Source organism: Paractinoplanes hotanensis, assembly GCF_023717965.1.
In the GTDB taxonomy this organism is placed as follows: domain Bacteria; phylum Actinomycetota; class Actinomycetes; order Mycobacteriales; family Micromonosporaceae; genus Actinoplanes; species Actinoplanes polyasparticus.
Genome location: NZ_JAMQOL010000035.1, coordinates 1 through 41,171, shown reverse-complemented (window position 1 = coordinate 41,171; position 41,171 = coordinate 1). Strand labels below are relative to the sequence as shown.

Below are 41,171 nucleotides of genomic sequence, written 5' to 3'. Positions count from 1 at the left end.
AGCCGAGACCCCCACCGATCCCTGCAACTCCTTGGACTCACTTAAAACGGTCATATCTCGACCTTGCGAACGCCCTGCCCTCAGCGCCTTCGTGCCGGGGCATGCCTTGAGCCTCACCTTGCCCCGACACCGATTTTGGCCTTGTCATGGTCGGGTCCTGCGGCCGGCCAGGACCGCCGGTCAAATAGGAGGAAGCGGTCGTCGCTGCCGAGCGTGGTGATCGGCGTCCGCAGGTCGGCCGGCACCGCCACCGTGGCGTAGATATCGAGGACGGCTGTCTCCATCTTCGCAATCGGCAGGTAGGGCAGGTCGGCGGAGTAAAGCTGTCGACTCCGGCAGATGTAGTAGAAGTGCAGGGCGCCGGCCTTGCTCTTGCCTCGTATGATCATGAGTCGGCGCTGGCATCGGGCGCACCAGACTGCGCCCTTAAGATAGGAGTTGAGCGTGCGTTCGCGGGCGTCGCCCGCGCGTCGCGACTCCAACATATGCCGGACGCGGTCGAAGACGTCCGCCGCATCAGCGGCTCGTGCCTGCCCTGATACTGCTGGCCGCATTATTGGACCAGGCCGAGGTAGTAGCGGTCTCGCAGGAGTTAGCCGAGCGAGTTGATCGAGATGCGCAGGCCGGTGGGGTAGCGGTGAGTGGGCTTCGTGCGGAGACCCGCGTCGGTGAGGGCCTAAATGGTCACGTGGAAGCCGTCGGCGCCGCTGGCTTACAGCTTCGAAGGCCATGCGCGCCAGCGGGCCGCTTACTGGGTCGACGGCGACCGTGCGCACCTCTCGGCCTTCGAACGTCTCGCGGACGTTGAGGTAGCCAATCGGTGCCCGGCCGACCGGGACGCCACGCGCGATCTTCTGCCCCATCTTGTAAGCGATGTCGGCACCCGCGGCGCGTGATTGGTACTCCTTAACGCCGTCGAGAACAGTCGCCACGAGGTCACCGATTGCGCTGTCCTCGGTGTAGTCCATGATCGAAATAGGGTGGCGCCAGCGTTGCGGAGATCGCTTGGTGATCGCGGCATCGATGCTGTTGCAGTGGAGCCCTGTACGGGCGTAGACGATCACGTAGCCGATGTTCGGCTCTGCCCTGAGCCGGGCCATCTTTCTGGAAGACCGGTCGGCCGTCGACTGTGGTTGCGGAGCGGCCCGGCTTAACGAACTCGGCGGCGACTCTGCGTCCAGCTCCAATGCGCGGCGCTGGATGGCGGCGCGCTGTGCCGGCAGTGAGATGCCTTCGAGGTCGTAGACGGTGTTGACCTGGCCAGCCGACGAGACTCGTAGGTAGATGAAGGCGCGTTTCCGTTGCCTGACCCGGGCGGTCGTGGCGGCGGGTGGCTTCCGGCTCAGTCATCCGGTCGCTCCTTCTGCCGGCCACCGGCTACAGGGTCAGCCGTAGACGCGATCCCCCTCGCGGGGGCATAGGTGATCTCCCGCCTGACCACGCGTCAATATGATCCACCCGTACGGGCTGCTACGAGTGAAATATGCTGAGGTCACGTGCGCGGCGTTGCGGTTCCCTGCTCACAGAATGTGCGGGCAGGGAGCCAGACCGGTAGATTAGTGCGCTCAGACGGCGAGTGCAGATAAAGAGGCCGTGATAACCTCTGACGCCTTTTTCACATTGTTGCGGTCGAGCTTATTCAATGATATGTCCACATACACTTGATAAGTCCCCCAGGTTCCTGATCGGCGCGTTGCCGGCATCCCACGTATGGCGTCTTCCAGTCGCTTGTTGAGCGTCTTGCGCATCTGGTCATTCTTTGTGTTTTCGAATCCGATGCGGCCTTGTGGTGCAAAGAGGGCTTTTAATAAAGGGTGATAACCCTTGCCTTTGCGTTTGTCGAGAAGTTCGAAGCTAATCTCCCATGTGCCAGAGCTGGAGACGTATGACGTTGTTGAGTTATCGGCCACCGGCCGATTGGCCAACAGGGCAATTAGCTCCGCTACGAAATTCGTCTTGCTCAAAGGAGTGTCTTCTTTAGTGTGAAGAAGGTCAGCCTCAATATTTCTGATGCGCGTAACGATGGGCGTGAAACTTTGCAGCCTTTTGGAATGATCCCAGACGGTGGCATCTGCATATAGGGCACCCAACTCTAATGCGCCCTTATTGTCGAAACCATGACGGAAAGACGTCTCCTTGAGTAGCTCTTGGTTTGCCTCTAGGCGGACCGGGTCGGGGTCGCGTCCTGTTATGCAGAAGAATAGGAGCTGACCGAACGAAAACACGTCAAGCGCCGGTGTCTTCGCTAAGGCGGCCTTTGGGTCGAAAGCAAAGAACTGTTCGGGCGCGGCGTAGTAAACTACGCCCATGGCAGTCTTCGTAGCGCGTTGAGTATTGGTGCTGAACCAAGCGAGGTCGAAGTCAGTAAGAAAGGGCTTCCATGCACCGTCGGCTTGGTGTTCACAAACTATATTCTCGGGCTTGATGTCTCGATGAATTACATCATGCTTGTGCGCGTAATCAATCGCATCAGCAATCTGCCAAAGGAGCTGCAAGACCTCGGCAGGTTCCATGAAAGAGCTCGGTTGCAGAGTGCGAAGGTTTTGTCCATCAATGAAATCCATCGTGAACCCAGTGGGGCATCGGCTATATCGATGTACGCCGACGATTTGAGGGTGATGCAGCATTCTCATGGCGTCGTAGCCATTTTCAAACCTACGAGATTTTTCGGGATTGTACATCTCGTGTGGGTGGTAGATCTTCAACGCTCTTGACTGCTGCGTTGCTTCATCGACTACCTTCCAGACGGTGCCGAATCCACCTTCACCAATGCGCTCTTCGAGACTGCCCTCAGGAACGGCCGTTCCTCGTTCAACATAACCGAGTTCTGTTCGGAAGCGAAGCAGAGTTTCTTGGGCTTGTTGAAATGCGGATCTTTGTGCGAGGCCCGGAGTTGCTGTTCGCTTCTCGAACCACTTGTCTATGGATTCGAGTTTTCGACTGCACTCAGAATGTCCTACTGTGCGCCATTCGCTTGGATTGTATCTAGATTTGAAAGACGAATATTCATCAAGGAATGCTGATGCGGATTCTTCGATCTCTCGGAACATATCTTCCGGTAGTGGCGGGGGAAGGGCGGGCGGAAGTCCAGTTCCCAAAATTAGGCGGCCCGACAGATGGCCTCCAAAGACTGGTTTTTGGCGTTCCTCTCCATAAAGCCCGTGGGTTGCCATATTTCGTGAGATAAAGTCGTATGCAGTAAAAGCAGTCAAATTCCCTTCGTAGTCTACCGCTTCGCCCATCATTGCTTGAATCAAGTAGTGTGTGAATATCCCGTGCCCGGAGTTTCTTTCCTCCCAAGCTAGCTGTTGACTGGTGCAAGCCGCTATGACTGCTACAGACTGCGCTCCAGGCCGCAAGACGTCCTGGACATCGGGGTTGAGAAGGTTGCGTAATATGTAGGGGGTGCGACTTGCGGTTGTGGCGGTTCCTGAATGGCAACAGTCGAAAATTGCTAAGTTTTCCTGGCCGGCATCACCGGAGGACATGAGCTCAATGACTTTGCGAATCTCAAGCCCTTCATCAAAATCTGCATTGTCGTGCGTAACCAAATAGGTGCCGAAGTCAGTTGCGGCGCCGTGGCCGGAAAAGTAGAAGAGTATTGACTTAAAGCCGCCCGATCGGGCTTCAAGAATCTCTCGCATGATTGCAGCTTTGGTCGCCTCGCTGTTCAAGAGCGTACGCACGTGGTAGCCGTACTCCTCCATGCTTAACAGTGCTGCGAGCTCTCCCGCATCGTTCTCGCTGCAAGTCAGCTGCTCCCATCGGCCAGCGTAGTCATTAATCCCAACTAGGATCGCAATCTTGCTGCTCATGGCTGCTCCCTTGCGGCGTAGGACCTTGAACCGACCGCATTATTCCACGTTGGAGGGTGGTGGCGGCTCGGATCGCAATTAGTTTGCCGGTGCAAGTATCGCCGGTTGGGGCGGTAGCCCAGCAGGTCAGATCAAGCCAGCGAGCCGTCGCCGAGCAACGCACGGAGCTCAGCGACTTCCGCGACGGGGTTCAAGTAAGCGGACAGCAGCTCCACTGGTGGCAGGGGCCCCGTGTCCGCGGAAGCGTGGACCGGGGTCCCTTGTTATTTCTCCTCCGAGTCCGAGCCTCAGAACCGCGCGGTGCGTCCGTAGCGCTCAGACTGACGGCCGCCGTTGCTGCCGAACCAGCTCTTGGCAGAACTGGCCTTGGGGCTAGCCGCAGCTACACGTAGCTGGCAGCGCCTCCAGGAGGGTCGTAGCACGTGTCCGCCGGGGGTGTGCGGAGGGAAGCCTCTCGTAGGCTGCCCGGCGCGTGAGTTCAGTATCGGTCTTGGTTCGGTGTGACTGAACGGGAGGTAGAACTGAACGGGCGGTTCAGCTCGCTGCGTTGATGCCCAGACCACGCTGCATGCCATGCACCAACTGCCGGCGACGCTCGGGAGACCGCGGCCAACCGGGGACGTCCGATACAGCCATTTCCGCGAGGAGAGAGTCCTCCCGTGATCCGGGCCAACGCGCGACCAGCTCGGATAGGCGAGTGCTGCCGATGATTGCGGCGATGTCCTGTCCGAGCACTCTTGCGGCCGCTACCGGATAGTCTGCTTCCTCCTGCGCGAGAATGTCTTGGCCGTGTTCGGTGTCATACAGAAGTGTGTCGACTTCGTGCAGCTCGGAATACCAATAGAGCGCCGTGGCGATGTCGGCGGCGTCCTTGTACTGACCGTAGTCGCTGCGGTCGAGCCATGCGGCAAGTTTCAGAGCGACGTAGCCGGCAATCGTTGGTATGCGAATCGTTCCGGCGTTCGGCAAGCGGAGCGGGCGTGAGGCATTAAATACCTCGTTAAATCCCCATACGCTGATCTGGTCACGACGAGCAGGAGGAATCACCGAGCCGACTGGGTTTTCCACCTTGCCGAAGGGCATCAGATCGGTGGGTATGTTTGCGACTCTGTACCGTATGCCAGTGTTCCCGGTCGGCTCCAATATCTGCGCCAATTTTTCGTACGCAGCCCAGCCCGCCAAGGCCAAACCGAAGTCGATGTCCTCCGTAGTGCGTACGCCGGAACGTTGGCCGGACGCACTCTGTAAGATGTCGCGGCAATGCGCGCCGACGATCATCACGTCTTCGGCGCGCAGCCCTACCGACTCTGCCAGAAGCACGGAGACCACCGAGTCGGGGATATGTAGTAGCGCTGGGTCACACTTTGTCAGGTCGAGCAAAACGGGCCCTCCAGTCCTTGGCCACTTCGTTGAGCCGGGCGTCCCTGGTGGCTATGAGATCGGCGTAGACAAGTGGCCACGGGGCGTTATGCCCATCCGCTGAGGCTGCTTCGCCATCGGCATACGGCGACGTCCAGAATTTCCGCCGGACGAAGATGTTCGCAGGGCGGCCGGGGTCGGCATTCCATCGATTTCGAACTGGAAACTTCGGTTCCATGTGGTCGAGATACACCGTCAAGGTCATCGGGCGCACAATTCCACTGCCTTGAGCGGACTCGCTGCTGAGGTAAAATTTCTGTCCGGGCAGTAGGCCGTTGATGGGACGGGAGGGATCTCCGTGATAGCTGGCGATCTCAAGAGTCTGGCCCAGACCCGCCGGATATGCGGCGGCCCAGAGGTCAAGGAGCTTGTCGATCTGGACCAATCGCTTGGATTCCGCTACAAGGAATCGAGCGTCCTGGAGCTGAGTGAGCGCGTCGTGCGCTTGTCCGGTAGAGACTCCGGCTGCCGTGGCAATCTCTCGAACCTTTGCGGTTGAAAGCTTGGGCCAGGTAAGGAGCGCCATGATCACCTGTGATCGTCGCGAGCTGAAGATGTTGGCCGGCTGGTGCCGCCGAACGGTGTGCGCGTCGTTGATCGGTCGGAGTGTCGTCTCGGCACGGCCCTGCACCTCGACGAAGATGTTACCGAAGGTAACAAAGGCATTCCCTAGCGAATCCACGAACTGAATGCCAGCGTCTCGAAAGGCGTCAGCACTTCGGCGGCTGATGCGATGGCCGAGGATCAACGGCTCGTGAGGCGTGACCAGGACGGGGCCACGGGCTCCATGTGCCAGGGAGCTGAAGGTCATCGGTTCCTTCACCATTGCTCCGTAGAGCTGTCGCTGTCCCCCGCGTGACAGGGTGACGATCGCATCGATGCCTACGTCAGGTACCTGAGGTTCGACCTCAAGAGCGATGCCGAACTCGCGCAGCCGATCTCGTGCAGAGTCCAGGAAATGCCTGGTGACGTTGTCCAAAACCTCGTCCCCGTTCGGCTCCTCCATTCGTTCAGTGTAACTGAACGGCGCTAAGGACTGAACCAGATTGAGCTGGCGGGCACCTTCGCTCAAGCGCTCTCCGCTCGGCCGTCCCGTCGATCCAAAGGTCGTTCTGGCGCGCCGGTCGTCAAGGCTGTTCGTCGGGGTGGAGCCTGCCGGGCGTCGTGCGGAGTTTGCGCGCATCCTCCATGGGGTTCAAGTAGGCCGACAGCACCTCCACTACAAGATCAAAGTTAAGCCCCGGCCTGCCAGCCGGGGCTTAACTTTGTTGAGGGTCTTTGTGTGTCTCCTCGATCCCGAGAACGACCAGCGGCTCTGGCTGGACGAGCTTGCCAAGCATCGACGCCGGGCCGGGGCCGTGTTCCGTGCAGGTCGCTCGAGGAGTTCGCGCTCGCTGCGGAAGCGGATGAGCGCGTTCCGGTGGTTGTGCTGGTCGTGTTGGTGGCCAGAAGAGTCGTGAGAGTCAGCGCATGTCGTACGTCAGACGGCCAGCGTGTCGACGGCGTACTTCGGGATCTCTGCGTCACGGGTGGCCAGCGTCAGTTGTTCTACCTGAGCTTGGGCGATGAGCATACGGTCGAACGGATCTCTGTGGATGAGTGGAAGTCGTCCGGCGACGATGCCGTGCTCAGCAGTGATATTCAGATGCCGGAAGCCGCTGTCGCGGATGCGCTCAGGCAGATCGGCTGGTTTGTCGAGCTTGCCGATCGACTGCTTGATGGCTACTTCCCAGATCGTCGCGGGACTGACGTAGACGTCCGGTTCGTGGTCGAGCCGTTCCTTTATCTCGGCGGCGAGTGTGGAATCGTCCGTAAGCCACCAAAGCACGACATGAGTGTCGAGAAGCAGGCTCATGCGAGGCCGAAATCCCGTGCGATGGACTCGTTCACCTCGGGGGAATCCCAGTCCTCGGCCATCGTGAGTTGGCCGCTCAGGGAGCCCCGACCGACTCTGTCGACCCTGCGGTCCAACGGGATCACCTTTGCGACCGGGGTGCCGGCTCGGCTGATGATGATCTCTTCACCGTGCTCAACTCGGTCGATGATCCGCGAGAGGTTTGTCTTAGCGTCGTGGATGTTGAACTGCGCAGCTGCGTCGGACATGACGGCCCTCCTTAGCTAGGAGGTTAGCCCGATGGCGAGGTGCCGGGCGAGCTTCAGCCGTCACGGATCTTCTAGAACGAACACTTGACTGTCTGACTGTGACGCTTTAACTTTGTGTCAGCCGTGAGGAGGTTACGATGATGCCGACTATCAGGGTTGACGATGATGTGTACGACTGGCTTCAACGGCGAGCTAAGCCGTTCGTCGACACGCCGAACAGCGTGCTGCGGCGTGAGTTGAAGATCGGCGCGGTAGCGGCGCCCGCCCCTCTTGGCCGTACGGGAGAACTGAGCGCCCTGGTCCAGGCCGGTCTCCTTCATGCGGGTGAGGAGCTGATCTGGAAGCGTCGAGGGGTTACCCATCACGCAGTAGTCACATCCGAGGGAACGCTCGAACTTGAGGACGCTCGGATTTTCGAGTCGCCCTCAGGCGCTGCTCGCGCGCTGGCCGGCTATGAGGTCAACGGTTGGCGCAACTGGGCCCGTCTTCGTGACGGGGTTCGTCTTGCATCGCTTCGTGATCAGATGTAGGTGCTGTGACGGTAGCCGTCGACCCTGCTCGCTGAGGTTCAAGTAAGCGGACAGCACCTCCACTGGAGATCAACTCCGGCGGCTCACCAATGGTGACCGCCGGAGTTTCTTGCCTGGTGGGGTTTTGACCGGTTCTACCGCAGGAGGTCAGGAAGACGACGCGGCAGGCCCGGTTGTCTGAAGTGTGGGTGTCTGCTTGGCCGCCTGCTCCCAGAGGGCCTGAACGTCTTGGAGCGGTTCGCCCACCCTGCTGCCTGACCGGGCGCCGACCGATCTGCTGGGCCAAGTTGAATCTCAGCCCCGAGCTGGTCGGTGGTGTAGCGCACTCGCTACGATGTAGCCATGACGACACCCCGGTCCATCCGGTTCGACGACGCGGTGCTTGCCCGACTTCGGCACCAAGCCTCGGCCGAGGTTGGGAGCAACGTGTCCGCGCTGGCCCACCGGCTTGTCGATGAGGGCCTCCGAATGGCTGAGCATCCGGGCATCATTTTTAAGCCGGGTCCCTCGGGCCGTCGCGCGGCTCTGGCGTACGGGCCGGACGTCTGGGAAGTCGTCAAGTTTCTCCGAGAGATCGATGAGCGAGGGCCGGCTGCCCTCGTCGCCGCTGCCGAAACGTTTGCCGTTGACGTCGGCCGCATCACTTCGGCCGTCAGTTACTACAGCGATTACGGCACTGAGATCGAGGGAGAGATCGAGGCTGCCGAGGAGGCGTCGTTGCGCGCGGAGCGAGCTTGGGCTGTCCAGCGGAGGCTGATCGCGTGAGTGAGCCAGTGGAGCTAATTCAGCTGCTGCTGGATGAAATGTTCTCACCGGGGATCGCGGAGGCGCTGCGCGCACAAGGGCACCGGGTAGTTGCTCTGGTTGAGCGGCCTGAGATGCGTGTCATGCCGGATGAGGAGGTCTTTGCGTGGGCTGCTGCTCGGCGGTGCTGGCTGCTGACCGAAAACGTGAAGGATTTCCAGCCGATCAAACTGCGCGCCCTGCAGGCGAATGCGGCATTGGCCGGACTGTTGTTCACAAGCAGCCGAACGTTCCCGCGGTCCCGGCAGCAGGTCGGTCCACTGGTCGAAGCGCTCAACGCCTGGCTGGCGAAGGGGCCTCCCGAGCCTCCGATCATCGAGGATTGGCTTCAACCGGTCTGAATCGGCGCCTGGGGACATCCTCGTGGCATCCGCTGGATCCGGGCTGTTAGCTCGGCATCGGCAGGTGATGAGGGTCGTGGCCTCGGAGCCCTCGGTGCGTAGTGGCACCGGTCGCTCCACGCCGGCTTTTGGAGCCATCGGTCATTTGTCGAGGTAGTGGCCGTGGCGGGCGGCGATTTCCAAGTCGTTGCCGCGGATTCGATAGATCAGTCGGTGCTCATCGTTGATGCGGCGGGACGACCAGCCTGACAGCGGGCCCTTCAGCATCTCCGGCTTGCCGATCCCCGTTCCTTTCGGATCCCGCTGGACATCGATGATCAGCTTGCTGATGCGACGGGCCATCTTCATGTCACGGCGTAGCCAGCCGTCGTAGTCCTGCCAGGCGTTGGGGGTGTAGACGATGCGCAGGCTTACGCCGCTTCCTTGCCGGAGTCGTGTGCGGTGGAGTGGGGAGTGGCGGAGTCGGGATCGAGCAGCGGGTGTTCCTCAATCAGGCCGGCGTCGGCCTGCGCGATGCTCTCGAGCAGGCGGCGAGCGTTCGACGCTGAGCCGAGGACATGCAATGTCTCTCTCATGGCGTTCCATTCGTCGAGGGAGACGATGACGACCGCCTTGCCGCCGCCGCGAGGGATGACGCATTCTTCGGCGTCGTCGATCACCATGTCCACGACGGCGGCGAAGTTCTTGCGGACATCGCTGATTGTCAGCACCTTCATGGTGGCTCCTCAAGCTCCGGCGGAAGACGTACACCCGAGCGTACGCTCAGATGTACGTCGGCGCGAATGCTTCAGCCGGCCGCCTATGACTCACTGAGGCTCGCAGGGAGCTTGAGTACTCCGTCCGCAGGGTTCAAGTAAGCGGCGACCATCTCCACGGCTGACGGCCCCTGTTCAGGTGACACCGGTGCGGCGGTGCCCGCGATCGACGGAATCGGTGACGTGGTCAGCCGGATCGGCGATCTGCAGACGGTGATCGCGGCCGCGGTCGAGGAGCAGACCGCGACGGCCGGCGAGATGGGCCGCAACGTGGCCGAGGTGGCCGGCAGCAGTTCCGAGATCGCGATGAACATCAACGGCGTGGCTTCGGCGGCGGGAGTCACGGCGTCCGTGGTCGCGCCTTCCCGGGGCAGTGCGGACGATCTGGCTCGCACCAGTGAGGAACTACGAGCGTTGGTCGCGGGCTTCCAAGTCTGATCTCGCTAAATTCTTGACCGCCGCATGTAACCGGACCGCCCGGTGCGGTGTGTTCCTAGGTGTGCAGGCACTGATGGGAAGCGGGAGCCATGGCAGGCAGTGACAGCGCCGACTTCGACGCGTTCTATGCGGCGGCGGTCCGGCGGGTCGTGCTCTACCTCTACGCCGCGTGCGGTGATCGGGCCGAGGCGCAGGACGTGGCCCAGGAAGCGTTCGCGCGGGCCTGGCAGCACTGGGGCCGGGTCAGCGCGTACGAGGAACCGGAGGCCTGGGTCCGCCGGGTCGCCTGGCGGCTGATGCTCAACCGGTGGCGCGGTCTGCGGCGTTGGCTCGGCGCTCGGGCCCGTCTCGGACCACCGCAGGAGGCGACAGCCGGCCCGTCACCGGACAGGGTGGCCGTCGTGGACGCGTTGCAGCAGCTACCGAAGCCGCAGCGACAGGCCATCGCCTTGCACTACCTGCTGGACATGCCGGTCCACGACATCGCCGTCAGCATCGGCGCCCCCGAGGGCACCGTCAAGGCGCGGCTGTCGAGGGCGCGAACCTCCCTCGCCCGGCTGCTCGACGACCACGATCAGGAGAACAGCGATGCCACAACCGGCGCATGAGCGACTGCGGGAACTGGAAAATGACGTACGCGATCTTCGACTGCTGCCCGCCGCGGCCGTCCGGGACCGCGGTCGCAGGCGGGGCCGCCGCCAGCTGGCCGCCTGGACAGTGGCCGGCGCCGTCGTCGCCACCACAGCGGGAGCTGCCATCGCCTGGCCACGTCCGGATACGACGACGCCAGTGGCCGGCCGGCCGCCTCTCAATTGCATCCTCGCGCTGCCGGAGAACCCGGCCGACGTGCGGCTGCGGGTGGTCGACGGTGGAGCGGCCGCCGGTCGGCTGGAAGCGGTGGTCTCCGATCTGCGTGCCCGCGCCTTCACGGTGTCGACCGGCGCCGCCAGCCCGGCAGGTACGACCACGCTGCGCTACGGCCCGGCTTCGGTCGGCGCGGCGGCGCTGATGCGGGCCGAACTGCACGGCGACGTCGCGATGAGGTTCGATCCGGCCCGCAGCGACGACACCATCGACGTGATTCTGGGGCCGTCGTTCGACCGGCTCGCCACCCCCACCGAAGTCAACCAGAATCTGGTGACCGCGGGTAAGCCGACAGCACCGGCGGAATGCTGAGCCGGTTCTTTCAGTAGTGGCCCTTGTTCTGGAAGAAGTTCCACGCACCGCACGGGGTGTCGTAGCGGCCCTTCACGTAGCCGAGGCCCCATTTGATCTGGGTGGCCGGATTGGTCTTCCAGTCGGCGCCGGCCGAAGCCATTTTCCGGCCGGGCAGGGCCTGCGGAATGCCGTACGCGCCGGAACTTCTGTTTTCCGCCTTGTAGTTCCAGCCGCTCTCGTGTTTCCACAGTTTGTCGAGGCACGGGAACTCGGCGATCGGGAAGCCCTTGTCCAGCATGAGGGCACAGCCGATCTTGCGGCTTCCGGAGTATTCGTTGCAGGACGTGGGGATCGGGCCGTTGAACGGGACGGGGCCGGAGGCTTCCTCTTTCTTGCGCTCCTTTGCCGCCTTCTTGTCGGCGGCCACCTTCGTCTCGAGCTTGTGCGCCCGGCCGGCGGCGGCCTTCGCGGCCGTCGCCGCCTTGGCCGCGGCGGCGCCCTCGGCCTCGCGCTTCCAGGCTCGCGCGGCGGCGTGCCGGGCCTCGTGCTGCTTGAGCAACTGGACGTCCAGGGCGGCCTGTTCGGCGCCGGCCAGCGCGACCCCCGTGGGTTCGGCCTGGTTGTCCTGGCCGAGCTGAACCCCGGCGATCAGTCCCGCCACCAGCACGCCGACCGATGCGACGCGCACACCCACGCGGCTCCAGAGCCCATTCACGAGCATCCCTTTCCTCAGCTGCTCGGAACACCCTGGCCTACCGCGCCCGCGAAGGCAACAGCCCGCTCGGCCCGGCCGGAAATTGACCGCTATTTCGGCGACGATGGTCGGATGAACAATCCGAACGGTAAGCACACGGTGACTCCCTATGTCGCTGCGAAAGGGGCCGAGCGCTTCCTCGCCTTTGTCGAGACGGCGTTCACAACGGAGCCGGCGCGGAAGGTTTTCAACCCGGACGGCACGATCGGTCACTCCGAGGTGCGGGTCGGTGACTCGACCGTGATGGCGTTCGATGCCGATCCGCGGTGGCCGGACATGCCCGCGCTACTGAGCGTCTATGTCGACGACGTGGACGCTGTGTTCGCCCGGGCCGTCGAGGCCGGCGCCACGGTGGTCACCGAGGTCTTCACCTCGCGCATAGTCGGTGACCGCGGCGGCCGCCTGTGCGACCCGGTCGGCAACATCTGGTGGGTGCAGACGCATCTCGCCGAGCCTGATCTGAGCGCCTTCGATGACCCGGCGGAACTGGCAATCATGCGTACGGCTCAGCGTTCCTTCGCCGACGAGATGGACCGCCGGGCGGTGTAGCTGAACGACACCAGGCCGTCGATCACGAGCACGATGGTCCACAGACGGTAGGGGCCCCAGAGTGACGCGGTGCGGTCGGCGTCACCCACGAGCGCCGCGAAGAGCAGCAGAATCAAACCCGCGATTCCGTACGCGGCGACGTGCCGGAGCCACATGCGGCGCTCATGGGAGACGCGTTCCCGGGTGCCCTTCGCGGGCAGCGCAACGGGTGGCGGCCCGCCGGCGAACCGGTGGGCGAACCGCTGATCGGCCCAGCCCAGCATCCGATGACCGAAGGCCACCGACACGCCCAGATAGACCGCCGCCAGCGCATGCCCGAGCGCAGCCTCGCCCCCCGATCGCAGGTCGATGACCGAGAAGACGAGCAGGGCCACGTCGACCAGCGGCACCGACAGCAGCAGCGCGGTGCTGAGCCCGCGCGCCTTGAGCAGGTAGCGCGCGGCCAGCCCGGCCACGAGCAGCACCCAGAAGCCGATCTCGCAGGCGACAATCGCGACGATCATGTGAACCCCTATTTCGCACGGGCGTGTCAGAACCTTTGTAACACACTCGTGCGACAATGGCGTGTGCCGAAAATCGTGGATCACGACGCGCGACGCCGGGAACTCGCCGCCGCGGTCGGGCGGGTCATCGCCCGCGACGGGGTGGCCGACGTCTCGATCCGGTCGGTGGCCGCCGAGTCGGGCTGGTCGTCGGGCGCGCTACGGCACTATTTCGCCACCCGCGGCGAACTGCTGGCCTTCGCCTGCGAACAGGTCATCGACCAGGTCACCGAGCGCATCCGAGCCATGCCGGTGCCGGACGGCGTACGGGCGGGGGTCCGGGCGATCCTGCTCGAGACCATGCCCGTCGACGAGCGACGCCGGGCCGAGTCGACGATCGCGTTCTCGTTCCTCGCGCTCGGGCTCGGCGACCCGGCGCTGGCCCGGGTGCAGAGGCTCCACTTCACCCGCATGTACGAGTTGTGCCTGAGCCTCGCCGCCCACCTGACCCCCGGCGACGCCGAGACCACCGCGCGCCGCCTGCACGCGCTGGTCGACGGCGTGACCGTCCACGTGCTGGCCGGTCATCTCACCCCGGACGAGATGACCGCCCGCCTCGACGACTACCTCGACGAGCTCACCGCTTGACCCAGGTGGCAATGATCTTGGTGCTGTCGTTCGTGAACGGCGTGCCGGCCCACGAATCCCACCGGTGTTCCGGCTCGAGCCCGGCGATCCGCGCCATCAGATCCATCTCGGCCGGCCACACATAGCGGAACGGCACCGACCAGAACTCGCCGCGCCCGTCGTCGTGCAGCGTCACATAGTTCGACGCCATCGCCTGGGTCGCCACGTCGTAGCTGTCGAACCCCCACCGCGACGGCGTCACGGTGAACGGCACGACCGTCTGCCCGGCCGGAAGCTTCCGCAGCTCGGGCACCATCACCTCGACCAGGAAGCGGCCGCCCGGGCGCAGGTGCGCGGCGGCGTTGCGGAAACACCGCACCTGCGCGTCCTGCGTGGTCAGGTTCATCACCGTGTTGAAGACCAGGTAGACCAGGTCAAAATCCGGAGCCCCGGCCCGTACGGAGGAGAAGTCGCCCATCGACACGCCGATCAACGGGTTCTTGGCCCGCAGCCGGGCGACCATGGCCGCCGACATGTCGATGCCGTGCACCGCCACACCCAGCCCGGCCAGCGGCACCGCGACGCGGCCGGTGCCGATCGCGAACTCGAGCGCCCGCCCACCCGGACCGGCCAGGCCGGCCAGCACGTCGGCCGTCTCGGCGATCACCGCCGGGTCGAACTCGTCGCCGGTCGCGTCGTCATACGTCCGGGCGACACGCTCGGAGAAGTAGCCGTCCGGATCGTCCATGGCCGGACAGTATCGAGACCGGCCGCTCTTCTCGACGGGTTTACGGCAGCTCGATGTCTCGTTCTTATGGGAGCTCGATCGGTAGCTTCAAGCCGTCCAGCGCCGCCGCGCACGGACAGGTGCGCTCGGCCGGCAGCCGGGTCACGGCCTCGAGCAGTACACCCCGCAGGCGTTCGGTGTTGTCGGCGAAGACCCGGAACACCTCTTCCTGGGTGACGCCGTGCTCGCCCTCGACCCCCGCGTCCAGGTCGGTGACCAGGGCGATCGACGTGTAGCAGAGCCCGAGCTCACGGGCCAGCACAGCCTCGGGATGGCCGGTCATGTTGATGACAGCGCCCCCGATCGCCGTGAACCAGCGCGACTCGGCGCGCGTCGAGAAGCGCGGCCCCTCGACGACGACCATGGTGCCGCCGTCGACCGGCTCGACCGGCTCGGCCGCGCCCAGCACCGCGCGGCGCCCGACCGGGCAGTAGGGGTCGGCGAAGTTCACGTGCACGGCGCCGGTGTCGTAGTACGTCTGCGCGCGCCCGCTCGTGCGGTCGATCAGCTGGTCGGGCACCACGAACGTGCCCGGGCCGAGCTCGGGACGCAGGCCGCCGACGGCACAGGGAGCCACGATCTGCCGTACGCCCAGAGCGCGCAGCGCCCAGAGGTTGGCCCGGTAAGGGATCTTGTGCGGCGGGTAGCGGTGATCGCGGCCGTGCCGGGGTAGGAAAGCCACGCGGCGGTCACCCACCTGGGCGACCGTGATGGGGTCGGACGGCGCACCGTAGGGCGTGGACATCTCGTGCTCGACCGCACCGTCCAGGAGCTTGTAGAGCCCCGATCCACCGATGACGCCGATCTCCGCCGCTGGGTTCATGTCCAGACCTTATCGGCGGCCGGAATCTCGGGCTAATGTGCCTTGCATGGCGTTGGTAGAGACGGCTTATGTATAGCGAGGGCCAGCGGATCGGAGGCCGGTCGATGGAGTCCATGACCGGCCGGCTGCTGGTGGCGACGCCGACCCTCAAGGACCCGAACTTCGACCGTACGGTCGTGCTGCTCGTCGCCCACGAGACCGGCGGCGCCCTGGGCGTGGTGCTCAACCGCGCGACCGAGGTGCCCGTCGCCGACGTGCTCGGCGGCTGGGGCGAGCTGGCAGGCGACCCAGCGGTGCTCTTCGAGGGCGGCCCCGTACAGCCCGAGTCGGCGATCTGCCTCGCCCGCACCCGCCCCGACGTGAAGAAGCGGATCTCCGGCTTCCACCAGGTCTCCGGCGCGCTGGGCACGGTCGACCTCTCCGCCGACCCCGAGCGCCTGCGCGACAACCTGGCCGGTATCCGCGTCTTCGCGGGCTATTCGGGCTGGTCCGCGGGCCAGCTGGAGGAAGAGATCACCGCCGGCTCCTGGTTCCTGCTGGACGCCCTGCCCGGCGATCCCTTCATGGCCCGCCCCGACGACCTGTGGGCCATGGTCTTGCGCCGCCAGGGCGACATCCTGGCCGCGGTGGCCCACTTCCCGCCCGACCCGGCCCTGAACTGAGCCACCGGCGCGGCGCAGCGTCGCGGCGGTCCACTTCTGGCCCTGAGCTGAGCGACCGGTCCGGCGTAGCGCCGCGGTGGCCCACTTCCGACCCTGAACTGAGGGGGTCCCGGCAACCGCCCCCGACAGGTGTGTAGTATTTCTCCCGTGCCCGGGCGAACCGGGGACGGCAAGGGGCTGTGGCGCAGCTGGTAGCGCACCACACTGGCAGTGTGGGGGTCAGGGGTTCGAGTCCCCTCAGCTCCACAAGTCGAGGCGGCTTGTGTTCGCGGAAAGCGCGAACCGGTCCGCCTCGTTTTGTTTGCTCAGGGGGCCGAGCCCCCTGAAACCCCACGGTGCGGCCGGTTGCGCTGGGTAGCGGATTGTGCTGGGCGAGCGGCCCCGAGTTCTTTTGCGGCTGCGGTCCTACCTGCGTTGACGGGCCCGCACGGCTAGGGTCAGGCCGGCGATGGCGACCAGCGCGGCGAGCGTTTCGGCGATGGCGGAGAAGGCCTTGCCGGGGGCGTTCCACGTGTTCTCGTACAGGTTGGGCAGCGGGCCCAGTTGGCCCACATTCACGTACGTGTAGAGCGTCACCGCCACGGCTGCGCTGCCCGCCACCAGCAGCGACACGACCCAGGTGAGCACGCGCGGCCAGATGAGCAGCGCGATCGCGACCACGATCGCGACGACTCCCTGGATGCGGAACAGTGTGCCCTCGCTCATCACGGACGAGCGGAACTGGTCGTACTGGGCGGCGTCGTGCAGATGCACGTAGGCGTCGACCCCCAGCAGCGCCGCCGTCACCACGGCCAGCACTCGTTGCGCCGGCGAGATGTCGCGCCAGGCTGCGTGCGTACGCACCCGCATCACTTGATCGGTCATGGTCCTGCTCCTCTTCGAAGGACTTCGTCGCTGCCCACGGTCGTCCGTTCGGGCCGGGGCGGCATTGCCGCCAACTGCAAACCCGGATACCGGCCAACTGGTATGGGCGTCCTCTCGTCGTTCGCAGTGACGGAGATGACCGGCATGAAGGGCTGCGGGGGTGGCTGCCCGGGGTAACGCTGAGGGCATGCGGGATGAGCAGCGGAACAGGATCGCTTCGGGAGCTGGTTTTCTGGCCGCGCTGGATCAGAGCGGTGGGAGCACGCCCAGGGCCCTGGCCCTGTACGGGGTGCCGGAATCGGCGTACTCGGGTGAGGGTCAGATGTTCGACCTCATGCACGACTTCCGGAGCCGGATCATGACGTCGCCGGCCTTCACCGGGGAACGGGTGCTCGGGGCGATTCTGTTCGAGCAGACGATGGACCGCGACGTCGACGGCGTCGGCGCCCCCGACTACCTCTGGCAGCGCAAGCGGATCGTGCCGTTCGTCAAGGTTGACGAGGGCCTGGCCGACGAGCGGGACGGCGTGCGGCTGATGAAGCCGTTCACGAGGCTCGGCGGGTTGCTCGAGCGGGCGGTCCAACGGCGGGTCTTCGGTACGAAGATGCGGTCGTTCGTCAGCCGGGCCGACACCGGCGGCATCAAGGCGATCGTCGATCAGCAATTCGCGTACGCGCGGGAGATCCTCGGAGCGGGGCTGGTGCCGATCCTCGAGCCCGAGGTCGACATCCACAGTGCCGAGAAGCCGCGGGCGGAGGAGCTGCTGAAGGCGGCAGTCCTCGAGCATTTGGCCGACGTCGACGGGCCGGTGATGCTCAAACTGTCGATCCCGAGCGTCGACAACTTCTACGCCGACCTCATCGGGCACCCGAACGTGCTGCGTGTCGTCGCGCTCTCGGGCGGATACACCCAGGCCGAGGCGGACGAGCGACTGGCGCGCAACCGCGGGCTGATCGCCAGCTTCTCCCGCGCGCTGGTGCAGGACCTGCGGTATCAGCAGAGTGACGACGAATTCAACCGGACGCTGGATGTTGCCGTCGCCGCCATCGGCCGGGCCTCGGTCGGCACGTGAAGATCAAGTAGGTTCTGGTCGTGATCATCATCCTGGACCTGGAGTTCACGGCGTGGGCGGGCTCGCAGGAGCACGGCTGGTCGAGGCCCGGCGAATTCCGCGAGGTCGTGCAGATCGGGGCGCTGCGCGTCGACTCGGCCGGCCTGCTGGTCACGGGCGAGTTCAACCAACTCGTACGGCCGCAGCGCAACCCCTCGCTCTCGGACTACTTCCAGGATCTGACCGGCATCAGCCAGACCGCCGTCGACGAGCAAGGCCGGCCGTTCGCCGACGCGCTCGACGCGTTCCTCGACTTCTGCGACGGCCACTACGTTCTCTCGTACGGCAACGACATGGTGATCCTCGGCGAGAACCTCATCCTCCAGGTGCCCGAGGGCCGCACCCCGAAGCGCGGACTGCCGCCGTTCGTCAACATCCGCACCTACTTCAACGCGGTGCTGCCCGCCACCGTCGGGCTGTCGTCGGGCCGGCTCGCCTTCGCGCTGGGCCTGGCCGCCCGCCTCGACCGCGAGCACGACGCCCTCGCCGACTGCTACTCGATTCTCGAGACGCTGCGCCACCTGCGCGAACTGGGCCATCCGCTGATCGCGGTCTGACCGCCGCCCGGTCGCCCCGTTCCTCGCAGCGCGGCAGGTCCTGAACGGACGGTTCTTAGCGGCCCGCGGAGAGCAGGAGCCAGTTGACCCGGCGCATCATCTCGTGGGACGTGAAGGGCTTCGGCAGGTAGTCGTCGGCGCCGGCGGCCAGGCCCAGTTCCCTGTCCTGGTCGGCGCAGTTGGCGCTGATCATCAGAACCGGGATCTCGGCGGTGCAGGGGGTCGCGTGCAGGCGGTTGCAGACCGTCAGGCCGTCGATCTGGGGCATGGTGACGTCGAGAATGATGACGCGGGGGCGGCGTTCGATGGCCAGGCTCAGCGCCGACTGTCCGTTGTCGGCAGTCAGTGTGCGGTAGCCGGCCACCTGGAGGCGGAACTCGATCACGTCGCGGACCTCGTCGTCATCGTCTGCGATGAGGATGCTGGGGGACAGCGGCGCGGTGATCGGCGCCGGGGACATCGCTCGGGTGAAAGCGTCGGCTTCCCGGGGCGGTGCGTAGAGCGTGGTCATTTTCTGTCTACCTCCTGATTCGAGAAACGGCTGCGGGGCGCCGGGCGGTTCAGCGGGCAGCTGGGAGCTCGCGGCTGCGGAGTAGTCCGTCGGGTGGGGAAAGGCCTGGGGTACGGCGGCTGCGTGCCCTCGGTGGACGGACTCGGGGTTTCGGCGGTCAGCATTGGCTAGCGGACGAGTGCCGGCCCCGCGGTCATCGTTGGCTCGTGGGGCGGCGGTCAGCGGGTGGCCAGGAGTTCGCGCATCTCGGCTACCAGGCGGCCGGGGGACAGTGGCTTCGCCAGGTAGCGGTCAGCGCCCGCGTCGAGGCCGGCTTCGGCGGCGTAGGCGTGGGTGTTCGCCGACATCACGACGATCGCCATGGTGCGGCCGGCGGGGTCGAGCCGGGCGTGGCGGCACAGCTCCAGGCCGTCGACCGCCGGCATCTGGATGTCGGTGATCAAGCCTGCCGGTTTGGCGACGGTGAGGATGCGGGCCGCGGTGTGCCCGTCCTTGGCGGCCACGGCGCGGAAACCGGCGGACTCGAGCGTCACGGTGAGCAGGTCGCGGATGTCGCTGTCGTCGTCGGCTACGAGGATCAGGTCGGTCGTCATGCGGTGTCCCTTCCGGTCGGACACCTCGTACATCGGCCTGGGTGGGGCGGGCGAGAGGAAGGTCACGGTTGCAGACCGGGTGCGATTTCAGCTGGGGGCGGTGCGGTGCAGGCGGGGCGGCGCGGGCAGGGGCGTGTGGCGCCGGCGGTGTAGGTGGCGCGGCGAGGCGGTGCTGCGGTGCGGGAGGGGTGGTGCCGGTGGCGCCGGCGTGGCGGTGAGGCTTGGGCGGCGTGGGATCGGTTCGCTGGTGGTGAAATTTCCTGTTCGGGGACGGGTGGGGAGGGCCATGATCGCGGCATGGTCAGCTTTGCGTTGCAGGCCGTGCCCAAAGTGCCGGCGGGTGGCTCGACCTTGCCCGGGGTGCTGAAGAGGCGGGCTTCGAGTCGTTGTACGTGCCGGACCATCCGGGGTCGTGCGCGGCGCCGTTCGTGGCGCTGGCGGCTGCAGCTGCTGTGACTTCGCGGATTCGGCTGGGGTCGTACGTGTCCAATGCCGGTGTTCGGGAGCCGCTGTTGCTCGCGTCGGATGTGGCGACTCTTGACGTCGTGTCCGGTGGGCGCGCCGTGTTGGGGCTGGGAGCGGGGCACACTCCGGCGGAATGGGAGGCGGTCGGGCGCGTGCGGCCGGACGTGCGGGGACGGATCGACCACTGCATCATGGTCGCCGAGGCCGCCACGCGGATGCTGGCCGGGGACGGCATGGCTGAGCCGCGGCCCGTACAGCAGAAGGTTCCGCTGTTGATCGGGGGTGGCAACAGCCGGCTGCTGCGGTGGGCGGCCGGGCACGCCGACCTCATCGGGCTGTCGGGGCTGGGGCGCACGCTTGCCGACGGGCACCGGCACGAGGCACGGTGGCGCAGCGACCAGGTCGACGCTCAGATCGAACTGTGCGGCGGCAAGCCGGCCGAGGCGTTGGTGCAGCGGTTCGAGGTCACCGATGACGGCGGCGCCGGTTACTCCGCGTACGCGAAAGAGGTTGAAGCCGACGAGGCCGACCTCATGACCTGCCCGTTCGTGTTGATCGGCACGCTGGGTGAGATAGCCGCCAAGCTGCGGCAGCTCAAGAGCCGGTGGGGGATCAGCCGCTTCGCGGTGCGCCCACCGGCCATTGAGGGCGTCACCGCGCTACTGGCCGCCGCCCGCTGAGTCGCGATCGGCAGAGGACCCGCGACCGTCGAAAGGGCCGCGACCGGTGAAGGCCGCGACTGTGGAAAGGGCCGGGATCGGTGGAACGCGGCGACAGGCTGCCACAGCGGAAGGCTGCGATCGGCGAGAGGTAGCCGCCGGCCGGGGAAGGGCCGGTGGGTCACTGGTCGAGGAAGAGCTCACCCTCGACCTGGGAACGATAGTCGACGTAGATCTGGCGGTAGCGGTTGAGCGCACCCTTGCGGTCGCCCTCGACGAGCAGGCGCAGGATCGCGTCGTGGCCCTCGATCCAGGTGTTCCACAGGTCGCTCTCGGCCGTCATCGCCAGTATGCGCATGGTGCGCGCGACAACGAGGTCCACCATGGACTGCAGTTCGCGGTTGCCGCTGGCCAGGATGATGATCGAGCTGAAGTCGGCGCCGGCCGCCCCGGCGGCCAGCACGTTGCCGGCGGCCAGGGCGTCGACGAACTCGGCCTGGCGCTGGCGCAGCAGCTCGATGTGCGTCTCGGTGAGGTTGTCGACGCCCCACTCGAAGCCGGCGCAGGCCAGCACGCTCATCACGTCGATCAGCTCCAGGGCGTTCTTCTGGGTGACCTTGGTGACGTGCCGGGTTCGGTTGGGCGCGATGTCGATCAGGCCCTCGACGCTGAGCTGAGCGATGGCTTCGCGTACCGGCGTGATGCTGACGCCTAGGCGGGCGGCGAGCTCGGCATCCTTGATGAGCGTGCCTGGGGACAGCTCGCCGGTGACGATCTCGTTACGCAACTGGCGGACGACCGCTGCGGTACGGGTCGGTGGGACCGCGTATGACATACGGGCAGAGTACTCAGGGTGACAATGGAGTGCGGCGCTCGGCTACCCGGGTTCACCCGGTAGCCGTTGTTGTCATGTCGTCGCGCACATGTCGGTGCGGTCGAGTTTGGTGCTGTCCGCGAGGTTGTTCTTGGTGCAGAAAGCGGTCAGCGTCAGACTCGCGACCACGAGCTTGTCCTCATCCGGAGCCGAGACGGTGACCGTGTCGAGCAGCACGGCCCGGTTCTGCGTCTGCTGAAGGCGCACGATGAATTTGCTGATGTTGGGGATCGTGCCCTTGACGTTCATCGAGAGCGGCAGCTTGACCGCGGTGGTCACCTGGTCCGAGGCCACCGGGGCGGCCACGCTGAGGTCGCTGACCTCTACCGAGGTGGCCGCGCCGGAATCCTGGAGCGAACGCAGGAAGACCGGCATGCCGTACGTCTCGGGCAGGTTCGTCACGAGCGTGTCGAGCTGAGCCTGGTAGGTGGCCTTCTTCTCGTTCTGTTCCTTGAGCTTCGCCACCTCCTTGCGCAGCGAGGCCAGCTGGATGGTGGTGTCGTCGGCCTGGGCCTGCACCTCGTCGGCCTCGGCGAACTTGGGTGAGATGGCGAGCAGCCAGGCCGCGGCGATGAGGATGACGATGGCGATGAGTCCGCCGACGAGCCAGATGCGGTCAGCGCGCCGGGCCTCCATCAGTTGCCCCCGGTCTTGCAGGCGGTGGTGAACCGTCCGCAGAGCGCGGCAGAAGTGAGCTTGAAGGTGAGGGTGTACGTGACCTGGTTGTCGTCCTGGGTCGCGGTCGTCAGGTAGGGATCGGTGAAGCCGGGGTGGGTGGCCAGCTTGTCGAGGAACGCGGCGACGTGCTTCTTGTCGCTCGCGGTGCCGGCGATGGACAGTGCGGCCACAACACCGGCCGGCGTGGCGGCGGTCGCTGCGCCGGCGGCTGGGGCCTCGGACAGGCTGCCGGAGATTGTGCCGATCTGAACGTCCGCGGCCACGGCGTCCTCGCGGAGGTTGTCCATGTTCGTGGCCCACGGCAGGTCGGTGCCGAGCAGCGTCTTGAGGTCCTGCTCGACTGTCTTGACGTCGTTGATGGTGGCGGTCACCCCGGAGTACTTCTTCTTCTCGTTCTGAATTCGCTGCACCTGGTCGGTGGCCATGGTCAGGTTGTCCTGGGCGGTGGTGACCTGCTGCACGGCGTACAGGTACCAGCCGGCCATCACGGCTATGACCGCGAGCACGGCGCCGATCAGCAGGAACCGGGTGCGGCGGGCGCTGCGCCCGGCACGGATCTCCTCGGGCAGCAGGTTGGCCCGGATCGTCAGGATCCGGGAGGCCTGCGCGGGAGAGACGGCCGGGTCGACCGGCATCAGGGCGGTTTGAGTGGTGGTCATCAGGCTGCCGCTCCCAGGGTCAGGCCGATCGACACCGCGGCCGAGGGCACGAAGCTTTCGAAGCCGCGCTCGCGGCCCTTGCGCGTGTCCCGCAGGCGGCTGGCGCTGTCGGCGAACATGACGGTGATCCGTAGCTGGTTCTGAAGGTGCTCGGCGAGACCGGGCATGAGGGCGCTGCCGCCGCACAGGGCGAGCCGGGTGACCTGCAGGTGCCGCTCGCTCGAGGCGAGATAGGTGAAGGAGCTGCGCAGCTCGCTGACCAGCGGGCGGACTGCCTCCTCGGCGGCCTCCACGCCGTCCGGCCTGCCGTCGCCGTGCAGGCCGAACCGGCACTTGAGCTCCTCGGCCTCGGGCTGCGGGATGCCGAGCCGGGTGGCGATGCTGTCGGTGATCTCCTGGCCACCCCGCGGGACGGTCCGCACGATCAGCGGCTTGCCGTCGGCGTGCACGACCACGCTGGTCACGTCGAGCCCGATGTCGACGATCGCCTCGATCTGGGTGTCCAGCCGCGAGGCGGCCCGCAGCAGCGCGAACGACGCTAGGTCGACCGCCTTGACGTGCAGGCCGGCCTTCTCGACGGCGCCGACCGCGCTCATCACAGCCTCCTTGGGCATGGCGATGAGCAGCCCGCGGACGGTCGGGTTGTCGCCCGGCTCCTCGAGCGGATAGAAGTCGAGCAGCGAGCGCTCGACGGCCAGCGGCAGCGCGTCCTTGACCTGGAACGGCAGGGCCTGGCGCATCTCTTTGGCGGGCAGGTTCGACACCGCCATCTCGCGCACCACGAGCTGCGGGTTGGTCACGCCGAGGTTGACGTTCTTGGTGCCGAACTTGCAGGCCGCCCAGAGCTGCTTGAGGGCCGAGGTGACCATGACCGGGTCCTGGACCACGCCGCCGGAAACCGCGCCGGGCGGCAGCGGCACCTGGCCGAAGTTGGACAACGTGTAGTCGTCCTTGCCCCGGCGGACCTCGACGGCCCGGATGGAGGACGTGCCGATGTCGAGCCCGATCGGGATGACGCCAGCCATCGGTCTCCTTCGTTCGTGCGTACGGGGAATCAGGCGGCAGGAATGAGCAGGGAGGAGTACCACTGCGCGATGGGCGCGCCGGCGAACACCGCGAGGAAGGCGCCGGCGAGCATGTACGGGCCGAAGGGGATCCGGCTCTTGCGGTTGGCCCGGCGCAGCAACATCAGCACCGCCGCGACCAGACCGCCCAGCAGGAACGCCGCGAACGCGCCGATCGCCACCGAGCTCCAGCCGAGCCAGCCGAGATAGAAGCCGAGCAGCGGGGCCAGCTTGAGGTCGCCGCCGCCCATCCCGCGCGGCATGGCGGCCAGGATGAAGTAGGCGACGTAGAGCACGACCGCCGCCAGCAAAGCCCGGCCGGCGGTCGACCAGCTGCGATCGGCGATCACGGCCGGGGTGATCAGGACCAGAGCCACCGCGTACGACGGCAGGACGATCTTGTCGGGCAGGCGCATCACGTCGAGGTCGATCACCGCGAGCGCCACCGAGATCGCCGCCAGGTAGAGGTAGGCGGGCAGCTCCCACGAGAACCCGAACCGGGCCGCCACCGCGACGAACAGAACCGCAGTGCCCGCCTCGACGAGCGGATAGCGCGGGCTGATCGCCGCCTCACAGGCGGCGCACCGGCCGCGCAGCATCAGCCAGCCGAGAACCGGGACGTTGTGCTTGTTGCGGACCTCGGCGCCGCAGGCCGGGCAGTGCGAGCGCGGGTGGACCAGCGACTCGTTGCGCGGCACGCGGTAGATCACCACGTTGAGGAAAGAACCCACCGCCAGGCCGAGCAGGGCGACCACGACGAGCAGCGGCAGCTGCGACATCGGGTTTACCTCCTTGGCGTGGCGGTGGGTCGTTCGTCGATCAGGCGGTGCCGGTGCAGTCGTCGATGTTGACGCCGGTGCCGTACGTCTTCACCGAGCCGCCGACCGAGCTGTCGTAGACATAGAGCTTGCCGCTGCCGTTGGTGTTGAGGGCGCAGACCTTGTAGGTCGAGACCGTGCCGCTGGTCGCGGCGCCCGCGATGTAGGTCATCTGGGTCTTGTCCGACAAGGTGACCCAGCCGGCCGGCGCAGGATCGCCTGCGGCCGGCGCGGCGGTCGTGCCGATGTTGAAGCTCGCCTGGTTCTTCACCCGGTTCGCCGTGGGGTAAGTGTTGCCGTTGTCGGTGTAGTACTGCTCGATCGTGCTCACCGCGCCGCGCACGTCGGACTGGGCCGACTTGTCCGCGGCTCCCTTGCGGTAGTTGAGGTAGACCGGCACTGCGATCGCGACCAGCACGCCGATGATGACCACCACGACAAGAAGCTCGATGAGGGTGAAGCCTTCGTCGTCCTTCTTGTTGCGGAGCCGCGTGATGATGTCGTTCATTGGGGGTGCCTCCATGGCAGGTGGGGTGGGGCGGGGTGGTGGTGCCGGGCGGGGGCCCGTTCGGCCGGCGGGAGTCCGGCCTGGTCGTGCCAGTCAGTTGCTCTGAATGTTTTGATAAATGGTGAACATCGGTAGGTAGAGACAGATCACCATTCCGCCCACGACGGCACCCATGACGAGCACCATGATCGGTTCGATCGAGGCGGTCAGGGACTCGGCGGCGCTGTCGACTTCCCTGTCGTAAAAATCGGCAACCTTGTCCAGCATCTGACTGATTTGGCCGCTTTCTTCGCCGACTTCGATCATTTGAGTGACCATGGCCGGGAAGATGGGGTGGTTACGCAGAGCCGAGGACATCGTCTGGCCGTCGCGGACGGCGGCCTGCACGTCCTTCATGGCGACATTGATGATCTCGTTGCCCGTGGTCTCGCCGACCACGGTGAGCGCCTGCATCACCGGCACGCCGACGTTGAGCAGCAGGCCCAGGTTGCGGGAGAAGCGGCTCATCGCGAGCTTGCGGAACAGGGAGCCGAACACCGGCATCTTGACCTTGATGCGGTCGACCTTGAGGCGGAACTCGTCGCTGGCGCGCATCCGCCGTTTGTAGAAGATCGATCCGGAGACGCCCAGGGTGATGATCAGGGGGCCGATCCACCACATGTTGTGGCTCGCGTCGACCAGGAACTGGGTGATCGCCGGCAGCTCGCCGCCGAGGTTGGCGAACATCGCCTCGAAGATCGGCACGATGAAGATGAGCACCGCGGCGATCAGGATGAAGGTGAACGACAGCACGATCGCCGGATAGGTCATCGCGCTCTTGATCTTGCCGCGGAGCGCGGTGTCCTTCTCCAGGCTGTCCGCGATCTGCTCGAGAGCGCGGTCGATCATACCGCCGGTCTCGCCGGCCCGGACCATGGCGATCATGAGGCGCGGGAAGATCCGGTCGTGCTTGGCCATGGACGCCGACAGCGAGGCGCCGGCGGCCACATCCGTACGCAGCTCGCCCAGCGCCTTCTTCAGCGGCGGCGAACTGCTCTGCTCCTCCAGGATCGCCAGCGACCGCAGCAGCGACATGCCGGAGGCGGTCATCGTGGCGAACTGGCGGGAGAAGACGGCGAGATCCTTGAGCTTCACCCGGTTGCCCAGGCCCGGGATCTTGATCTCCATGTCGAGACCCTTGCCGGTCTCGGCCAGCTCCAGCGGCGTCTCGCCCCGCTGTTTGAGCAGATTGGTGGCCGCGGCCTCGTTCGGCGCCTCGACGGTGCCCTTGGCGCGGTGGCCGGCTCCGTCGATGCTGCTGTACCGATAGACCTTGGTGGCCGGCATGGGGTCAGCTCCGTCCCACGAGTCGCATGAGTTCCTCCTTGGAGTGGCAGAGCTCGAGGGCGGCCGGCAGCGTCACGACCTGCTCGCGCACCTTCTCGGCCAGGTGCTGGTCGAACGCGAGCATGCCGTCGCTCGCGCCGGCCTGCATGAACGAGGGAATCTGGTGAGACTTGCCCTCGCGTATCAGGCTGCGGATGGCCGGGGTCGCGGTCAGAATCTCGGCGATCACGACGCGGCCTTTGTTGTCCGCCCGCGGGGCCAGCGCCTGCGTGATGACGCCCTGGAGCGAGGCGGCCAGCTGGGCGCGGATCTGCAGCTGCTGGTGCGGCGGGAAGATGTCGATGACGCGGTCGATGGTCTGGGTGGCGCTCTGCGTGTGCAGGGTCGCCAGCACCAGGTGGCCGGTCTCGGCCGCGGTCAGCGCCGTGGCCGTCGTCTCGAGGTCGCGCAGCTCGCCGACGAGGATGATGTCCGGGTCCTGCCGCAGCGCGTGCTTGAGCGCCGAGGCGAAGGTCTCGGTGTCCGCGCCGACCTCGCGCTGGTTGACCACGCTGCGCTTGTGCGGGTGCAGGAACTCGATCGGGTCCTCGATCGTCACGATGTGGTCGGCGCGGCTGCGGTTGGCCAGGTCGAGGATCGAGGCCAGCGTCGTGGTCTTGCCGGAACCGGTCGGGCCGGTCACCAGCACCAGGCCGCGCGGCAGGTGGGCGAAACGGGACACCGAGTCGGGCATGCCCAGCTCATCCAGCGGCTTGATCTCGTGCGGGATGGCCCGGAAGACCGCGCCGCACGAGTTGCGCTGCACATAGAGGTTGCCGCGGAAGCGGGAGACGCCGACGATGCTGTGCGCGAAGTCGAGCTCCTGCACCCGCTGGAAGGTCGCCCACTGGTCGGCCGAGATCGCGGCCCGGCACAGCAGCGCGGTGTCCGACGAGTTCAGGTTGCCGTAGCCGTCGAGCGGGCGCAGCGAGCCGTTGACCCGCATCATCGGCGGCGTGCCGACGGTCAGGTGCAGGTCGGAGCCGCGCGATTCGACCAGCGTGACGAGCATCTGGTTGAGCACGGCGAGGTCACCCGGCGCGGGCGCCCCCGGCTGGGGCGCCGCCTGCTGGGGCACCATCGTGTCGGTCTGGTACATCTCCACCGGCTCTCTCGTCGGTACGGACGCCTCTTGTATTCGGCACTTCGGCGGGCCGGTTTAGGGTCGGTTCTGGCGTTTTCGGGTGGTGCCCCGGCGTGCGGGATAAGGTCTTGAGCCCTAGATGGCGACGCGCGAGACCTCGCGTACGGAGGTCAGCCCGCCCGACGCCTTGGCCAGGCCATCGGCCCGCAGGTCGTACATCCCCTGGTAGAGCGCCACCTCGAGGATCTCGTTGGACGAGGCCCGGCGGATGGTCAGCGCCTCGATCTCGGGGCTGATCGGCATCACCTCGTGCAGCGCGATCCGGCCCCGATAGCCGGTGTTCGCGCAGTTGCGGCAGCCCACCGGGCGGTAGAGCGCCTCGGGCACGACCAGGTCGTCGAAGGGCCAGCGCGCGCCGACGAGCTCCTCCTCGGCCGGCTTGTAGGCCTCCTTGCACCAGTCGCACAGGCGCCGGGCCAGCCGCTGGGCCAACACGCAGTCGAGCGACGACCCGACCAGGAACGGCTCGATCCCCATCTCGGTGAGACGGGTGACCGCGCCCGCCGCGTCGTTGGTGTGCAGCGTCGACAGCACGAGGTGACCGGTGAGCGACGCCTCCACCGCGATCTGAGCCGTGTGGCTGTCCCGGATCTCACCGATCAGCACGACGTCCGGGTCGGAGCGCAGGATGGCCGGCAGCACGGCGGCGAACGTCAGGCCGGCCTTCGCGTTGACCTGCACCTGGTTGACGCCGCGGAGGCGGTACTCGACCGGGTCCTCGACGGTGATCACGTTGACTTCCGGCTTGCTGATCCGGCCCAGCGTGGCGTACAGGGTGGTCGACTTGCCGGAACCGGTCGGGCCGGTCACCAGCACCATGCCGTGCGGCTTGGTGAACGACGCGGCGAACCGGTCCAGGTTGTGCTGGGTGAACCCCAGCTTGTTCATGTCGAGGTCGATGCCGCCGGTGTCGAGCACGCGGAGCACGATCTTCTCGCCCCACACCGTGGGCAGCGTGGCGGTACGCAGGTCGACCGTGCGGTCGCGGATGAGCGCGGTGATGCGGCCGTTCTGCGGCACCCGCTTCTCGGTGATGTCTACACCCGACATGATCTTGATGCGCGAGGTCAGCGCGGCCATCACGCCCTTCGGCACGAGGTCCACCTCGTGCAGCACGCCATCGATCCGGTAGCGCACCCGCATGTCGTCCTCGGTCGGCTCGAGGTGCAGGTCGGAGGCGCGGTTCATGACGGCCTGCTCGATCAGGCTGTTGACGTAGCGCACGATCGGGGCGTCGTCCGCGCTGGTGGCCTGCGCGGACATCCCGGTCTGGGACTCGGCGGCGTCGTCGACCAGGTCGCCGAGGTCGCTCGACTCGCGCTGGAGCCGCTCGATGATCCGCCGGACCTCGCTGCGGGCAACCACGACCGGGCGGATGGTCATGCCGGTGGCGGCGCGGACGTCGTCCAGCGCGACCACGTCGCCGGGGTCGGTGACGCCGACGACCAGCTCGCCGTCGGCCATCGACAGGCCGAGCACGCGGTGGCGCAGCACGACCGGCAGGGGGATCCTCTTGAGCGCGGCCGGGTCGGGCTGGAAGCTGACCAGGTCGACCGTGTTGATGCCGAAGGCCTGGGCGGCCGCCGCGGTCAGCTGCTCCTCGGTGACGACCTGGTCGTTGATGAGGACCGCGCGCACGGACCGGCCACTGCGCTGCGCTTCCTCCGCTGCCTTGTCGACGGCCAGCGGATCGATCCCGATCTGCTTGAGCGCGTCCAGCAGCGGGCGGAAGGTCTGGTCCATGACATCCTTAGTTCGGCGATGAATGCTCGCCTTACTGATCGGACATCACGGCTGATACCTAAGATCCGGAAGGTTATGATACGGATCGCACCGGTTGCCGGAAGGTTCGCCGATACGCGGTGGGCGCCACGCCGATCGCCGCCTGCAGATGCTGCCGCAGGGCGGTCGCGCTGCCCAGCCCCGAGCGCCGCGCCACCGAGTCGACCCCCAGATCGGTCGACTCGAGCAGCACTTGAGCGTGCGCGATCCGTTGTCGCAGCAACCACTGCCGGGGACTCGTGCCGGTCTCCTCACGGAACCGCCGGGTGAAGGTGCGCACGCTCATCCTGGCGTGCTCGGCCATCGCCTCCAGGGTCACCGGCTCGGCCAGCCGGTCGAGCGTCCAGGCCCGGGTCGGCGCCGTACCCGTGCCGTCCGAGTGGGGGACCGGCCGCTCGATGAACTGTGCCTGCCCGCCGTCACGCCAGGGCGGCAGCACGCAGCGGCGGGCCGCGCGGTTGGCGATCTCGGCGCCGTGGTCGTTGCGCACGATGTGCAGGCAGAGATCGGCCCCGGCGCCCACGCCGGCCGAGGTGAGGATGTCGCCGTCGTCGACGAACAGCACGTCGAGATTCCACCGCACCCGGGGATAGAGGCCGCCGATCCGCTTGCCCCAGAGCCAGTGGGTCGCCGCCGGGCGCCCGTCGAGCAGGCCGGCTGCCGCCAGCACGGAGGCGCCGGTGCAGATCGAGACGATCCTTGCCTTTCTGGCGGCGGCTTTCCGAAGAGCTTCGCGTACGTCCTCCCGCAGCGTCCCGTCCGTGACGGTGCTGCCGGCGTCGACGCCGGGGACGACGACCGTGTCGGCCGTCTCGAGGACGCTCAGATCGTGGTCGGGGATGATCGTGAAGCCGGCCGAGGTGCGCACCGGGCCGGTGCCGCAGACCAGGATCTCGTACAGCCGGTGGTGGTCGGCGTCGCGGGCCGCGCCGAACACCTGCGTGGCCGTGCCGAGGTCGAACGTGACCACACCCTCCAGGGGAAGGACGGCAATGCGATGGCTCATGGCCCAATTCTTGCGCATGATGGCCTTCCGGCCACTCGTCGCACCGGCCGGAAGTTCACAGAATCTGTAGCGTGAGCAAACTGCGCATCCATCCGGCCTGGCTGGTGGCCGTCGTCGCCTTCGTCGCCCTGGTCGGCGCGGCCGGGTTCCGGGCCACCCCGTCCGTCATGATCCGGCCGCTGCACGAGGAGTTCGGCTGGTCGCTCGGCACGATCTCGGCCGCGGTCTCGGTCAACCTGCTGCTCTACGGCCTCACCGCGCCGTTCGCGGCCGCCCTGATGGAACGGTTCGGCATCCGCCGCGTGATCATGGCCGCGCTGCTGCTCGTCGCGGCCGGCTCCGGCCTGACCGTCTTCATGCGGTCGAGCTGGCAGCTGATTCTGCTCTGGGGCGTCCTGGTCGGCCTGGGCACCGGGTCGATGGCGCTCGGCTTCGTCGCCACCATCACCGGCCGCTGGTTCGTCAAGCACCGCGGCCTGGTCACCGGTGTGCTCACCGCCGGCGGCGCGGCCGGCAACCTGGTCTTCCTGCCGGTGCTGGCCACGCTCACCGAACACTCGGGCTGGCGCCTGGCCGCGCTCACCGTCACCGGCGCCGCCCTGCTGGTCGTGCCGCTGGTCTGGTGGCGGCTGCGCGACCACCCGGCCGAATTGGGCCTGGGCGCCTACGGCGGTGTCTACGAGGAGCCGAAGCCGATCGCCCCGGCCGGCGCCGCCCGCACCGCGCTGCGAGCTCTCGGCCAGGCCGCCAGGACCCGGCCGTTCTGGCTGCTCGCGGGCGGTTTCGCGATCTGCGGGGCGACCACCAACGGGCTGGTCGGCACCCACTTCATCCCGGCCGCGCACGACCACGGCATGACCGAGACGACGGCCGCGAGCCTGCTGGCCCTGGTCGGCCTGTTCGACATCGCCGGCACCATCGCGTCGGGCTGGCTGACCGACCGGGTCGACAGCCGCATCCTGCTCGGCGCCTACTACTTCCTGCGCGGGCTGTCGCTGCTGGTGCTGCCATCGCTGTTCGCCGCCACGGCGCACCCCAGCATGCTGGTGTTCATCCTGTTCTACGGCCTCGACTGGGTGGCCACGGTGCCGCCCACGGTCGCGCTCTGCCGCGAGTACTTCGGCCAGAGCGGCGCGATCGTGTTCGGCTGGGTCTTCGCCTCGCACCAGTTCGGCGCCGCAGCCGCCGCCACGGCCGCCGGCCTCGTGCGGGACCAGCTCGGCGCGTACACCTGGGCCTGGTACGGCGCGGGGGCGCTGGCCATCTTCGCCAGCGTGCTGAGCCTGATGCTCTTCGCGGGCAAGCGCCTCAAGCCGATCGCCCCGGGCATCGGCCTGGCCGTGCAACCAGCCAAGGCGTAAGGGGCCGGATCAGCCGAGGGTGATGCCAGCCGGGCGGACCACGTTGTCCAGGGCGGAGGGGCTGGACGATAGCGGTCAGATCGTGTGGATGGTGATGAGGTCTTCGAGTCCTGCGAGATCGTCGGCGTTGCGCGTGTATACAGCCGCGTCGTGAGCGTGTGCGGTTGCGGCGATGAGCAGGTCCATGACTCTTGCTCGTGGCTGGCGGCCGGTCTCGACGACGCGTGCGGCGAGTCGCGCGTAGCTGTCGGCGATGGTTTCGTCGATCGGGAGCGGGTCGAATCGGCGTTGAATGGCGCTGAGTCGTGCCAGGCGCAGCGCTCTCGCCTCGGTGGTCTTCGCGACCAGGACTCCGAATTGGAGTTCGGCGAGACTCGCGACGCTGATGGCCAATTCGCCGGGAATCGGGGTTACGTCGGTGGCGATGAGGATGCTGGTGTCCAGGATGCCTCGGCTCACCGTTCGGCCCACGGATCGGTGACGGTGTCGTCGAGGAGATCCCGGTCATCGGCCCATCGAGGGTCGGTGGGTTGATCGAAGACACCGGCCAGGTCGTCCCACTCGCGCCAGGTGCGAGGACTGACGGGGCCGAGTACGGCGGCCGGCCGGCCGGCGACGGTAATGGTCACTCGTTCACCCGCTTGCGCCCGGCGTACCAGATCGCTGGCGTTCTGCCGCATCTCCCGCAGTCCGACTTCATGCACAGATTGACCGTAGCACATGTGCTACCCATGGTCAGCGGATCTGGAGGCCGGCGGACTGGCGGGTCAGCAGGCCGGTCAGTTCGGCGGCCGGCATGGGGCGGGCGAAGTGGTAGCCCTGTGCCTCGGCGCAGGCCAGTTCGCGCAGCAGGGTGGCCTGCATCTCGTCCTCGACGCCCTCGGCCACGGGGGCCAGGTTGAACGTGCGGGCGATGTGCAGCACGGCCTCGGCTACCGAGCCGGTGGCCGTGGTCTCGCGCATGGCGGCCACGAAGGACTTGTCGATCTTGACCACGTCGACCGGCAGGGCGCCCAGGTGGCTCAGCGACGAGAAGCCGGTGCCGAAGTCGTCCAGGGCGATGCGTACGCCCAAGGTCTTCAGCGAGCTCAGCACGCGCGCCGACTCGGTCAGGTCGGTGAGCGCCATCGACTCGGTCAGCTCCAGCACCAGCGAGTTCGGGGGCAGGCCGGTGTCGGCCAGCACGGCGCCGACCTCGTCGGTCAGTTCGGGGCTGGACAACTGCGTCGCTGACAGGTTGACGTTGACCTTGAAGCCGGGGTTGTCCTGCTGCCACACCACGGCCTGGGCGCACGCCTCGCGCAGCACCCACAGGCCCAGCCCGGGCATGAGGCCCAGCGTCTCGGCCAGCTCGATGAAGTCGCCCGGCGCGAGCAGGCCGCGCACCGGGTGCCGCCAGCGCACCAGCGCCTCGACGCCCACCGCCAGCTCGCCGTTGAGGTCGACGATCGGCTGGTAGTGCACCTCGAACTGCATTTCGTCCAGGGCGCGGCGCAGGTCGGACTCGTCGCGCCGGCGCTGGGCGGCCTCGGCGAAGCGGACCGGGTCGAAGCGGCGCACCACGCCCTTGCCGTCGTCCTTGGCGTGGTAGAGCGCCTCGTCGGCCTCGCGCAGCAGTGTGTCGACATCGAGCCGGTTGCCCTGCGTGATGGAGATGCCGGCGCTGGCCCGTACGGAGAGAACCAGGTCGTCGACGGTGAGCGGCTTCTGCAGGTCGTGCAGGATGCGGTCGGCGACCGTGTCGGCGGTCTGCTCGTCGAGCAGCCGGGGGAGCAGCACGACGAACTCGTCGCCGCCGAGGCGGGACACCGTGTCGTTGGCGCGCACGTTGGCGTTCAGCCGGTCGGCGGTGGCCTTGAGCAGCTCGTCGCCGGCGGCGTGCCCGTACGTGTCGTTGATGCCCTTGAAGCCGTCGAGGTCGAACAGGATGACCGCGGTCTTGGTGTCGTCCGCGTCCTCGAGGGCGTCCGTCGCGTGGTCCATGAACATGGCGCGGTTGCCGAGCCCGGTCAGCGGGTCGCGGAAGGCCTGACGGGCCAGGATCGCGCGCTGCCGGGTGAGGTCGCGCATCAGTCCCTCATTGGTGTGCGAGCCGAGGAACTGCCGGATCAGGATGACGGCCGCGACGATCAGGATCAGCCAGACAGTCGTCGTCGTGGTGTCGCCGAGGGAGGTGTGCGCCGCGGCCGCGATGATGGCCGCGGCGACCGGGGCGTACTGCACCAGCGGCCAGCGCCGGCTGAGCCGGGCCAGCACGAGGCCGCCGGCCGTGGCGACACCGAGGGCCAGGCTCCAGCGCAGCGCGCCGCCCTCCCGGCCGACCAATGGTGTCCAGGCCAGCGCCAGGAGCGACGCGAAGATCATCGTGATGTCGACGCCGCGCCGTACGCGGTTCAGGACCCTGCTGACACGCCCCATGAAGCACCTCCGCCGCGCTCATCGGTCGCGTTCGGGGGCACTTGAGCAGATTATGGGGACGGGGTGTGCGCCACGCCGGGCGCCGATCGTGATCTCATAGGACGCCAACAGCACAAAAGTCGGCAACGGAGGACAAAGCTGTGCCGGGTGGAAATCTCGAGGACCGGCTCGCGGCGCTCAGCGCGACCGCGACGGACGAGGACGGCGAGGTCACGGTGACCGAGGGTGGCGCGGAGACCGAGGACGGCAAGGCGGTTCCCGACAGCTACACGGAGAGCTTCGCGGGTGATTCCGAGGCGCCGCCGGCCCCGGTCATGCCGGCCGCGCCCCCGTTCCCCTCATTCGAGAACACGCCGACGTTGCCGCAGCAGTCGCCCGGCAACGGCTACGAGAGCGGACGGGACAGCCGTGCCCGCTGACAAGCCTTCGCTGCCCCGTCGCGGTCCGGCGCCGGCCGTCGACCGCATGTCGAACGCCGAGCTGGCCCGCATGGTCGAGTCGGAACACCCGTACCGGGGCAAGGCGCTCTTCGAGCTCTCCGACCGGATCCCGCACGACGACGACGCGGCGACCAAGGTGGCGATGCTCAGCCGGCTGACCTCGTTGCGGCGCGCGCGCCTGTTCGACCGGGTCTCGCTGGCCTGGTCGGGGATCATCGCGCTGCTCGCGGCCGAGACGGAGCACTCCCGCGCGGTCGCCTACGAGGCCTTCGGGGCGCTCGACGCCGAGGAGCAGCGGGACATGCTCGACTATCTTGAGGTATCCGCGATCGAGCAGGCCCACCCGCGCATCGCGTGAGCGGGCCCGCGATCAGGGGTCACGCTTCGACGCGGACGTCCTTCCAGAAGGCGACGCGGTCGCGTACGGCCTTGGCGTCCGGCTTGGGTTCGGGATAGAACCAGACGGCGTCGGGCGTCGTGTGCCCGTTCGCGGTCAACGTGTAGTACGAAGCCCGGCCCTTCCAGGGGCAGATGGTGTGGGTGTCGCTGGGGGCCAGCACGTCCTCGCGCAGCGACTCGCGCGGGAAGTACTGAATTCCCTCGACAACCACGGTGTCGTCGCTCTCGGCGATCACTTCGTCGTTCCAGATGGCCTTCGGCATAGTCCGAACGTAGCGCGCGGGAAGCGGGGTGTCCGATATGCGAGTTTTAATCGTCATGGGGAGTGAAAGTTGTGACTCGTCCACACATTGTGGCGCCGGTGTAAGAAGATCTAGAGTCGATCGCGATCCTCCTACCCCCTCGGAGAGCGGCCGGTGAACGGTCTGAGCACGATGCCTACCACGGCCGAGCAGGCACGCCACGCGCTGCTGCTGCTCGGCCGGCCCGCCTCGCCCCGGTTGCTGGTCGACGTGCACAGCGCGCTGTTCGACGGCGACCTGTCGGTGCCGGCGCTGGCCGCTCTGCGGCGCGACCCGGCCTCGGGGCTGTGCGCGGCGCTCACCCTCGATCTCACTCCCGCGCGCAGGCTGGTGGCGCTGGCCGACTGGCCGGTCGAGCAGCGCATCGTCACCGCGGCCGGGCAACGGGCCGACGGGCTGACCGCGGTGATCCGGGTCGCCGAGTTCGTGGCGATGCGCCCCGGCGCCGGACGGGCTGCGCACCGGCTGCTGCGGGCGCTGGCCGAGGACGTACCGCATGGACCGGAAGCTCTTGACCTGGTGGCTGCGGCCCGGGTGGCCCTGGACGCGCCCGAGCTGGTCGCCGCGATCGAGGCCGACGAGCCCCGGCGCGCTGCCGCGGTCGAACGGGCTCGCGGTCTTTCCCAGGAGCAGCAGCTGTACGGGCTTCCGGCCGTGCCGCACCAGCGGGGCGGCGAGTGAGCCGGGTCGAGAAGTTGCGCGGCTCCGCTGCGAGCAAGAGGCACAACGCGCGTACGGTCGCCGCGCTCACCGGCAACCCGGGCTGCACGCGACGGGCCGTTCTGGACGCGGCCGGCGTCGACAAGGTGCGGCTGGCCGAACGGATCGGCTTCCCGGGCGCGTTCGGGCAGTCCCGGTTCGCGCTGGCCCGCGGCAACGGGTTCGAGGCGATGCTCAAGGCGGACGACTGCGCGCTGCTGCGGTCCACGCTCGGCGCGTACGTCGGTGGTTACGAGGATCTCGGGGCGGACGAGGACGACACGCTGTCGGCGCGCCACTCCCGCACCCGGGCGCTGCTGCGCAGCGGCGCCGAGGGGCTGCTCGACCACCCGCTGCTGACGCTCGACGTCGCCGGGCAGACGGTCTTCCTCGAACCCGACCTGATCGCCTACCAGAACGGCTCGCAGTTGCAGGTCGTCGAGATCAAGTCGTTCGCGATCATCGACGGGCAGGCCGACGGCACGGCCGTGTCATCGGCTGCGGTGCAGGCGGCCGTCTACGTGCTCGCGCTGCGGCGGCTGCTGGGCGACGACCGGGTCAGCCACGAGGTGGTTCTGGTCTGCCCCGAGAACTTCTCGATGCAGCCGGTGGCCGTCGTCCTCGACGTACGCAAGCAGTTGTCGACGCTGCGGCGGCAACTCTCCCGGCTGGCCTCGGTGTCGTCGCTGATCGAGTCGCTGCCGGCCACGCTGTCCTTCGACCTCGCGCAGCCCGTCGCCGACCTGGTGTCGTCGCTCGACGCCCTCACCGCGCGCTATGCGCCGGAGTGTCTGTCCTCGTGCGAGATGTCGGTCTTCTGCCGCGACGAGGCCGCCGGGCGGACCGCCGTGCTGGGGCGTCCGGTGCGCGAGGCCCTGGGCGGGATCGAAACCGTCGACGAGGTGCTCGCGCTGGCCTCGGGCACGCGCGAACCGGAGCCCGACCAGGTCGAGGCGGCGGCCCTGTTGCGGGCGGCTCAGCGGCTGCGTGACGAGGCCCTGTGAGCACGCTCGTGGCGCTCGCCCGGGCCCAGGCGCTCGCGGCCGGCCGGGCCCAGCCGATCACGACCGTGCGCCACCTGCACGTCCACGACCGCCCGCTCGTGCTCATCCCGCTGGCGATGGCCGGCGAGGCGAACGCGCCGCTGGCCGCGTTGCTCGGATCCGCGGAGGATCAGCCGCGCCTGCTCGTGGTGCGCCAGCCACGCAACCGTGACGAGCGGTTCGCGTTCTTCGCGGCCCTCGCCGGGGTGGTCGTGCCCTATCTCGACTCGTTCGCCGGCGCTACCGAGGCCGTGCCGGTCGACCGCGGACGCGACGTGCGGCACCGGTTCGTCGACGCGCCGCAGATCTGGGTGCCCAACCCCGGCGGCGCCGACTTCCTGCGGCTGCTCGGCCGGTCGACCCGCTTCCGCCGTACCGACGGCGATTTCCCCGTACCGCCCTCGGTGCCCCGCCTCGGGCAGTGGCTCACCTTCCTGGCCTCCTCGGCCGAGGTGCCCGGCTCGTCGCTGCTGGTCAACGCCGTGCAGGCGCTCACGCAGCACTGGGCCACCGGTCAGAGCTCCGCCGAGGACGCCCACTTCGGGTCGCTCTTCGCGTGGATCACCGACGGCGCCGCGGCCGCCCGCGAGGCCGAGAACGGGCCGGTGGCCGGGCCCGCCACCGACCCCACGTTCGACAACGAGATCCTGGCCCCGCTGATCACCTCGGCCGATCCCGCCCTCTCCGGCGTGCTGCGCGAACTGCTCATGCCGACGTGGGAACGGATGTGGAAGTCGATCGCGTTGCTCCGCACCCTGCCGGCCGGTGCCCGGGTGGCGTCGCGCTGGGACAGCGACCGGGACGCGTACTCGGCCTACGTCGAGCATCTGATCGAGGACGGCTCGCCCCAGCCCCGCCGGGACGGGGCGGTGGCCGCGGCGGCCCGGCTCCAGCGGCTCGAGAACGCGGCGGCGCGCTACGCGGTGCAGCGGGCCTTCGACGATCCCCTGGTGATGGCCGAGCACCGGCTGACCGGTCAGGCCTTCGGCGCGGTGGTGACGCTGGCCAAGGCGGATCGGATCGACGACAGCGGCAAGCGGCCCGTGCTGCGTCCCCGGATCATGGTGGCCACGACCGAGACCGTACGCGTCGAGCCCGGCGCCACCCTCACCTCGCCCTCCCGCCCGGCCCAGAAAGCGAAGGTCGTCTCCGTCACGCCCGCTGCGACCAGCACGGATGTGGTGCTGGAGCTCTCCGGCGGAATGGGCCGCAAACTCGTGGCCGAGCCCGGCAGCGTCCCCGCGGTGGGCGAGCAGCTGTTGCTGACGACGCTCAGCGAGGCCTACCGCCCGGGCGCCGCGTTCCCCGGCCCGGACGAGACACCGTGGACTCACGGCGGCCCGCCGACCCATCATGAGGTCACGCCCGTCGAATGACGCCGGAGGTGCCCGTCGTGGTCAGGACCTACTATCGCGGCCCGGCCGGCATCGTCACCGAGACCCATTTCGTACGGGTGGGTGACGGTCGCACGTTTCCGCTGAGCGAACTGCGCCAGGTCGGCACGACGCAGCACCGCGGCGCCTACTACGTCCCGGTCGTGGTCGGCACCGTCTGCGCCGTGCTGGCCGGAGCGCTGGTCGGGCTGATCGTCCTGCGACCGTGGGCCTGGGCCGCCGGTGGAGCGGTCGTCCTGGCGGCGGTGATCGCGGGCCGGTTCCTGCTGGCCCGTAACCGGCTCACGTACACGTTGCAGGCGGTCTATCGCGGCGCGGAGGCCGAGCTCTACTCCACCACCGACGCGACCGGGTTCGCCCAGGTCTGCCGGGCCCTGCGGCGGGCGCTCGAGAACCGTTGATCTGAGGGTCAGCGAAGGCCGACGATCAGGAAGGCTATGTCGTCGGCGCGGCGCGGTACCGCGTCGATCAGCAGGTCGCACAGCTCTTCCGGCGGCAGGGCGGCGTTGCCGCGCAGCACGGCCAGGACGTGGTCGATGCCGTCGTCGATCAGGTGGGCGGGGTGCTCGACCAGGCCGTCGGTGTAGAGCAGCAGCGTACTGCCGGCCGGCACGCGGCGGTGGTGGGTGGTGCGTTGGGCGCGGGGAAGCAGTCCGAGCAGCGGTTCCGGGTCTTCCCACCAGATCTCGACCTCGCCGCCGGGGCCCAGCAGTACTGGCGGCGGGTGGCCCGCGTTGGCGAAGGAGACCAGGTAGTCGTCCTGGTCGCGGAGCAGACGGGCCAGGACGGCGGTCGCCGCGCCGGGCACACGCAGGCCGTGCAGCGCGCGGTCGAGCTGGGACAGCAGCGGGCCCGGCGCGTCGTCCCGGCCGTACGCGTCGCCGCGTATCAGGTTGCGCATCTGGCCCATGGTGGCGGCGGCCTCGATGTCGTGGCCGGAGACGTCGCCCACGGCCAGCATCAGGCTGCCGTCGGGCTGGGCGAAGGCGTCGTACCAGTCGCCGCCGACCGACGCGCCGTCCTGAGCCGGCAGGTAGCGGCCGTGCAGGGCGACGCCGTCCACTTCGGGCAGCTCGGGCAGCATGCTGTGCTGCAGCACCTCGGCGACGTGGCGCTGGCGGCCGAAGACCCGGGTGTTGTCGACGGCCATGCCGGCCCGGCGGCCCACCTCGGCCGCGGTGCTCTGCTCAGCGTCGGTGAACGGCGCCCGCCCGGGCCCGTTGACCAGCAGCACCGCCCCCAGCATCCGGAAGGTGACGGGCGAGGCGATCGGCACGATCATGAAAGAGTCGAAGCCCAGCCGGTCGGCCAGGCCGGCCAGCTGAGCGGCGGCGAACCGTTCCCGCAGTAGCGCGGCGCCGCTCTCGTTGTGGCGGACCGGATGGCCCGTGCCCTGCGCCGAGCGGATCAGCGAGCGGACGTCCAGCCTCTGTTCGTGAGCCAGCTCGGCCAGCCGCTTCGTCGTCCCGGCGTGCGCCGGGTCGTGGTGGGCCGCGGACACGTGCCGGATCGACCCCGACTGGTCGGCGAGCGTGATGAAGCACCAGTCGGCGAGGCGGCCGGCGACCATGCCACCCAGCCGGTGCAGCGCCTCGTCGATGTCCATCGTGGCCGCCAGCGCGCCGGTCAGCTCGCCCAGCAGCGCGAGCTGGCCGTGCGCCGACTCGGCGGCGCGGCGTTCCTCGTCGGCGACCTCGCGGGCGATGCGCAGCCGCAGCTCGGAGCTGCACACCTCGCCGAGATCAGTCAGCAGGGCGATCTCGCTCCTGGTCCAGACGCGTGGCTCGCGGTCCATGACGGCGAGCGTGCCGAGCACGAGCCCGTCGGAGTCGGTCAGCGGCACCCCGGCGAACGCGACCACGCCGAGGTCGCGGATCGCCAGGTTGTCGCGCAGCCGGGGATCGTCGCGCACATCGGGCACCACGATGGCCGCGCCCGACTCGACGACGTGCCGGCTGAACGAGTGGCTGAGCGGCATCAGGCGCTCGCCGGCGATCGGCTCGGGCAGCCCGACCTGGCCCGGCAGGTGCTGCTGATCGCGGGACAACACGGTGACCGCGGCCACCGGCGTGTCCACCAGCCGCTCGACGAGCGCCGCTATGCGGTCGAAGGCCGGATCACCGCCGGGCCCCAGCTTCAGTCGAGCGACCGACCGCAGGCGCGCGGCATCGGCGAGAACGCCCCCGGGCGTCTCCGAAGCCAAGTCACCCCGCAGCAAAACACGCTCCCCGGCCGGTCAGAGGTTGCCAGGCTACCGGGCTTCAGCAGCAGCATCGACCTTTGAACGCCGCGTGACGCATCCCCCGGGCAAACCGTCTTCACGCCGCGCCGCTGTCGCCGCGACCGTGCTTGGCGCCGGGCCGGTCGAGCTTCAGCCGGCAGGGGCGGGTTGCGGGCCGTGCTTCAGCTG

The 41,171-nt window shown here is 67.7% G+C and carries 49 protein-coding genes and 1 tRNA gene; 20 read left to right on the top strand and 30 right to left on the bottom strand.

Going from position 1 to position 41,171, the window contains the following annotated elements:
* Positions 1-113: 113 nt before the first annotated feature.
* The 6 genes from LXN57_RS25145 to LXN57_RS25120 form a co-directional block, all read right to left on the bottom strand.
* Positions 114-1,064 carry a recombinase zinc ribbon domain-containing protein gene (locus tag LXN57_RS25145; RefSeq protein ID WP_251800644.1) on the bottom strand — a complete coding sequence of 317 codons (951 nt, stop codon included), beginning with the start codon at positions 1,062-1,064 and terminating at the stop codon, positions 114-116.
* A gap of 501 nt (positions 1,065-1,565) precedes the next feature.
* The gene (locus LXN57_RS25140; protein WP_251800643.1) at positions 1,566-3,815 is read right to left on the bottom strand and encodes a protein kinase domain-containing protein; all 2,250 of its coding nucleotides are present in this window, start codon (positions 3,813-3,815) and stop codon (positions 1,566-1,568) included.
* A gap of 534 nt (positions 3,816-4,349) precedes the next feature.
* Positions 4,350-5,135, bottom strand: a complete 786-nt coding sequence (locus tag LXN57_RS25135) for a hypothetical protein (RefSeq protein ID WP_251800642.1) — start codon at positions 5,133-5,135, stop codon at positions 4,350-4,352.
* Between the two features lie 37 nt (positions 5,136-5,172).
* Entirely contained in the window at positions 5,173-6,240 is a 1,068-nt protein-coding gene (locus LXN57_RS25130) for a type IV toxin-antitoxin system AbiEi family antitoxin (RefSeq protein WP_251800641.1), read from the bottom strand.
* Between the two features lie 474 nt (positions 6,241-6,714).
* A complete protein-coding gene (locus LXN57_RS25125) occupies positions 6,715-7,089 on the bottom strand; it encodes a type II toxin-antitoxin system VapC family toxin (RefSeq protein WP_251800640.1) in 375 nt (124 codons plus the stop codon).
* Positions 7,086-7,337, bottom strand: a complete 252-nt coding sequence (locus LXN57_RS25120) for a type II toxin-antitoxin system Phd/YefM family antitoxin (protein WP_251800639.1) — start codon at positions 7,335-7,337, stop codon at positions 7,086-7,088. Before LXN57_RS25120 ends, LXN57_RS25125 begins: the two co-directional genes overlap by 4 nt.
* A gap of 137 nt (positions 7,338-7,474) precedes the next feature.
* Here LXN57_RS25120 and LXN57_RS25115 point away from each other — a divergent pair, with 137 nt between their 5' ends.
* The 3 genes from LXN57_RS25115 to LXN57_RS25105 all read left to right on the top strand — a co-directional run bounded on the left by LXN57_RS25115 (position 7,475) and on the right by LXN57_RS25105 (position 9,012).
* On the top strand, positions 7,475-7,867 hold the full coding sequence (locus LXN57_RS25115) for a DUF4357 domain-containing protein (protein WP_251800638.1): 393 nt from the start codon (positions 7,475-7,477) through the stop codon (positions 7,865-7,867).
* Between the two features lie 342 nt (positions 7,868-8,209).
* Positions 8,210-8,632 carry a hypothetical protein gene (locus LXN57_RS25110; RefSeq protein WP_251800637.1) on the top strand — a complete coding sequence of 141 codons (423 nt, stop codon included), beginning with the start codon at positions 8,210-8,212 and terminating at the stop codon, positions 8,630-8,632.
* Positions 8,629-9,012 carry a DUF5615 family PIN-like protein gene (locus LXN57_RS25105; protein WP_251800636.1) on the top strand — a complete coding sequence of 128 codons (384 nt, stop codon included), beginning with the start codon at positions 8,629-8,631 and terminating at the stop codon, positions 9,010-9,012. Before LXN57_RS25110 ends, LXN57_RS25105 begins: the two co-directional genes overlap by 4 nt.
* A 141-nt stretch (positions 9,013-9,153) precedes the next feature.
* Here the strand turns inward: LXN57_RS25105 and LXN57_RS25100 are convergent, their stop codons facing one another.
* Positions 9,154-9,414, bottom strand: coding sequence for a Txe/YoeB family addiction module toxin (locus LXN57_RS25100; RefSeq protein WP_285904671.1), 261 nt, complete (start codon positions 9,412-9,414; stop codon positions 9,154-9,156).
* An 8-nt stretch (positions 9,415-9,422) separates the two neighbouring features.
* Positions 9,423-9,728: a type II toxin-antitoxin system Phd/YefM family antitoxin gene (locus LXN57_RS25095; RefSeq protein ID WP_251800633.1), complete on the bottom strand. Its 306-nt coding sequence runs from the start codon at positions 9,726-9,728 to the stop codon at positions 9,423-9,425.
* A gap of 195 nt (positions 9,729-9,923) precedes the next feature.
* On the opposite strand from LXN57_RS25095, the gene LXN57_RS25090 reads away from it, so the two are divergent.
* The 3 genes from LXN57_RS25090 to LXN57_RS25080 all read left to right on the top strand — a co-directional run bounded on the left by LXN57_RS25090 (position 9,924) and on the right by LXN57_RS25080 (position 11,381).
* On the top strand, positions 9,924-10,205 hold the full coding sequence (locus LXN57_RS25090; protein WP_251800632.1) for a hypothetical protein: 282 nt from the start codon (positions 9,924-9,926) through the stop codon (positions 10,203-10,205).
* 89 nt (positions 10,206-10,294) lie between these two features.
* Complete coding sequence (locus tag LXN57_RS25085) at positions 10,295-10,813, top strand: sigma-70 family RNA polymerase sigma factor (protein WP_251800631.1); 519 nt, start codon at positions 10,295-10,297, stop codon at positions 10,811-10,813.
* Positions 10,794-11,381, top strand: coding sequence for a LytR C-terminal domain-containing protein (locus LXN57_RS25080; protein WP_251800630.1), 588 nt, complete (start codon positions 10,794-10,796; stop codon positions 11,379-11,381). Before LXN57_RS25085 ends, LXN57_RS25080 begins: the two co-directional genes overlap by 20 nt.
* 10 nt (positions 11,382-11,391) lie before the next feature.
* Here LXN57_RS25080 and LXN57_RS25075 read toward each other — a convergent pair whose 3' ends face one another.
* Positions 11,392-12,057 carry an aggregation-promoting factor C-terminal-like domain-containing protein gene (locus LXN57_RS25075; protein WP_438872912.1) on the bottom strand — a complete coding sequence of 222 codons (666 nt, stop codon included), beginning with the start codon at positions 12,055-12,057 and terminating at the stop codon, positions 11,392-11,394.
* Positions 12,058-12,189: 132 nt separating this feature from the next.
* Between LXN57_RS25075 and LXN57_RS25070 the strand changes: the two genes are divergently transcribed.
* Positions 12,190-12,666, top strand: a complete 477-nt coding sequence (locus tag LXN57_RS25070) for a VOC family protein (RefSeq protein WP_251800628.1) — start codon at positions 12,190-12,192, stop codon at positions 12,664-12,666.
* Here the strand turns inward: LXN57_RS25070 and LXN57_RS25065 are convergent.
* A complete protein-coding gene (locus tag LXN57_RS25065; RefSeq protein WP_251800627.1) occupies positions 12,624-13,169 on the bottom strand; it encodes a hypothetical protein in 546 nt (181 codons plus the stop codon). The genes LXN57_RS25070 and LXN57_RS25065 overlap by 43 nt on opposite strands.
* A 63-nt stretch (positions 13,170-13,232) precedes the next feature.
* On the opposite strand from LXN57_RS25065, the gene LXN57_RS25060 reads away from it, so the two are divergent.
* Positions 13,233-13,796 (top strand): TetR/AcrR family transcriptional regulator, encoded by a 564-nt coding sequence (locus tag LXN57_RS25060; RefSeq protein ID WP_251800626.1) that lies wholly within the window; start codon positions 13,233-13,235, stop codon positions 13,794-13,796.
* On the opposite strand, the gene LXN57_RS25055 is transcribed toward LXN57_RS25060, so the two are convergent.
* Together LXN57_RS25055 and LXN57_RS25050 are read right to left on the bottom strand one after the other, a co-directional pair.
* The gene (locus LXN57_RS25055; RefSeq protein WP_251800624.1) at positions 13,786-14,523 is read right to left on the bottom strand and encodes a class I SAM-dependent DNA methyltransferase; all 738 of its coding nucleotides are present in this window, start codon (positions 14,521-14,523) and stop codon (positions 13,786-13,788) included. The two genes, LXN57_RS25060 and LXN57_RS25055, sit on opposite strands and share 11 nt — an antisense overlap.
* A 64-nt stretch (positions 14,524-14,587) precedes the next feature.
* Positions 14,588-15,385, bottom strand: coding sequence for an S-methyl-5'-thioadenosine phosphorylase (locus LXN57_RS25050; RefSeq protein ID WP_251800623.1), 798 nt, complete (start codon positions 15,383-15,385; stop codon positions 14,588-14,590).
* Between the two features lie 68 nt (positions 15,386-15,453).
* Between LXN57_RS25050 and LXN57_RS25045 the strand changes: the two genes are divergently transcribed.
* Complete coding sequence (locus tag LXN57_RS25045) at positions 15,454-16,047, top strand: YqgE/AlgH family protein (protein WP_251800622.1); 594 nt, start codon at positions 15,454-15,456, stop codon at positions 16,045-16,047.
* Positions 16,048-16,220: 173 nt separating this feature from the next.
* Positions 16,221-16,293 (top strand) — tRNA-Ala (locus tag LXN57_RS25040).
* A gap of 159 nt (positions 16,294-16,452) precedes the next feature.
* On the opposite strand, the gene LXN57_RS25035 is transcribed toward LXN57_RS25040, so the two are convergent.
* Positions 16,453-16,911: a hypothetical protein gene (locus tag LXN57_RS25035; RefSeq protein WP_251800620.1), complete on the bottom strand. Its 459-nt coding sequence runs from the start codon at positions 16,909-16,911 to the stop codon at positions 16,453-16,455.
* Positions 16,912-17,098: 187 nt separating this feature from the next.
* Between LXN57_RS25035 and LXN57_RS25030 the strand changes: the two genes are divergently transcribed.
* Together LXN57_RS25030 and LXN57_RS25025 are read left to right on the top strand one after the other, a co-directional pair.
* Positions 17,099-17,983, top strand: coding sequence for a fructose bisphosphate aldolase (locus LXN57_RS25030; protein WP_251800619.1), 885 nt, complete (start codon positions 17,099-17,101; stop codon positions 17,981-17,983).
* 20 nt (positions 17,984-18,003) lie between these two features.
* Positions 18,004-18,579: a 3'-5' exonuclease gene (locus LXN57_RS25025; protein WP_251800618.1), complete on the top strand. Its 576-nt coding sequence runs from the start codon at positions 18,004-18,006 to the stop codon at positions 18,577-18,579.
* Between the two features lie 55 nt (positions 18,580-18,634).
* Here the strand turns inward: LXN57_RS25025 and LXN57_RS25020 are convergent, their stop codons facing one another.
* Positions 18,635-19,090: a response regulator gene (locus LXN57_RS25020; protein ID WP_251800616.1), complete on the bottom strand. Its 456-nt coding sequence runs from the start codon at positions 19,088-19,090 to the stop codon at positions 18,635-18,637.
* Between the two features lie 218 nt (positions 19,091-19,308).
* The gene (locus LXN57_RS25015) at positions 19,309-19,683 is read right to left on the bottom strand and encodes a response regulator (RefSeq protein ID WP_251800615.1); all 375 of its coding nucleotides are present in this window, start codon (positions 19,681-19,683) and stop codon (positions 19,309-19,311) included.
* A gap of 392 nt (positions 19,684-20,075) precedes the next feature.
* On the opposite strand from LXN57_RS25015, the gene LXN57_RS25010 reads away from it, so the two are divergent.
* A complete protein-coding gene (locus LXN57_RS25010; RefSeq protein WP_251800614.1) occupies positions 20,076-20,828 on the top strand; it encodes an LLM class flavin-dependent oxidoreductase in 753 nt (250 codons plus the stop codon).
* Between the two features lie 160 nt (positions 20,829-20,988).
* Here the strand turns inward: LXN57_RS25010 and LXN57_RS25005 are convergent, their stop codons facing one another.
* From LXN57_RS25005 to LXN57_RS24960, 10 genes are all read right to left on the bottom strand, one after another.
* Complete coding sequence (locus tag LXN57_RS25005) at positions 20,989-21,642, bottom strand: GntR family transcriptional regulator (protein ID WP_251800613.1); 654 nt, start codon at positions 21,640-21,642, stop codon at positions 20,989-20,991.
* A gap of 72 nt (positions 21,643-21,714) precedes the next feature.
* Complete coding sequence (locus LXN57_RS25000) at positions 21,715-22,317, bottom strand: type IV pilus inner membrane component PilO (RefSeq protein ID WP_251800612.1); 603 nt, start codon at positions 22,315-22,317, stop codon at positions 21,715-21,717.
* On the bottom strand, positions 22,317-23,018 hold the full coding sequence (locus LXN57_RS24995) for a PilN domain-containing protein (RefSeq protein ID WP_251800611.1): 702 nt from the start codon (positions 23,016-23,018) through the stop codon (positions 22,317-22,319). Before LXN57_RS24995 ends, LXN57_RS25000 begins: the two co-directional genes overlap by 1 nt.
* The gene (gene pilM / locus LXN57_RS24990; protein ID WP_251800610.1) at positions 23,018-24,043 is read right to left on the bottom strand and encodes a type IV pilus assembly protein PilM; all 1,026 of its coding nucleotides are present in this window, start codon (positions 24,041-24,043) and stop codon (positions 23,018-23,020) included. The genes LXN57_RS24995 and pilM overlap by 1 nt, the downstream gene beginning before the upstream one ends.
* A gap of 29 nt (positions 24,044-24,072) precedes the next feature.
* On the bottom strand, positions 24,073-24,861 hold the full coding sequence (locus LXN57_RS24985; RefSeq protein WP_251800609.1) for a prepilin peptidase: 789 nt from the start codon (positions 24,859-24,861) through the stop codon (positions 24,073-24,075).
* 40 nt (positions 24,862-24,901) lie between these two features.
* Complete coding sequence (locus LXN57_RS24980; RefSeq protein ID WP_251800608.1) at positions 24,902-25,408, bottom strand: type II secretion system protein; 507 nt, start codon at positions 25,406-25,408, stop codon at positions 24,902-24,904.
* Between the two features lie 93 nt (positions 25,409-25,501).
* A complete protein-coding gene (locus LXN57_RS24975; RefSeq protein WP_251800607.1) occupies positions 25,502-26,734 on the bottom strand; it encodes a type II secretion system F family protein in 1,233 nt (410 codons plus the stop codon).
* 4 nt (positions 26,735-26,738) lie between these two features.
* Entirely contained in the window at positions 26,739-27,872 is a 1,134-nt protein-coding gene (locus LXN57_RS24970; protein WP_251800646.1) for a type IV pilus twitching motility protein PilT, read from the bottom strand.
* Positions 27,873-27,992: 120 nt separating this feature from the next.
* Entirely contained in the window at positions 27,993-29,660 is a 1,668-nt protein-coding gene (locus LXN57_RS24965; RefSeq protein WP_251800606.1) for a GspE/PulE family protein, read from the bottom strand.
* Between the two features lie 73 nt (positions 29,661-29,733).
* Positions 29,734-30,705, bottom strand: a complete 972-nt coding sequence (locus tag LXN57_RS24960; protein ID WP_251800605.1) for a GlxA family transcriptional regulator — start codon at positions 30,703-30,705, stop codon at positions 29,734-29,736.
* Positions 30,706-30,776: 71 nt separating this feature from the next.
* Between LXN57_RS24960 and LXN57_RS24955 the strand changes: the two genes are divergently transcribed.
* Positions 30,777-32,066: an MFS transporter gene (locus LXN57_RS24955; protein ID WP_251800604.1), complete on the top strand. Its 1,290-nt coding sequence runs from the start codon at positions 30,777-30,779 to the stop codon at positions 32,064-32,066.
* Between the two features lie 75 nt (positions 32,067-32,141).
* Here LXN57_RS24955 and LXN57_RS24950 read toward each other — a convergent pair whose 3' ends face one another.
* From LXN57_RS24950 to LXN57_RS47970, 3 genes are read right to left on the bottom strand one after another with little or no spacing between them, the layout of a single operon-like run.
* Complete coding sequence (locus tag LXN57_RS24950) at positions 32,142-32,525, bottom strand: PIN domain-containing protein (RefSeq protein ID WP_251800603.1); 384 nt, start codon at positions 32,523-32,525, stop codon at positions 32,142-32,144.
* Positions 32,522-32,770: a type II toxin-antitoxin system Phd/YefM family antitoxin gene (locus tag LXN57_RS24945; protein ID WP_251800602.1), complete on the bottom strand. Its 249-nt coding sequence runs from the start codon at positions 32,768-32,770 to the stop codon at positions 32,522-32,524. The genes LXN57_RS24950 and LXN57_RS24945 overlap by 4 nt, the downstream gene beginning before the upstream one ends.
* A 31-nt stretch (positions 32,771-32,801) precedes the next feature.
* Complete coding sequence (locus tag LXN57_RS47970) at positions 32,802-34,484, bottom strand: putative bifunctional diguanylate cyclase/phosphodiesterase (protein ID WP_285904670.1); 1,683 nt, start codon at positions 34,482-34,484, stop codon at positions 32,802-32,804.
* A 140-nt stretch (positions 34,485-34,624) separates the two neighbouring features.
* Here LXN57_RS47970 and LXN57_RS24930 point away from each other — a divergent pair, with 140 nt between their 5' ends.
* Complete coding sequence (locus LXN57_RS24930) at positions 34,625-34,903, top strand: hypothetical protein (RefSeq protein ID WP_251800601.1); 279 nt, start codon at positions 34,625-34,627, stop codon at positions 34,901-34,903.
* Positions 34,893-35,282, top strand: a complete 390-nt coding sequence (locus tag LXN57_RS24925; RefSeq protein WP_251800600.1) for a hypothetical protein — start codon at positions 34,893-34,895, stop codon at positions 35,280-35,282. Before LXN57_RS24930 ends, LXN57_RS24925 begins: the two co-directional genes overlap by 11 nt.
* A gap of 19 nt (positions 35,283-35,301) precedes the next feature.
* On the opposite strand, the gene LXN57_RS24920 is transcribed toward LXN57_RS24925, so the two are convergent.
* Positions 35,302-35,586: a DUF427 domain-containing protein gene (locus LXN57_RS24920; protein WP_221382810.1), complete on the bottom strand. Its 285-nt coding sequence runs from the start codon at positions 35,584-35,586 to the stop codon at positions 35,302-35,304.
* 153 nt (positions 35,587-35,739) lie between these two features.
* On the opposite strand from LXN57_RS24920, the gene LXN57_RS24915 reads away from it, so the two are divergent.
* Genes LXN57_RS24915 through LXN57_RS24900 form a run of 4 tightly spaced genes read left to right on the top strand, consistent with a single transcriptional unit; the run spans position 35,740 to position 39,162 of the window.
* Positions 35,740-36,306: a hypothetical protein gene (locus LXN57_RS24915; protein ID WP_251800599.1), complete on the top strand. Its 567-nt coding sequence runs from the start codon at positions 35,740-35,742 to the stop codon at positions 36,304-36,306.
* Positions 36,303-37,328: a hypothetical protein gene (locus LXN57_RS24910; protein ID WP_251800598.1), complete on the top strand. Its 1,026-nt coding sequence runs from the start codon at positions 36,303-36,305 to the stop codon at positions 37,326-37,328. The genes LXN57_RS24915 and LXN57_RS24910 overlap by 4 nt, the downstream gene beginning before the upstream one ends.
* A complete protein-coding gene (locus LXN57_RS24905; protein WP_251800597.1) occupies positions 37,325-38,743 on the top strand; it encodes a hypothetical protein in 1,419 nt (472 codons plus the stop codon). The genes LXN57_RS24910 and LXN57_RS24905 overlap by 4 nt, the downstream gene beginning before the upstream one ends.
* A 17-nt stretch (positions 38,744-38,760) precedes the next feature.
* Positions 38,761-39,162 carry a DUF6232 family protein gene (locus LXN57_RS24900; protein WP_251800596.1) on the top strand — a complete coding sequence of 134 codons (402 nt, stop codon included), beginning with the start codon at positions 38,761-38,763 and terminating at the stop codon, positions 39,160-39,162.
* Between the two features lie 8 nt (positions 39,163-39,170).
* On the opposite strand, the gene LXN57_RS24895 is transcribed toward LXN57_RS24900, so the two are convergent.
* Positions 39,171-40,964, bottom strand: a complete 1,794-nt coding sequence (locus LXN57_RS24895; protein WP_251800595.1) for a GAF domain-containing SpoIIE family protein phosphatase — start codon at positions 40,962-40,964, stop codon at positions 39,171-39,173.
* Positions 40,965-41,171 lie beyond the last annotated feature (207 nt).

Coding starts and splice junctions, on each gene's coding strand:
- LXN57_RS25035 (WP_251800620.1), bottom strand. CDS start 16,911: ATGACCGATCAAGTGATGCGGGTGCGTACGCACGCAGCCTGGCGCGAC.
- LXN57_RS47970 (WP_285904670.1), bottom strand. CDS start 34,484: ATGGGGCGTGTCAGCAGGGTCCTGAACCGCGTACGGCGCGGCGTCGAC.
- LXN57_RS24975 (WP_251800607.1), bottom strand. CDS start 26,734: ATGCCGGCCACCAAGGTCTATCGGTACAGCAGCATCGACGGAGCCGGC.
- LXN57_RS25120 (WP_251800639.1), bottom strand. CDS start 7,337: ATGTCCGACGCAGCTGCGCAGTTCAACATCCACGACGCTAAGACAAAC.
- pilM (WP_251800610.1), bottom strand. CDS start 24,043: ATGGCTGGCGTCATCCCGATCGGGCTCGACATCGGCACGTCCTCCATC.
- LXN57_RS25085 (WP_251800631.1), top strand. CDS start 10,295: ATGGCAGGCAGTGACAGCGCCGACTTCGACGCGTTCTATGCGGCGGCG.
- LXN57_RS24980 (WP_251800608.1), bottom strand. CDS start 25,408: ATGAACGACATCATCACGCGGCTCCGCAACAAGAAGGACGACGAAGGC.
- LXN57_RS25125 (WP_251800640.1), bottom strand. CDS start 7,089: ATGAGCCTGCTTCTCGACACTCATGTCGTGCTTTGGTGGCTTACGGAC.
- LXN57_RS25000 (WP_251800612.1), bottom strand. CDS start 22,317: ATGGAGGCCCGGCGCGCTGACCGCATCTGGCTCGTCGGCGGACTCATC.
- LXN57_RS25110 (WP_251800637.1), top strand. CDS start 8,210: ATGACGACACCCCGGTCCATCCGGTTCGACGACGCGGTGCTTGCCCGA.
- LXN57_RS25050 (WP_251800623.1), bottom strand. CDS start 15,385: ATGAACCCAGCGGCGGAGATCGGCGTCATCGGTGGATCGGGGCTCTAC.
- LXN57_RS24920 (WP_221382810.1), bottom strand. CDS start 35,586: ATGCCGAAGGCCATCTGGAACGACGAAGTGATCGCCGAGAGCGACGAC.
- LXN57_RS25115 (WP_251800638.1), top strand. CDS start 7,475: ATGATGCCGACTATCAGGGTTGACGATGATGTGTACGACTGGCTTCAA.
- LXN57_RS24965 (WP_251800606.1), bottom strand. CDS start 29,660: ATGGACCAGACCTTCCGCCCGCTGCTGGACGCGCTCAAGCAGATCGGG.
- LXN57_RS25030 (WP_251800619.1), top strand. CDS start 17,099: ATGCGGGATGAGCAGCGGAACAGGATCGCTTCGGGAGCTGGTTTTCTG.
- LXN57_RS24985 (WP_251800609.1), bottom strand. CDS start 24,861: ATGTCGCAGCTGCCGCTGCTCGTCGTGGTCGCCCTGCTCGGCCTGGCG.
- LXN57_RS25070 (WP_251800628.1), top strand. CDS start 12,190: ATGAACAATCCGAACGGTAAGCACACGGTGACTCCCTATGTCGCTGCG.
- LXN57_RS25080 (WP_251800630.1), top strand. CDS start 10,794: ATGCCACAACCGGCGCATGAGCGACTGCGGGAACTGGAAAATGACGTA.
- LXN57_RS25005 (WP_251800613.1), bottom strand. CDS start 21,642: ATGTCATACGCGGTCCCACCGACCCGTACCGCAGCGGTCGTCCGCCAG.
- LXN57_RS25065 (WP_251800627.1), bottom strand. CDS start 13,169: ATGATCGTCGCGATTGTCGCCTGCGAGATCGGCTTCTGGGTGCTGCTC.
- LXN57_RS24995 (WP_251800611.1), bottom strand. CDS start 23,018: ATGACCACCACTCAAACCGCCCTGATGCCGGTCGACCCGGCCGTCTCT.
- LXN57_RS25130 (WP_251800641.1), bottom strand. CDS start 6,240: ATGGAGGAGCCGAACGGGGACGAGGTTTTGGACAACGTCACCAGGCAT.
- LXN57_RS25015 (WP_251800615.1), bottom strand. CDS start 19,683: ATGACGACCGACCTGATCCTCGTAGCCGACGACGACAGCGACATCCGC.
- LXN57_RS24970 (WP_251800646.1), bottom strand. CDS start 27,872: ATGTACCAGACCGACACGATGGTGCCCCAGCAGGCGGCGCCCCAGCCG.
- LXN57_RS25095 (WP_251800633.1), bottom strand. CDS start 9,728: ATGAAGGTGCTGACAATCAGCGATGTCCGCAAGAACTTCGCCGCCGTC.
- LXN57_RS24960 (WP_251800605.1), bottom strand. CDS start 30,705: ATGAGCCATCGCATTGCCGTCCTTCCCCTGGAGGGTGTGGTCACGTTC.
- LXN57_RS25140 (WP_251800643.1), bottom strand. CDS start 3,815: ATGAGCAGCAAGATTGCGATCCTAGTTGGGATTAATGACTACGCTGGC.
- LXN57_RS25020 (WP_251800616.1), bottom strand. CDS start 19,090: ATGACCACGCTCTACGCACCGCCCCGGGAAGCCGACGCTTTCACCCGA.
- LXN57_RS25055 (WP_251800624.1), bottom strand. CDS start 14,523: ATGGACGATCCGGACGGCTACTTCTCCGAGCGTGTCGCCCGGACGTAT.
- LXN57_RS25045 (WP_251800622.1), top strand. CDS start 15,454: ATGTATAGCGAGGGCCAGCGGATCGGAGGCCGGTCGATGGAGTCCATG.